Origin of the sequence: Stenotrophomonas maltophilia, from assembly GCF_047782825.1 — a bacterium.
GTDB lineage: Bacteria > Pseudomonadota > Gammaproteobacteria > Xanthomonadales > Xanthomonadaceae > Stenotrophomonas.
Map to the genome: position 1 here is coordinate 3,385,172 of NZ_CP180589.1, position 54,901 is coordinate 3,440,072.

At 67.9% G+C, this 54,901-nt stretch carries 56 protein-coding genes (1 of these 56 only partly in view); 39 read left to right on the forward strand and 17 right to left on the reverse strand.

The window, feature by feature from the left end:
* Positions 1 to 7: 7 nt before the first annotated feature.
* Entirely contained in the window at positions 8 to 1,417 is a 1,410-nt protein-coding gene (locus ACM2ZB_RS15625) for a coniferyl aldehyde dehydrogenase (protein ID WP_416056120.1), read from the forward strand.
* Between the two features lie 125 nt (positions 1,418 to 1,542).
* Positions 1,543 to 2,310: an exodeoxyribonuclease III gene (xth, locus tag ACM2ZB_RS15630; RefSeq protein ID WP_416056121.1), complete on the forward strand. Its 768-nt coding sequence runs from the start codon at positions 1,543 to 1,545 to the stop codon at positions 2,308 to 2,310.
* Positions 2,311 to 2,389: 79 nt separating this feature from the next.
* Here xth and ACM2ZB_RS15635 read toward each other — a convergent pair whose 3' ends face one another.
* Complete coding sequence (locus ACM2ZB_RS15635) at positions 2,390 to 2,641, reverse strand: GlsB/YeaQ/YmgE family stress response membrane protein (protein WP_416056122.1); 252 nt, start codon at positions 2,639 to 2,641, stop codon at positions 2,390 to 2,392.
* 84 nt (positions 2,642 to 2,725) lie between these two features.
* Between ACM2ZB_RS15635 and ACM2ZB_RS15640 the strand changes: the two genes are divergently transcribed.
* The 9 genes from ACM2ZB_RS15640 (at position 2,726) to ACM2ZB_RS15680 (ending at position 10,960) form a co-directional block, all read left to right on the forward strand.
* The gene (locus tag ACM2ZB_RS15640; protein ID WP_416056123.1) at positions 2,726 to 3,325 is read left to right on the forward strand and encodes a 4'-phosphopantetheinyl transferase family protein; all 600 of its coding nucleotides are present in this window, start codon (positions 2,726 to 2,728) and stop codon (positions 3,323 to 3,325) included.
* 99 nt (positions 3,326 to 3,424) lie between these two features.
* Positions 3,425 to 4,003, forward strand: a complete 579-nt coding sequence (gene rsmG / locus ACM2ZB_RS15645; protein ID WP_416058565.1) for a 16S rRNA (guanine(527)-N(7))-methyltransferase RsmG — start codon at positions 3,425 to 3,427, stop codon at positions 4,001 to 4,003.
* 112 nt (positions 4,004 to 4,115) lie between these two features.
* Positions 4,116 to 4,913 carry a ParA family protein gene (locus tag ACM2ZB_RS15650; RefSeq protein WP_313436487.1) on the forward strand — a complete coding sequence of 266 codons (798 nt, stop codon included), beginning with the start codon at positions 4,116 to 4,118 and terminating at the stop codon, positions 4,911 to 4,913.
* Positions 4,913 to 5,833, forward strand: coding sequence for a ParB/RepB/Spo0J family partition protein (locus tag ACM2ZB_RS15655; RefSeq protein ID WP_079224318.1), 921 nt, complete (start codon positions 4,913 to 4,915; stop codon positions 5,831 to 5,833). The genes ACM2ZB_RS15650 and ACM2ZB_RS15655 overlap by 1 nt, the downstream gene beginning before the upstream one ends.
* Positions 5,834 to 5,958: 125 nt before the next feature.
* On the forward strand, positions 5,959 to 6,690 hold the full coding sequence (locus ACM2ZB_RS15660) for a suppressor of fused domain protein (protein ID WP_416056124.1): 732 nt from the start codon (positions 5,959 to 5,961) through the stop codon (positions 6,688 to 6,690).
* Positions 6,691 to 6,735: 45 nt separating this feature from the next.
* Positions 6,736 to 7,701 carry an NAD-dependent epimerase/dehydratase family protein gene (locus ACM2ZB_RS15665; protein WP_416056125.1) on the forward strand — a complete coding sequence of 322 codons (966 nt, stop codon included), beginning with the start codon at positions 6,736 to 6,738 and terminating at the stop codon, positions 7,699 to 7,701.
* Positions 7,702 to 7,791: 90 nt separating this feature from the next.
* Positions 7,792 to 8,514: a glycosyltransferase family 2 protein gene (locus tag ACM2ZB_RS15670; protein WP_416056126.1), complete on the forward strand. Its 723-nt coding sequence runs from the start codon at positions 7,792 to 7,794 to the stop codon at positions 8,512 to 8,514.
* Positions 8,514 to 8,861: a lipid-A-disaccharide synthase N-terminal domain-containing protein gene (locus ACM2ZB_RS15675; RefSeq protein ID WP_416056127.1), complete on the forward strand. Its 348-nt coding sequence runs from the start codon at positions 8,514 to 8,516 to the stop codon at positions 8,859 to 8,861. Before ACM2ZB_RS15670 ends, ACM2ZB_RS15675 begins: the two co-directional genes overlap by 1 nt.
* Positions 8,862 to 9,184: 323 nt before the next feature.
* A complete protein-coding gene (locus tag ACM2ZB_RS15680; protein WP_416056128.1) occupies positions 9,185 to 10,960 on the forward strand; it encodes a DUF885 domain-containing protein in 1,776 nt (591 codons plus the stop codon).
* Positions 10,961 to 11,060: 100 nt separating this feature from the next.
* On the opposite strand, the gene ACM2ZB_RS15685 is transcribed toward ACM2ZB_RS15680, so the two are convergent.
* The 4 genes from ACM2ZB_RS15685 to ACM2ZB_RS15700 are packed head-to-tail and all read right to left on the reverse strand — an operon-like array spanning position 11,061 to position 17,135.
* Positions 11,061 to 14,270, reverse strand: coding sequence for an efflux RND transporter permease subunit (locus ACM2ZB_RS15685; protein ID WP_416056129.1), 3,210 nt, complete (start codon positions 14,268 to 14,270; stop codon positions 11,061 to 11,063).
* 9 nt (positions 14,271 to 14,279) lie between these two features.
* Complete coding sequence (locus tag ACM2ZB_RS15690) at positions 14,280 to 15,479, reverse strand: efflux RND transporter periplasmic adaptor subunit (RefSeq protein ID WP_416056130.1); 1,200 nt, start codon at positions 15,477 to 15,479, stop codon at positions 14,280 to 14,282.
* The gene (locus ACM2ZB_RS15695) at positions 15,476 to 16,729 is read right to left on the reverse strand and encodes a TolC family protein (RefSeq protein ID WP_416056131.1); all 1,254 of its coding nucleotides are present in this window, start codon (positions 16,727 to 16,729) and stop codon (positions 15,476 to 15,478) included. Before ACM2ZB_RS15695 ends, ACM2ZB_RS15690 begins: the two co-directional genes overlap by 4 nt.
* Before the next feature lie 55 nt (positions 16,730 to 16,784).
* A complete protein-coding gene (locus tag ACM2ZB_RS15700; RefSeq protein WP_416056132.1) occupies positions 16,785 to 17,135 on the reverse strand; it encodes a hypothetical protein in 351 nt (116 codons plus the stop codon).
* A gap of 225 nt (positions 17,136 to 17,360) precedes the next feature.
* Here ACM2ZB_RS15700 and ACM2ZB_RS15705 point away from each other — a divergent pair, with 225 nt between their 5' ends.
* Positions 17,361 to 18,260, forward strand: coding sequence for a hypothetical protein (locus ACM2ZB_RS15705; RefSeq protein WP_416058627.1), 900 nt, complete (start codon positions 17,361 to 17,363; stop codon positions 18,258 to 18,260).
* A gap of 73 nt (positions 18,261 to 18,333) precedes the next feature.
* Here the strand turns inward: ACM2ZB_RS15705 and ACM2ZB_RS15710 are convergent, their stop codons facing one another.
* A complete protein-coding gene (locus ACM2ZB_RS15710) occupies positions 18,334 to 18,723 on the reverse strand; it encodes a RidA family protein (protein ID WP_108265652.1) in 390 nt (129 codons plus the stop codon).
* A gap of 111 nt (positions 18,724 to 18,834) precedes the next feature.
* Between ACM2ZB_RS15710 and ACM2ZB_RS15715 the strand changes: the two genes are divergently transcribed.
* Both ACM2ZB_RS15715 and dnaQ read left to right on the forward strand, forming a co-directional pair.
* Entirely contained in the window at positions 18,835 to 19,728 is an 894-nt protein-coding gene (locus tag ACM2ZB_RS15715; protein WP_416056133.1) for a LysR substrate-binding domain-containing protein, read from the forward strand.
* 55 nt (positions 19,729 to 19,783) lie between these two features.
* Complete coding sequence (gene dnaQ, locus ACM2ZB_RS15720; protein ID WP_416056134.1) at positions 19,784 to 20,293, forward strand: DNA polymerase III subunit epsilon; 510 nt, start codon at positions 19,784 to 19,786, stop codon at positions 20,291 to 20,293.
* Between the two features lie 38 nt (positions 20,294 to 20,331).
* Here the strand turns inward: dnaQ and ACM2ZB_RS15725 are convergent, their stop codons facing one another.
* Positions 20,332 to 21,558 (reverse strand): glycosyltransferase, encoded by a 1,227-nt coding sequence (locus ACM2ZB_RS15725; protein ID WP_416056135.1) that lies wholly within the window; start codon positions 21,556 to 21,558, stop codon positions 20,332 to 20,334.
* A gap of 289 nt (positions 21,559 to 21,847) precedes the next feature.
* Between ACM2ZB_RS15725 and rpmB the strand changes: the two genes are divergently transcribed.
* From rpmB to ACM2ZB_RS15755, 6 genes are all read left to right on the forward strand, one after another.
* Positions 21,848 to 22,084 carry a 50S ribosomal protein L28 gene (gene rpmB / locus ACM2ZB_RS15730; protein ID WP_005411638.1) on the forward strand — a complete coding sequence of 79 codons (237 nt, stop codon included), beginning with the start codon at positions 21,848 to 21,850 and terminating at the stop codon, positions 22,082 to 22,084.
* Between the two features lie 10 nt (positions 22,085 to 22,094).
* Positions 22,095 to 22,262, forward strand: coding sequence for a 50S ribosomal protein L33 (rpmG, locus tag ACM2ZB_RS15735; RefSeq protein ID WP_170272460.1), 168 nt, complete (start codon positions 22,095 to 22,097; stop codon positions 22,260 to 22,262).
* 206 nt (positions 22,263 to 22,468) lie between these two features.
* A complete protein-coding gene (gene cls, locus ACM2ZB_RS15740) occupies positions 22,469 to 23,887 on the forward strand; it encodes a cardiolipin synthase (protein ID WP_313437178.1) in 1,419 nt (472 codons plus the stop codon).
* A gap of 45 nt (positions 23,888 to 23,932) precedes the next feature.
* On the forward strand, positions 23,933 to 25,354 hold the full coding sequence (locus tag ACM2ZB_RS15745; protein ID WP_416056136.1) for an FAD/NAD(P)-binding protein: 1,422 nt from the start codon (positions 23,933 to 23,935) through the stop codon (positions 25,352 to 25,354).
* 83 nt (positions 25,355 to 25,437) lie between these two features.
* Positions 25,438 to 27,630, forward strand: a complete 2,193-nt coding sequence (uvrD, locus tag ACM2ZB_RS15750; RefSeq protein ID WP_416056137.1) for a DNA helicase II — start codon at positions 25,438 to 25,440, stop codon at positions 27,628 to 27,630.
* 39 nt (positions 27,631 to 27,669) lie between these two features.
* Entirely contained in the window at positions 27,670 to 27,996 is a 327-nt protein-coding gene (locus ACM2ZB_RS15755; RefSeq protein ID WP_416056138.1) for a low molecular weight protein tyrosine phosphatase family protein, read from the forward strand.
* A gap of 92 nt (positions 27,997 to 28,088) precedes the next feature.
* Here ACM2ZB_RS15755 and ACM2ZB_RS15760 read toward each other — a convergent pair whose 3' ends face one another.
* Entirely contained in the window at positions 28,089 to 28,718 is a 630-nt protein-coding gene (locus ACM2ZB_RS15760) for a hypothetical protein (protein ID WP_313436532.1), read from the reverse strand.
* 148 nt (positions 28,719 to 28,866) lie between these two features.
* On the opposite strand from ACM2ZB_RS15760, the gene ACM2ZB_RS15765 reads away from it, so the two are divergent.
* The gene (locus tag ACM2ZB_RS15765) at positions 28,867 to 29,421 is read left to right on the forward strand and encodes a hypothetical protein (protein WP_416056139.1); all 555 of its coding nucleotides are present in this window, start codon (positions 28,867 to 28,869) and stop codon (positions 29,419 to 29,421) included.
* 94 nt (positions 29,422 to 29,515) lie between these two features.
* Here ACM2ZB_RS15765 and ACM2ZB_RS15770 read toward each other — a convergent pair whose 3' ends face one another.
* Positions 29,516 to 29,662 (reverse strand): hypothetical protein, encoded by a 147-nt coding sequence (locus ACM2ZB_RS15770; protein ID WP_416056140.1) that lies wholly within the window; start codon positions 29,660 to 29,662, stop codon positions 29,516 to 29,518.
* Positions 29,663 to 29,864: 202 nt separating this feature from the next.
* Here ACM2ZB_RS15770 and ACM2ZB_RS15775 point away from each other — a divergent pair, with 202 nt between their 5' ends.
* Entirely contained in the window at positions 29,865 to 30,311 is a 447-nt protein-coding gene (locus tag ACM2ZB_RS15775; protein ID WP_416056141.1) for a universal stress protein, read from the forward strand.
* A 150-nt stretch (positions 30,312 to 30,461) separates the two neighbouring features.
* Here the strand turns inward: ACM2ZB_RS15775 and ACM2ZB_RS15780 are convergent, their stop codons facing one another.
* Positions 30,462 to 30,746, reverse strand: coding sequence for a DUF2782 domain-containing protein (locus ACM2ZB_RS15780; protein WP_313436543.1), 285 nt, complete (start codon positions 30,744 to 30,746; stop codon positions 30,462 to 30,464).
* A gap of 97 nt (positions 30,747 to 30,843) precedes the next feature.
* Between ACM2ZB_RS15780 and polA the strand changes: the two genes are divergently transcribed.
* Both polA and ACM2ZB_RS15790 read left to right on the forward strand, forming a co-directional pair.
* Positions 30,844 to 33,618, forward strand: a complete 2,775-nt coding sequence (gene polA, locus ACM2ZB_RS15785; protein ID WP_416056142.1) for a DNA polymerase I — start codon at positions 30,844 to 30,846, stop codon at positions 33,616 to 33,618.
* Positions 33,619 to 33,999: 381 nt separating this feature from the next.
* Positions 34,000 to 34,473, forward strand: a complete 474-nt coding sequence (locus ACM2ZB_RS15790; RefSeq protein ID WP_313436549.1) for a DUF421 domain-containing protein — start codon at positions 34,000 to 34,002, stop codon at positions 34,471 to 34,473.
* Between the two features lie 50 nt (positions 34,474 to 34,523).
* Here ACM2ZB_RS15790 and ACM2ZB_RS15795 read toward each other — a convergent pair whose 3' ends face one another.
* The 7 genes from ACM2ZB_RS15795 to ACM2ZB_RS15825 all read right to left on the reverse strand — a co-directional run bounded on the left by ACM2ZB_RS15795 (position 34,524) and on the right by ACM2ZB_RS15825 (position 42,800).
* Positions 34,524 to 35,687: a hypothetical protein gene (locus ACM2ZB_RS15795; RefSeq protein WP_416056143.1), complete on the reverse strand. Its 1,164-nt coding sequence runs from the start codon at positions 35,685 to 35,687 to the stop codon at positions 34,524 to 34,526.
* Between the two features lie 96 nt (positions 35,688 to 35,783).
* The gene (gene hemF, locus ACM2ZB_RS15800) at positions 35,784 to 36,680 is read right to left on the reverse strand and encodes an oxygen-dependent coproporphyrinogen oxidase (protein WP_416056144.1); all 897 of its coding nucleotides are present in this window, start codon (positions 36,678 to 36,680) and stop codon (positions 35,784 to 35,786) included.
* Positions 36,681 to 36,734: 54 nt separating this feature from the next.
* Positions 36,735 to 38,345, reverse strand: a complete 1,611-nt coding sequence (locus tag ACM2ZB_RS15805; protein WP_416056145.1) for a hypothetical protein — start codon at positions 38,343 to 38,345, stop codon at positions 36,735 to 36,737.
* Positions 38,346 to 38,382: 37 nt separating this feature from the next.
* Positions 38,383 to 39,276, reverse strand: coding sequence for a hypothetical protein (locus ACM2ZB_RS15810; protein WP_416056146.1), 894 nt, complete (start codon positions 39,274 to 39,276; stop codon positions 38,383 to 38,385).
* A gap of 144 nt (positions 39,277 to 39,420) precedes the next feature.
* Positions 39,421 to 39,987, reverse strand: a complete 567-nt coding sequence (locus tag ACM2ZB_RS15815) for a hypothetical protein (RefSeq protein WP_416056147.1) — start codon at positions 39,985 to 39,987, stop codon at positions 39,421 to 39,423.
* A 30-nt stretch (positions 39,988 to 40,017) separates the two neighbouring features.
* Positions 40,018 to 40,437, reverse strand: coding sequence for an NUDIX hydrolase (locus tag ACM2ZB_RS15820; protein WP_416056148.1), 420 nt, complete (start codon positions 40,435 to 40,437; stop codon positions 40,018 to 40,020).
* A complete protein-coding gene (locus ACM2ZB_RS15825; RefSeq protein ID WP_416056149.1) occupies positions 40,434 to 42,800 on the reverse strand; it encodes a S9 family peptidase in 2,367 nt (788 codons plus the stop codon). Before ACM2ZB_RS15825 ends, ACM2ZB_RS15820 begins: the two co-directional genes overlap by 4 nt.
* A 167-nt stretch (positions 42,801 to 42,967) precedes the next feature.
* Here ACM2ZB_RS15825 and ACM2ZB_RS15830 point away from each other — a divergent pair, with 167 nt between their 5' ends.
* From ACM2ZB_RS15830 to ACM2ZB_RS15900, 15 genes are all read left to right on the forward strand, one after another.
* On the forward strand, positions 42,968 to 43,297 hold the full coding sequence (locus ACM2ZB_RS15830; RefSeq protein ID WP_313436573.1) for a hypothetical protein: 330 nt from the start codon (positions 42,968 to 42,970) through the stop codon (positions 43,295 to 43,297).
* A gap of 36 nt (positions 43,298 to 43,333) precedes the next feature.
* On the forward strand, positions 43,334 to 43,978 hold the full coding sequence (locus ACM2ZB_RS15835; RefSeq protein ID WP_416056150.1) for an RNA polymerase sigma factor: 645 nt from the start codon (positions 43,334 to 43,336) through the stop codon (positions 43,976 to 43,978).
* The gene (locus ACM2ZB_RS15840; RefSeq protein WP_416056151.1) at positions 43,975 to 44,184 is read left to right on the forward strand and encodes a hypothetical protein; all 210 of its coding nucleotides are present in this window, start codon (positions 43,975 to 43,977) and stop codon (positions 44,182 to 44,184) included. Before ACM2ZB_RS15835 ends, ACM2ZB_RS15840 begins: the two co-directional genes overlap by 4 nt.
* Before the next feature lie 316 nt (positions 44,185 to 44,500).
* Positions 44,501 to 45,799 (forward strand): ABC transporter permease, encoded by a 1,299-nt coding sequence (locus ACM2ZB_RS15845; protein ID WP_416056152.1) that lies wholly within the window; start codon positions 44,501 to 44,503, stop codon positions 45,797 to 45,799.
* A 1-nt stretch (position 45,800) separates the two neighbouring features.
* Positions 45,801 to 46,997, forward strand: coding sequence for an ABC transporter permease (locus tag ACM2ZB_RS15850; protein WP_416056153.1), 1,197 nt, complete (start codon positions 45,801 to 45,803; stop codon positions 46,995 to 46,997).
* 129 nt (positions 46,998 to 47,126) lie between these two features.
* Entirely contained in the window at positions 47,127 to 48,524 is a 1,398-nt protein-coding gene (locus tag ACM2ZB_RS15855) for a cytochrome ubiquinol oxidase subunit I (RefSeq protein WP_416056154.1), read from the forward strand.
* A 1-nt stretch (position 48,525) separates the two neighbouring features.
* On the forward strand, positions 48,526 to 49,539 hold the full coding sequence (cydB, locus tag ACM2ZB_RS15860) for a cytochrome d ubiquinol oxidase subunit II (RefSeq protein ID WP_416056155.1): 1,014 nt from the start codon (positions 48,526 to 48,528) through the stop codon (positions 49,537 to 49,539).
* Between the two features lie 229 nt (positions 49,540 to 49,768).
* The gene (locus ACM2ZB_RS15865; protein WP_416056156.1) at positions 49,769 to 50,512 is read left to right on the forward strand and encodes a beta-ketoacyl synthase chain length factor; all 744 of its coding nucleotides are present in this window, start codon (positions 49,769 to 49,771) and stop codon (positions 50,510 to 50,512) included.
* On the forward strand, positions 50,505 to 51,305 hold the full coding sequence (locus ACM2ZB_RS15870; protein ID WP_313436589.1) for a lysophospholipid acyltransferase family protein: 801 nt from the start codon (positions 50,505 to 50,507) through the stop codon (positions 51,303 to 51,305). The genes ACM2ZB_RS15865 and ACM2ZB_RS15870 overlap by 8 nt, the downstream gene beginning before the upstream one ends.
* The gene (locus ACM2ZB_RS15875; protein WP_005411610.1) at positions 51,292 to 51,549 is read left to right on the forward strand and encodes a phosphopantetheine-binding protein; all 258 of its coding nucleotides are present in this window, start codon (positions 51,292 to 51,294) and stop codon (positions 51,547 to 51,549) included. Before ACM2ZB_RS15870 ends, ACM2ZB_RS15875 begins: the two co-directional genes overlap by 14 nt.
* Positions 51,550 to 51,565: 16 nt before the next feature.
* Complete coding sequence (locus ACM2ZB_RS15880) at positions 51,566 to 51,823, forward strand: acyl carrier protein (protein WP_025878014.1); 258 nt, start codon at positions 51,566 to 51,568, stop codon at positions 51,821 to 51,823.
* Between the two features lie 22 nt (positions 51,824 to 51,845).
* On the forward strand, positions 51,846 to 52,397 hold the full coding sequence (locus ACM2ZB_RS15885) for a hypothetical protein (protein ID WP_313436592.1): 552 nt from the start codon (positions 51,846 to 51,848) through the stop codon (positions 52,395 to 52,397).
* Positions 52,390 to 54,090: an AMP-binding protein gene (locus tag ACM2ZB_RS15890; protein ID WP_416056157.1), complete on the forward strand. Its 1,701-nt coding sequence runs from the start codon at positions 52,390 to 52,392 to the stop codon at positions 54,088 to 54,090. Before ACM2ZB_RS15885 ends, ACM2ZB_RS15890 begins: the two co-directional genes overlap by 8 nt.
* Complete coding sequence (locus ACM2ZB_RS15895) at positions 54,080 to 54,850, forward strand: glycosyltransferase family 2 protein (RefSeq protein WP_416056158.1); 771 nt, start codon at positions 54,080 to 54,082, stop codon at positions 54,848 to 54,850. Before ACM2ZB_RS15890 ends, ACM2ZB_RS15895 begins: the two co-directional genes overlap by 11 nt.
* A gap of 1 nt (position 54,851) precedes the next feature.
* Positions 54,852 to 54,901: the beginning of an acyltransferase gene (locus tag ACM2ZB_RS15900; RefSeq protein WP_416056159.1), read on the forward strand. The gene runs 892 nt beyond the window's last position; only the first 50 of its 942 coding nucleotides appear in the window; it begins with the start codon at positions 54,852 to 54,854; its stop codon lies beyond the right edge, outside the window.

Genomic DNA, 54,901 nt, shown 5'->3' on the forward strand with positions numbered 1-54,901 from the left:
TCGGCCTATGACCACCACCGCCCCAGCCGACCTCCCCGCCATCCTGCAGACCCTGCGCAGCACCTGGCAGGCCCAGCGCCCTTCGCTTGACCAGCGCGACGCCGACCTGCGTCGCCTGCGCGAGGCCTTGAAGCCGCGGCTGGATGAAATGGCCCAGGCCATCGCCGAGGACTTCGGCCACCGCGCCCACGTCGAATCGAAGCTGGCCGATGGCATGAGCGTGCTGTCGGCCATCGACCACCAGCGCCGCCACCTGCGGCGCTGGTCGAAGCCGCAGCGGGTCGGTGCAGGCTGGAAACTGTGGCCGGCGCGCGCGCAGCTGCGGCCGACGCCGCTGGGCGTGGTCGGGGTGATCTCGCCCTGGAACTACCCGGTCACCCTGGCACTCGTGCCGTTGGCCACTGCGATTGCCGCCGGTAACCACGTGCTGCTGAAACCTTCCGAACACACGCCGCGCACCAGCGCGTTCCTGGCTGACCTGCTGGCCAGTGTGTTCCCGCCCGATCGGGTGGCGGTGGTACAGGGCGGGGCGGATGTGGCCGCAGCGGTGTCGTCGCTGCCGCTGGACCATCTGCTGTTCACCGGTTCGACGGCCGTAGGCCGCAAGGTGATGGCCGCCGCCGCCGAGCATCTGGTGCCGGTCACCCTTGAACTGGGCGGCAAGTCGCCGGCGATTGTCTGCCGCGATTTCCCGCTGGACACCGCCGCCGCGCGGCTGGCCACCGGCAAATGGTTCAATGCGGGGCAGACCTGCATCGCGCCGGACTACGTGCTGATCGACACCGCGCGCCAGCGCGAGTTCGTGCAGGCGCTGCAGCAGCAGGTGCGCGAGCGCTATGGCGATTTCAGCGAAGCCGGCGATTACACCCGCATCATCAACGAGGGTCAGTACCAGCGCCTGCAGGGCTATCTGGCGCAGGCGCGCGAGCGCGGCGTGCCGGTCATTCCGCTGGCGCAGGTGGATGATGCGCGTGCCGATCGTGAGCGCCTGCTGGTGCCGACCGTGGTGCTGGACCCGCCGGACGACCTGGACCTGATGCGCGAGGAGATCTTCGGGCCGATCCTGCCGGTGCGGGCCTACCCGGACCTGCAGGCGGCGCTGGCCGACGTGCTGTCCCGCGACCGCCCGCTGGCGCTGTATCCCTTCAGCCATGACACGGCGACGGTGGAGCGTATCCTCGGCCAGGTGGTGGCCGGCGGGGTGACGGTGAATGACACGCTGCTGCACTTCGCCGCCGATGGTCTGCCGTTCGGCGGGGTAGGAGCCAGCGGCATGGGTGCATATCACGGGCAGGCGGGGTTTGATGCGATGAGCAAGCTGCTGCCGGTGCTGTGGCAGTCACGCTGGGCGGCCAGTGACCGGCTGCGGCCACCGTATTCGAAGATCGCGGGGTTGTTGAAGCTGCTGGTTCGGTGACGCCATGCGGGCACGCTCACCTGTAGAGCCGAGCCCGCGCTCGGCTGCCTTTTGTCGTTCAACCGCAGCCGAGCGTGGGCTCGGCTCTACAAGGCAACCCAGGCCAACCCGGGTAGAATGCCCCCATGAAAATCGCCTCGTGGAACGTCAATTCGCTCAATGTCCGCCTGCCGCACCTGGAGCAGTGGCTCAAGGATTTCGGCCCGGACGTCGTCGGTATCCAGGAAACCAAGCTGGAGGACCACAAGTTCCCCGATTCGGCGCTGATCGCGGCGGGCTACCGCAGCGTGTTCGCCGGCCAGAAGACCTACAACGGCGTGGCCCTGCTGTCGCGTGAGCCGGCGCAGGACGTGCAGATCGGCATTCCCGGCTTCGAGGACGAGCAGAAGCGCGTCATCGCCGGTACCTTCGGCGATCTGCGGGTGATCAACCTGTACGTGGTCAACGGCCAGGACGTCGGCACCGACAAGTACGACTACAAGCTGCGCTGGCTGGAAGCGGTGCATGCGTGGATCGCGCAGGAGCTGCAGCGCCACCCGAAGCTGATCGTGATGGGCGACTTCAACATCGCGCCGGACGCGCGCGACGTGCACGACCCGGAGGTGTGGAACGAGAACCACATCCTGACCTCCACCGCCGAGCGCGGCGCGCTGGAAAAGCTGCTGCAGCTGGGCCTGCACGATGGCTTCCGCCTGCACAATGACGAGGCGGGCACCTTCAGCTGGTGGGATTACCGTGCCGCAGGCTTCCGCCGCAACCTGGGCCTGCGCATCGACCTGACCCTGGTGTCCGACGCGCTGAAGGCCAGCGCCGTGGCTTCGGGCATCGACCGCGAGCCGCGGACCTGGGAACGCCCCAGCGACCATGCGCCGGCGTGGGTGCAGCTGGGTTGAAACGGTAGCGCCGGGCCATGCCCGGCGAGCGCAGCGGCGGCAGACAGACGCCGGGCATGGCCCGGCGCTACCCCTCAGATCACCGTATGCTCTTGCGGGTGAACAGGTTGACGATGGCCAGCAGGATGACCGCGCCGATCAGCGAGAACAGGAACGTGCGGATCGTAATCGCTTCGTTGATGCCGCCGCCGAACAACCAGCCGGCAATCAACGCGCCGACGATGCCGACCACGATGTTGAGGATGATGCCCTGCTGGGCGTCGCGTCGCATGATGATGCTGGCCAGCCAGCCCACGATGCCACCCACGATCAGCCAGATGATGATGCCCATGAACGTGACCTCTGGAAGGGAACGCGCACAGTTGACCCGCAGCGCCGTGAACCCGTCGTGCAATCCCGTGACGGGCGCGTGCGGATGAGCCTGCCAGCCACCCTGGACGGCCCCTGGCGCTTCGGCCCGGTGACAGTGTGGCGCTGCCCGCACGTGCCCGGCCAGCGCGGCGAACCGCAGGCCCGGCAGGTGCTGGCCCAGGCCCTGGGCGGCGAACCGGAGGCCCTGCCACTGGTGCGCGATGACAAGGGCCGGCCCGAGCTGGCCGGCGCGCTGGCCCACTACGGCACCGGCTGGAGCCACAGCGGCGAGGTGCTGCTGGTGGCGCTGGGCGAGGGCGTGCGGCTGGGCGTGGACCTGGAACTGCTGCGCCCGCGCGCGCGCATCCTGGAAATCGTCCAGCGCTTCTTCCACCCCGCCGAAGTGGCCTGGCTGGAGGGGCTGGACGTGGCCGAGCGCGAACACTGGTTCTTCCGCCTGTGGTGCGCCAAGGAAGCCCTGCTGAAGGCGCATGGCCAGGGCATCTCCTTCGGTCTGCACCGCCTGCAGCTGGCCCCCGGCAGCGACGGCGCCCTCCACCTGCACTGGTGCGACGCCGAACTGGGCCAGGCCGAGCGCTGGCACCTGCACGAGTGGCAGGCCAGCGGCCAGTTCCGTGCCGCTTTGGCCTGGTATCCACACTGAAGCGGGGAACCGGCAGGCAAAACCGGCGATAATGGCCGCATGAGCGAACACGATCTTCCCGCCGGCGCGGTCTCCACGCTGGAACAGGGCCTGGCCAGCATGGGCCTGGCGGCCGCATTGGCGCCGCCGCTGCTGCGCTACCTGGCGCTGCTGCACCGCTGGAACGGCACCTACAACCTCACCGCCATCCGCGACCCGCAGGAAATGGTCACCCGCCACCTGCTCGATTCGCTGGCGATGCAGCCGTTCGTGGCCGATGGCAGCCTGGCCGATCTCGGTACCGGCCCCGGGCTGCCGGGCATCCCGCTGGCCATCGCCTGCCCGGGCCTGCAGGTCACCCTGGTGGAAAGCAACGGCAAGAAGGCGCGCTTCATGCGCGAAGCCGTACGCCAGCTGGGCCTGGCCAATGCGCGGGTGGCCGAATCGCGTGCCGAGGCGCTGGATGAGCCGGGCCGCTACGACCAGCTGACCGCACGTGCGATGGATACCCTGGCCGGCATCGTCCGCGTCGGTGGCCACCTGCTGCGCCCCGGTGGCGTGCTGCTGGCCATGAAGGGGGTCTACCCGCATGACGAGATCGCGGCCCTGCCGGCAGGCTGGCAGGTGCGCGAGGTGGCCCCGCTGAGCGTGCCCGGCCTGGCCGGCGAACGCCATCTGGTCACCGTTACAGGCCCCTGAACCCCGCCGCCAGCCCTTTGCGGAACAACGGGTTGGCGATCCATGATTTCCGCACGGGGCCGGTTGTACGCATAATGACCGGTCCCAGCACACGTCGACGAGGCACACCCGCATGGCCCGCATCATCGCCATCGCCAACCAGAAGGGTGGCGTCGGCAAGACCACGACCGCCGTCAACCTGGCCGCTTCCCTGGCCAACGCACCCAAGCGCGTGCTGTTGGTCGACCTGGATTCGCAGGGCAACGCGACCATGGGCAGTGGCGTGGACAAGCGCGAGCTGGTCGCCTCCACCTACGATCTGCTGCTGGGCGAAGCCAAGGCCGCCGATGTGCGCGTGGCCACGGCCGAAGGCTATGACCTGCTGCCGGGCAACATCGACCTGACCGCCGCCGAGATCCAGCTGATGGCGCAGGAAGAGCGCGAGCAGCGGCTGAAGCGCGCGCTGGCGCCGATCCGGGAAGAGTACGACTACATCCTGATCGACTGCCCGCCGGCGCTGTCGCTGCTGACGCTCAACGCGCTGGCCGCCGCCGATTCGGTGCTGGTGCCCATGCAGTGCGAGTACTACGCGCTGGAAGGCCTGAGCGCGCTGGTGGAAACCATCGAAGCGCTGCGCACCAACCTCAACCCGGCGCTGGAAATCGAAGGCGTGCTGCGCACCATGTTCGACGTGCGCAACAACCTGGCCAACGCGGTGTCGGCTGAACTGACCGAGCACTTCGGTGACCGCGTGTTCCGTACCATCGTGCCGCGCAACGTGCGCTTGGCCGAGGCGCCCAGCCACGGCCAGAGCATCGTCGGCTACGACCGCGCCTCGCGCGGTGGCGTGGCCTACCTGGGCCTGGCCGGCGAGATCATCCGCCGCAACAACGACCGCAACAAGGCCGCCAAGGCCGTGGAGATCGCCTGATGACCAGCAAGCCTGCCGCCAAGAAGCGAGGCCTCGGCCGCGGACTGGACGCCCTGCTGGGCCCCAAGGGCGCAGCCAGCCAGGTGCAGGCCACCACTGCGGTCATCGAACCCCTGCCGGGTGAAGTGCTGCGCAAGCTGGCCGTCGGCCAGCTGCAGCCGGGCAAGTACCAGCCGCGCCGCGAGATGGACGAAGGCAAGCTCTCCGAGCTGGCCGATTCGATCAAGTCGCAGGGCGTGATCCAGCCGATCCTGGTGCGCCAGCTGCCGGCGGGCAACTACGAAATCGTCGCCGGTGAACGCCGCTGGCGCGCTTCGCAGCTGGCCGGGCTGGACGAAGTGCCGGTGGTGGTGCGCGAGCTGGAAGACCGCACCGTCATCGCGATGGCGCTGATCGAGAACATCCAGCGCGAAGACCTCAATCCGCTTGAAGAAGCCGAGGCGCTGCAGCGCCTGATCAGCGAATTCACCCTGACCCATGCCGAGGCCGCCGAGGCCGTCGGCCGCTCGCGCGCGGCGGTGTCCAACCTGCTGCGCCTGCTGGAGCTGCCGGTGGCCATCCGCCTGCTGCTGGAAACCCGCCGCCTGGAAATGGGCCACGCCCGCGCGCTGCTGACCCTGGCCCCGGAACTGGCCGGCAAGCTGGCCCAGGAAGCGGCCGATGAAGGCTGGTCGGTGCGCGAGGTCGAGCGCCGTGCGCAGGCCTTCGCCGCCGGCAAGGTGCCGAGCAACCGCCCGGTGGCCACGCCGAAGGTGCAGCAGGCCGACATCGCCTCGCTGGAAACCGAGCTGTCCGAATCGCTGGGCACCAAGGTGGCGATCAATCATGGCCGCGGCGGCAAGGGCAAGCTGATCATCCATTACACCGATCTGGACACCCTGGACGGCGTGCTGGAAAAGCTGCGCACCCGCCAGGGCTGAGCGCGGCGCAGCAACCGGGGCGGGGCCTGTTCCTGCCGCGTCCCGTAGATGACAGGGAACGCACCGCCGCGCGCGCCGGGGGATGCACTGCTCTCCGGCCCGTGGCTTCATCCAGGGAGAAGGACATGAGCAACGAACACGACGATTTCAGCCCGGGCGGCAGCCCGATCCTGGTGCACAGCCGCCAGAAGGAATTCACCCCGCCGCAGGGCGAAGAACACATCGAGGCGATCGGCGCGCACATCGAGCGCCATCTGGGCCCGGTGTCCGGTGTCTTCCACGAGATCATCTCCGACCTGGTGCACATCGACGTGCACGTGGTCCCGGCCAGTGACCACTGCCCGTACCTGCGCCTGGTCACCTCCGGCATGAGCGACCTGCCGATGACCGTGCCAGCCGAGGTGGACGCGGACGTACCGCGCTACATGGAGCTGATGGTGACCCTGCCGGCCGACTGGCCGATGACCCAGGACGCCTTCGAGGACGAGCGCAATTACTGGCCGGTGCGCCTGCTGAAGAGCATGGCGCGGCTGCCGCACGAGTACGACACCTGGCTGGGCTCCGGCCATACCATTCCCAACGGCCATCCCAGTGAGCCCTACGCGCCGGGCGTGGGCTTCGATGGCGCCATCGTGCTGCCGCCGGTGACCGCCCCGGAAGCATTCGCCACGCTGGAACTGGACGACGGCAAGACCATCAGCTTCATGACCCTGGTCCCGCTGTACCCGGAAGAGATGGACCTGAAGCTGAAGAAGGGCGCCGAGGCGCTGCTCGACCGCTTCGATGCGAAGAAGATCCAGGATGTGATCGAACCGGGCCGCAGCAACGTGGCGAAGAAGCGTTTCGGTTTGTTCTGAGACCGGTAACATCAGGGGCCTGAACTTCGCTTCCAGGCCCCTGCCATGACCATCCTGCTCACCGGCGCTGCCGGCTTCATCGGTGCCTACACCGCCCGCGCGCTGCTGGAGGCCGGCCAGGCCGTGGTCGGCCTGGACAACTTCAACGACTACTACGACCCGCAGATCAAGCGCGACCGCGTGGCCGCACTGTGCCCGGCGCTGGACCTGCGCACCCTGGACCTGACCGACCAGCAGGGCCTGGCCGCACTGTTCGACGAAGTGCAGCCGACGGCGGTGATCCACCTGGCCGCGCAGGCCGGCGTGCGCTATTCGCTGGAAAACCCGCACGCCTACGTCGACAGCAACCTGGTCGGCTTCGTCAACATGCTGGAGCTGTGCCGCCACCGGGGCGTGCAGCACCTGGTCTACGCCTCCAGCAGTTCGGTGTATGGCGATTCGGCCACCCCGCCCTTCTCCGAAGACCAGCGCGTGGACCAGCCGCGTTCGCTGTACGCGGCCACCAAGGCGGCCAACGAGCTGATGGCCTACACCTATGCGCAGCTGTACGGCCTGCATGCCACCGGCCTGCGCTTCTTCACCGTGTATGGCCCGTGGGGCCGGCCGGACATGGCGCCGCTGCTGTTCTCGCGCGCGGTGCTGGCCGGGCGCCCCATCGACGTGTTCAACGAAGGCCGCATGCAGCGCGACTTCACACATGTTTCCGACATCGTGGCCGGTATCCTCGGCGCGCTCGCGCACCCGGCCGATGGTCCGGTGCCGCACCGGGTTTTCAACCTCGGCAACCACACGCCGGTCGAGCTGGAGCGCTTCATCGGCGTGATCGAGCAGGCCGCCGGCCGCCCCGCGCAGAAGGTCTACAAGCCGATGCAGCCGGGCGACATGGTGCGCACGATGGCGGACGCCCGGCGCGCACATGACGCATTTGGCTTCGACGCGGTCACCCCCATCGAACAGGGTCTGCCGCCGGTGGTGCAGTGGTGCCGCGAGTACTTTGGCGATCGCGCCTGAGGACGGATCCTCACACAGCCGGATTCATCTTCGGATAACCTCGGCTTCGGACAATGCGCGGTCTTTGTTTCCCTCTTGGCCGAGTGACCCATGAGCCACCCCGAGCTTTCCGTTGTCGTCCCGGTGTTCAACGAGCGCGACAATGTCGCCCCGCTGGTCGGCGAGATCGTGGCCGCGCTGCGCGGCCGTCTGCCGTTCGAGATCATCTATGTGGACGACAATTCCCGCGATGACAGCCTGGCTGTGCTGCAGGGCCTGAAGGCCAGCACGCCCGAACTGCGCGTGCTGCACCATGTCAGCCAGAGCGGGCAGAGCACTGCGGTGCGTACCGGCGTGCGCAACGCCCGCGCGCCGTGGATCGCCACCCTCGACGGTGACGGCCAGAACGACCCGGCCGATATTCCGAAGCTGCTGGACGCGCGGCAGAGCGCCGATGCCCAGGTGAAGCTGTTCGCCGGCTGGCGCGTCAACCGCCAGGACAGCGGCAGCAAGCGCTGGGCCAGCAAGTGGGCCAACGCCATCCGCGCGCGGATGCTGCGCGACGACACACCCGACACCGGCTGCGGCATCAAGTTGTTCGAGCGCGAGGCCTTCCTGGATCTGCCGTACTTCGACCACATGCACCGCTACCTGCCCGCGCTGATGCAGCGCGCCGGCTGGAAGACCACCAGCGTGCCGGTCAACCACCGCCACCGCACCGCCGGCGTGTCCAAGTACAACAACCTGGGCCGCGCCCTGGTCGGCATCCGCGATCTGCGTGGCGTGGCGTGGCTGATCACCCGCAGCAAGCGCACGGCGGTGGAGGAGCGTTGATGGACCTGGAGCTGCACTGGCTCGACCAGCCGCTGACCTGGCTGTTCTGGACCGGCCTGCATGTCACCGGCTGGAAGCTGATCGGCTACACCGGTGCGCTGATGTTCGGCGGCCGCTGGCTGGTGCAGTTCGTGGCCTCCAAGCGCGCCGGCAAGCCGGTCATCCCGCGCCTGTTCTGGTACATGAGCGTGGTCGGCAGCCTGATGACCCTGAGCTACTTCCTGTTTTCAGCCAAGCAGGACTCGGTGGGCGTGCTGCAGAACCTGTTCCCGGCGTTCACCGCGCTGTACAGCCTGCAGCTGGACATCAAGCACCGCGGCTGGAAGCGGGACAAGGCCAGCCACTGAGGGCTTGAGGGGTCGGATCCCTTTCCGCAGGAAAGGGCTCTGACCCCGTCCGGATGCCCGGCGCATCCACGCATGGCGTGGATCTACTGCATGTTCGTTGGTAGCGCCGGGCCATGCCCGGCGGCTGTGGGATGACCGCCAACGTTGGCCGCGCTGCGCGCTCGCGGGGCATGGCCCCGCGCTACCGCGCGCCTTCGGCGCTGGGGCCCCGGCCTGCGGCCGGTTCCCGGTCCTGCCTGCGCTGCAGGCAGGACCTTCGTCCCATGCCACGGGCTGTCCTGCGGTGCCATCATCGGGGTCTGCCTTCCCGGGAACCTGTGCTCGTGAAAACCCGTCTTGCCGTAGCCCTGCTGCTCGCCCTGTCCGCCCCCACCGTGGCCCTGGCCGCCGCGCCCACCGCCACTGCCGCACCGGCCAGCATGGCCACCGAATCGCCTGCCGACGCCGCCTTCCGCGCGCTGTACGAGAAGGAATGGAAGTGGCGCCAGGATGGCGGCGGCGAGGCCAGCGAGGACGAAGACGCCCCGGCCAACGCCACCCGCATGCCCGACGTCGGCCCGGCCGCGCAGCAGGCGCGCCTGAAGGTGTGGGACGAGACCCTCGCCGCGCTGAAGAAGATCGATCCGAAGACCCTGTCGCCCGACAACCAGGTCAACTACGCGATCTACCGCGACCAGGTGTTCAACCTGGCCGAAGAAGTGCGCCTGCGCGGCTACGAGATGCCGTTCAACGCCGACTCCTCGTTCTGGTCCAACCTGTCCTTCATGGCCCGGCGCGAGATGAAGACCGCGCAGGACTACCAGAACTACATCGCGCGCTTGAACGATGTGCCGCGCTACTTCGGCCAGCAGACCGAGAACATGCGCGCCGGCCTGAAGCGTGGCTTCAGCGTGCCGCGTGCGGTGCTGGATGGCCGCGAGGTGTCCATCGCCACCGTGGCCGAGCTGAAGGACCCGACCGAATCGCCGCTGTACGCGCCGTTCAAGAAGCTGCCCAACAGCATCCCGGCGGCCGAACAGGTCAAGCTGCAGGCGCAGGCGCGCGCGGCGATCAGCGGCAAGGTGGTGCCGGCGTTCCAGCAGCTGCGCACCTTCTTCGTCAACGAATACGTGCCGCAGGCGCGCACCACCCTGGCCGCTGAAGCCATGCCGGACGGCAAGGCGTACTACAGGCAGCAGATCCACGAATACACCACGCTGGACCTGTCGCCGGACGAGATCCACCGCATCGGCCTGGATGAAGTCGCACGCATCCAGAAGGAAATGAACGACATCATCAAGCAGGTGAAGTTCAAGGGCAGCTTCGCCGAATTCCTGACCTTCCTGCGCACCGATCCGCAGTTCTACGCCAAGACCCCGGAAGAGCTGCTGTCGCGCGCCGCGTGGATTTCCAAGCGCGCCGATGGCCAGCTGGGCAAGTACATGACGCTGCCGCGCGCGCGCTTCACCATCGTGCCGGTGCCGCCGGATATCGCGCCGTTCTGGACTGCCGGCCGTGGTGGCATGGGCACCTACTGGCTCAACACCTACAACCTGCCGTCGCGCCCGCTGTACAACCTTCCGGCGCTGACTCTGCACGAATCCGACCCGGGCCATGCGCTGCAGGGTGCCATCGCCGCCGAGCAGAAGGACCTGCCCGAGTTCCGCCGCAACGCCTACATCTCCGCGTATGGCGAAGGCTGGGCGCTGTACTGCGAGAAGCTGGGCGTGGAAATGGGCATCTACGAAACCCCCTACGAGGATTTCGGCCGCCTGACCTACGAAATGTGGCGTGCCGCGCGCCTGGTGATCGACACCGGCGTGCACAGCAAGGGCTGGAGCCGCGAGCAGGCACTGGCCTACCTGCGTGACCACACCGCGCTGAGCGAACATGAAGTGACCACCGAAGTGGACCGCTACATCTCCTGGCCGGGCCAGGCGCTGAGCTACAAGCTGGGCGAGATCGCCATCGTTCGCCTGCGCGCGCAGGCCGAGAAGGAGCTGGGTGACAAGTTCGACATCAAGGGCTTCCACGACACGCTGCTGAAGCAGGGCTCAGTGCCGTTGCCGGTGCTGGAACAGCAGATCCAGGCGTACATCGCCGAGCGCAAGAAGGCCTGACCGGCGTGTGATCGGGTCAGAGCCCCGTCCGTTGGGCGGGGATCCGACCCGGTCATGGGGTCGGATCCCTTTCCTGTGGAAAGGGATCCGACCCCCAACCTCACCCCACCGCCCGCGGCTTGGCCACGCGCGCGGCAAACGTCGGCAGCACCAGCAGGGTCAGCACGGTGGCGGTGATCAAGCCACCGATCACGACCGTCGCCAGCGGCTTCTGCACTTCCGCACCGGAGCCGCTGGCAATCGCCATCGGGATGAAACCGACGATCGCCACCAGCGCCGTGGTCAGCACCGCGCGGATACGGCTGGACGCACCATTGATCGCGGCCATCATCGGCACGTCACCGGCGTCCAGACGCTCGCGGATCGCCTGCATCAGCACCAGGCCATTGAGCGTGGCGACGCCGGATACGGCGATGAAGCCTACCGCGGCCGACACCGAGAACGGCATGCCACGCAGCAGCAGGGCGAGGATGCCGCCGACCAGCGCCAGCGGTACGCAGCTGAACACCAGAACGGCTTCCTTGCCGCTGCGCAGGGCCATGAACAGCAGGCTGCCGATCAGCAGGAACACCACCGGTACCACCGTCGCCAGCCGCTTCTCCGCGCGCTGCAGGTTCTCGAACTGACCGCCCCAGGTCAGGTAGGCACCCGGCGGCAGCGCCACGTCGGCCACCGCAGCCTGCGCCTCGCCGACGAAGCCGCCCAGATCGCGACCGCGCACGTTGGCCTGCACCACCACCCGCCGGCTGCCATTGTTGCGGCTGATCTGGTTCGGCCCTTCGCTGACGCTGATGCGCGCGACCGAGGACAGCGGAATCACCACACCGGCCGGCGTGGCGATTGGCAGCGAGGCCAGCTGATCCGGGTCGTTGCGTGCGCTGTCATCCAGCCGCACCACCACGTCAAAGCGACGGTCGCCCTCGAAGATCTTGCCGGCTGCCGTGCCGCCGATGCCGGTGGACAGCGCATCGCTGACGTCCGCGGCGGTCAATCCGTACTGCGCCGCCGCCACGTGGTCGATCGCCACGTTGAGCGTGGGCAGGCCTGAAATCTGCTCCACGCGCACATCGGCCGCACCCTCCACCGCACGCAGTTTCAACGCCACCTGGTCGGCCACCTTCTGCAGCTGGCTGAAGTCATCGCCAAAGATCATCACCGCCAGGTCGGTACGCACGCCGGAAATCAGCTCGTTGAAGCGCAGTTCGATCGGCTGGCTGAACTCGAAACTGTTGCCCAGCTGCTGCCCGGCCAGCTTTTCAAAGCGCGCCACCAATGCCTCCTTGTCCAGCTTCGGATCGGGCCAGTCCTTGCGCGGCTTCAGCACGATCACGCTGTCGGAGATATTGGTCGGCATCGGGTCGATGGCCGCCTCGGCGGTACCGGTACGCGAGAACACGGTCTCCACTTCCGGCTGCTTGGCGATTGCCTTTTCCAGTGCCAGCTGCATCGCCAGTGACTGCTCCAGCGAGGTCGACGGCACGCGCAGGGCCTGCATCGCCACGTTGCCTTCGTCCAGCGTCGGCATGAACTCGCGGCCCAGCAGCGAGAACGCGCCGATGCCCACCACCACCATCATCACTGCACCGGCCAGCACCGTGCGCGGATGCGCCACGGCCTTGCGCACCACCGGCTCGATGCGCGCGCGCAGCATGCGGATCAGCTTGGTTTCGTGCTCGCCATCGTAGGCATGGGCCTCGCTGTCCTTCAGCTTTGGCTCGCGCACCAGCAGTGCGGCCATCGCCGGCACGAAGGTGAAGGAGAAGATGAAGGCACCGACCAGGGCCAGCATGAAGGTCGCCGCCATCGGGTGGAACGTCTTGCCCTCCACGCCTTCCAGAGTGAGTATCGGCGCGAACACCAGCAGGATGATCAGCTGGCCGAAGGCCGCCGGGCGCGCCATCTTCATTGCCGAATCGGCGGCCACGCGCAGGCGTTCCATCGCGGTCAGCGCACGGCCCAGTTCGGCGCGGCGCTGGCCCAGCATCAGCAGCGTCGATTCGACCACGATCACCGCACCGTCCACCAGGATGCCGAAATCCAGCGCACCCAGGCTCATCAGGTTGCCGCTGATGCCGAAGCGGTTCATGCCGATCACCGCGAACAGGAACGACAGCGGAATCACCAGCGCGGTGATGGTGGCCGCACGCAGGTTGCCCAGCAGCAGGAACAGCACCACCACCACCAGCAGCGCACCTTCGGTGAGGTTCTTGGCCACGGTCTTGATGGTGGAATTGACCAGCACGCTGCGGTCCAGCACCGGTGCGGCCACGATGTCGGCCGGCAGCGATTTGTTCACCTGTTCCAGGCGTGCGGCCGCGGCCTGCGCCACGGTGCGGCTGTTGCCACCGGCAATCATCAGCGCGGTGCCGAGCACGGCCTCGTGGCCGTTGCGGCTGGCCGCACCCAGACGCGGCGCGCGGCTCAGTTCCACGGTGGCCACATCGGCCACGCGCACCACCACGCCATTGCGGGTGGCCACCGGCGCCTGTGCCAGATCGTCGGTGGCCAGCGCCAGGCCATCGGCACGCACCACCAGGCCCTCGCCGGCACGCTGCACGAAACCGGCGCCGGCCTGCACGTTGGAACGCTGCAGGGCAGTGACCAGGTCGGCCAGGCCGAGGCCGTGTGCGGCCAGCCGCGCGCTGTCCGGATGCACGCCGTATTCCTTGACGTAGCCGCCGACAGTATCGACACCGGCCAGCCCTGGGCTGGAGCGCATCTGCGGCGCGATGATCCAGTCCTGCACGGTGCGCAGGTAGGTCGCGCGTTCCTCCGGCGTGCGCAGCAGGTTGCCTTCCGGTGTGCGGTAGACCTCACCGGCCTGCCAGCCGGCTTCACCCGGCTTGGCCAGCTTGGCTGGATCGAACGTGGTGAAGTCCACCGTCCACATCAGCACTTCGCCGAGGCCGGTGGTGACCGGCGAAAGCATCGGTGATGCACCATCGGGCAGGTCTTCCGACGCTTCGCGCATGCGTTCGGCCACCTGCTGGCGTGCGAAGTAGATGTCGGTGGCATCGGTGAAGATCGCGGTGACCTGCGAGAAGCCATTGCGCGACAGCGAACGCGTGGTGGTCAGGCCGGGGATGCCGGCCAGCGCGGTTTCCAGCGGATAGGTCACCTGCCGCTCGATCTGCTCGGGCGTCAGTGCCGGTGCCACGGTGTTGATCTGCACCTGGCGGTTGGTGATGTCCGGTACCGCATCGATCGGCAGCTTGCCGAGCTGGAACAGGCCTACGGCGGCAACGAGTGCAGCCACGGCCACGACCAGCCAGCGGTGGCGTACCGCGGTTTCAATGATGAGCTTGAACATGGAAGGTCCTCAGTGCCCGTGCTCGGCTTCGCCCTTGGCCAGTTCGGCCTTGAGCAGGAACGCGTTGGCGCCGACGATGCGTTCGCTGCCGCTCAGGCCACCGAGGATCTCGATGCGGTCGCCGGCGCGTCGGCCGGCCAGCACCGGTTGCACCTTGAAGCCGCCCTCGACGGCGACGAATACCGCGCTGCTGCCATCCACGTTCTGCACGGCATCGGCCGGCACGCTCAACGCGCCATCCTTGCCGTCGGTGACCACTACTGCAGACACCGGCGAACCAGCTGGCGGCAATGCGGCATTGACCGGCGTGGCACGGATTACCGCTACGCCGCCCTGCTGACGCACATCGGCGGCCGAACCGGTGACGGTGGCACTGAAGCTGCCGCCCGGCACGCTCACTTCCAGCGTCATGCCCGGGCTGACCTGCGCGGCCAGCGCCGGCGGTGCGGTGAACACCAGCTCGTTCATCGACGGATCGGCGACGTCGGCCACCGGGCTGCCGGCCGCCACCACGCCACCCGGCGTGACCTGCACGTTGCCGACGATGCCGGCCACCGGGCTGGTGATGCGCACGCGGCCGCTGCTGTCGGGTGAACCGTTGGCGGCGGCCTGTGCCTGTGCGGCCGCGGCCTGCGCCTGCGCCGCCAGCGAGCGCGCGCGTGAGGTTTCCAGTTCCTGGCGGGCGACCACGCCCTGCTCGACCAGCGCCTTGTCGCGGCCATGGGCCAGGCGCGCCGCCTCGGCTTCGGCAGCGGCGGCAACCGCATTGGCGCGGAACACCGCCGCTTCGCCGCTGACCACGATCGCCAGCGCCTGGTTCTGCTTCACTGCGGTGCCGGGTGCGACCAGCACGCGCTCCACACGCCCGGTCACGGTGGAGGCGACCGATGCACGCGCACCGATCGAAGGTTCGACCCGGCCGGACAGCCGCGTCGAACCGCCGCCGCCGCGGCCGACGGCGACCACGTCGATGCCGGAAGCCTTGATCTGCTCGGGCGTCAGCTGCACCACGCCTTCGTCAGCGTCGGGCACCTTGCGTGTTTCGGCCTTGGCTTCGGTACTGTCAGCGGCGTGGCCATGGCCATCGTCGGCTGCTGCCTTGCGGGCGGCATCCGATGCGTCCGGGTTCTGTGCGTTGCCGGAGCAGCCAGCCAGCACTACGGTCAGCAGCAGGCCACCAACCAGGGGGAAAGAACGGGACAGGTTCATCGGGCCTCCACAAAAGGTGCGCGCCCTTCGAGGCGGGCGAGATCGATTTCCGCGCCGACGCGCGACAAGCGCGCGTCCACGGCGGTGCCGCGGGCGGCGATGAGTGCACTGCGGGTGCTGCGCAGCTCCAGCTGCGAGATGCGTCCGGCGTCGAAGCCGACGCGGGCCAGGCGATAGGCTTCCTCGGCCGCGACCACGCTTTCGTCGGCGGCGCGGGTACGGCTGCCGGCGGCCTTCAGGCCTGCCACCGCCGACAACCGTTCCGCTTCGCTGTCGCGACGCTGCTGGTCCAGCCGCGCCTCGGCCGCGCGCTGTTCGGCACTGGCGGCGCGGATGCCACCACGATTGCGATCGAACAACGGGATCGAGAGGCTGACGCCCAGCGTATAGGCCTGTTCGCGGTCCTCGCGGAAACGTGTCTGCGCGGCCGTGACGCTGAGGTCGGGCAAGGCACGCTTGCGCTCCACATCGACCAGGCGACCGGCCGCATCAACTTCGGCTTCGGCGACACGCACGGCCAGTGCCACATCGGTGGCGCCTCGGGGGGCCGGCGGTGTGCGGTCGAGCAGGCTGTTGTCGATGGTCTGCACCGGTGCATCCAGCAGGGCCGCACCGGCCAGGCGGGCCAGTGCGGCATCGCGGAAGGCCAGCGCCTCGTCCAGCGCGGCGCTGGCATTGGCCACTTCGCTTTGTGCCTGCACGGCGCGCAACTGTGGCTCGCGCCCGTGCTTGACCATGGCGTTGACTGCCGCCGCGTCGTCGCGGGTGAGGGTCAGCGCTTCGTCGGCAAGGCTGTAGCGACGCAGGGCGCTTTCCGCCTGTGCGTAGATCGCCGCCAGCTGGCTGGCGACATCGCTGCGGCTCTGCGAACCGCGCAGGGCAGCGGCCTGTGCCTCGGCGCGGGCCGCGCGGACGCGCGCGCCACGCTGACCCCAGACCTCCAGCGGCTGGGACAGGGTAAGCACGGTGTCGGCCCTGCCCATGCCGCCGTAGGAGCCGGTGCCCCAGGCATTCTCGGCCGAGTAGGACAGGGAGGGGTTGGGCAGCGCCCGGGCCTGGTCGGCACGGGCGTCGGCCGCCTCGGCCAATGCCGCGCCGACACGGGTGCCTGGCAGCTGGTCGAGACGTTCCAGCAGGGTGTCATACGAAGGTGCGGCTTGTGCGGCGACCTGTGCGGCGGGCATCAGGCCCAGCAGCACGGCGACGACCAGCCCGGTCGCGCGCGGCGACCGACGTGTCAGGATCAACATAGGGGATTCCGGTTGTGAGTGAAACGGGAGCCCGCGATTGCGGGACGCGCTCAACTCACGCCCGGGGTGGACGTGCCAGTTCGTCCTGGGCGACCGCATAGGTCGCCGCGTCGCCTGCATTCATCCAGCGCGCCGGTTGCGGCGTGCCAAAGGCGGCGAAGGTGCTCGCCGGCAGGCTCAGGTTGGAGTGGTGGCAGTGGTTATGGCTGCAGGCAGCGGTGTGCTTGCCGTCGTTGTCACTGCCACTTTCACCGTCGGGCTCTTCGGCAGCCGACTCCACATGCACCACCGTGCTGTCATGTGGTTCCACCGCACACGCCAGAACATCGGCCACCGGCACGACCACGAATGCCGCCATCAGCAGCATCAGCAGGTACGAACGAAGGTGGCGGGCGATCCGGCGCATGGAGGGGAGGCTAGCAAGCGGTTTTCGGTGGATACAATATCAATGGCCACCTCGGGAATTCGTCGGAACCTGCCGTTCAGGTGCGCGGCGCACGGCACTGCTGCTCTGGTAGGTGCCGACCTTGGTCGGCACGCCTTTGGGGTCGGACACCGGGATGCGCGTCTGTAGAGCCGAGCCCATGCTCGGCTGCTGTCGCGCGACCAGCCGCCCCGGTAGGTGTCGACCTTGGTCGACCCGTTTTTCGACCCCCGACACATTGCCGGCCAGCGGCCGGCACTACCGATCTGCAGGCAGCTTCGCGATCACTTTGATCTAGAACTGGATCCCATACAGCCAGGTCACTCCGATACCGGTCAGGGTCGGGAGGCGGACGTTGCTTGGCAGATCGCACCGGCTCCAATCCATGCGCACCAGCGCCTGCTTGTCGGGATTGGCTCTTGGTGGGAAAGGCCGGGGCCGGGAAAATTCCGGCAACACGCCGCAGAAGCCCAGAGAATCGCCTCGATGAACTACTACGCGCTATCCCAGGCAAATCCGCCAGGATGCCCCTCGTACTATCTGGACGCTCAGCTTCACGACAAGTTCTATCCTTTCCATCCTGCTGTTTCCCATGGCCGATTCCCTTGGTACGCCAGGGCCAGAACTGACATGGCACGGGTCTTTACAGACACCATGGTGCTGGTTGGCCCTGAGGCGAGTCATTCCAACGACATCGTCCGCATTACCTCGCACATTTACATTGCAAGCCAGAAGTTCCTGGAAGCCTGCCTAAAATTTGATGCCAAGATGATCGACTTCAGGCGCATTCCTCATGTTTCAGAGAAGGGATGGACGACTTCGACGAGTGAGTACAGTGCCATCATCTTCCATGAGACCTGCCTCTCCTCCGTCGCCTCTGAGGAAAACCAGATGGCGTATAGCAAGTATGGAGAGTCTCGCAGGATCAAGAAGCTGCGCGTGAAAAGCTCCTTCAAAGAACACTTGTTCCGGCTTAAAAACATGGAAGGCTCCAGCAACACCTTGATCTGCTCGGAGGACTTTCGTGCTTACGTCGGGGATAGTCTCAGCGGCGTCGAATTTGTTGATACCGCGGATGTGGAGTGGCCGCGAATCAAGCCGATCTGACTCACCCGACGACATGTAAGTAGGCGAGCGCAGGTCAACGCCCGTCGTTGCCGGCCAGCGGCCGGCACCCGTGTCACGGCAGCTTCGCGATCACCTTGATCTCGAACTGGAACCCATACAGCCAGGTCACGCCGATACCAGTCAGGGTCGGGTGCGGTGCTTCGCCCCAGTACTCGGGCACGATGGCCCAGGCTTTTTCGAAGTTGGTTTCCGGGTCGACCAGAAACACGGTTACGTCGATCACGTCGTCGAACGTGCAGCCGGCCGCGGCCAGCACCGCGTTGAGATTGTCGAAGGCGCGGCGCACCTGGGTCTCGAAGTCCGGTTCGGGCGAGCCGTCCTCGCGGCTGCCGACCTGGCCGGAGACGAACAGGAAGCCATTGGACCGGATCGCAGGTGAGTAACGGTTACGCTCGTACAGCGCCTGCCGGCCGGCGGGAAAGACGACATCACGGTGGGACATAAGGACGGATTCCAGAGGGGAGGGCACCATCCTCCCCGCTGCCGCTGTCTGGATAAACCGCGATGATGTGCCTAGATTGATTGGCAATTCCAAACAATCAGGGACGCTGACATGGACCGCTTCGAGGCGATGCGGGCATTTGCCCGCGTGGTGGAGACCGGCAGCTTCACCCGCGCCGCGCAGACCCTGCAGATCAGTCGCACCACGGTGACCCAGCTGGTGCAGCAGCTGGAGGCGCACCTGCGGCTGCGCCTGCTCAACCGCACTACGCGCCGGGTCAGCGTCACCGCCGATGGCGCGGCCTATTACCCGCGCATCGCCCGCCTGCTGGCCGAACTGGAAGAGGTGGAAGGCGGGCTGGGCGATGCCGCCAGCCAGCCGCGCGGGCGCCTGCGCATCGACGTGCCCGGTCCGTACGCGCGTCTGCGGCTGGTGCCGGCGCTGCCGGATTTCCACGCGCGCTATCCGGACATCCAGCTGGACATCGGCGTCAGCGACCGCGAGGTGGATGTCATCGCCGACAACGTGGACTGCGTGATCCGCGGCGGTGCGCCCGCCGATCCGGCGCTGGTGGCGCGGCCGCTGGCCAGCCTGCCGATCGGCTTCCACGCCAGCCCTGCTTACCTGCAGCGCTTCGGTGTGCCCGCGCATCCGCGCGCGCTGGAAGGGCCGGACCATCACATGGTCGGCTTCCTCAGCCCGCGCACCGGCCGCGCACGTGTGTTCATCGCCCAGCGCGGTGATGAGCGCATTGAAGTACAGGGCCGCCATGCGGTCGGCTTCGATGATGGCAATGCCTACCTGGCCGCCGGCGTGGCGGGCCTGGGCGTGGTCGCGCTGCCCAGCTACATGGCCGAACCGCATGTGGCCCGCGGCGAGCTGCTGCCGGTGCTGCAGGACTGGCGACTGCCGTCGATGCCGATGCACGTGATGTTTCCGCCGAACCGGCACATGAGCCAGCGCCTGCGGGTGTTCATCGATTGGGTGGTGGAGGCGTTGGGGTGACACGCGCCGGGCATGCGAAAATCCACACTGCACGCGCCAGGAAACCGCCACACGCATGAGCCGCATCGTCGCACTGGATACCGAAACCACCGGCATTTCCCACCGCCTGGGGCACCGGGTGATCGAAATCGGTGCCGTCGAACTGATCGATGGCCAGCTCACCGGCCGCCAGTTTCACACCTACCTGCAGCCGCAGCGCAGGGTCGATTGGGGCGCACAGCGCGTGCACGGCATCAGCGATGCGATGCTGGTGGGCAAGCCACTGTTCTCCAGCAAGGCGGCCGAACTGCTGGACTTCCTGCGCGGCAGCGAGATGGTCGCGCACAACGCCACCTTCGATGTGGGCTTCCTCGACAACGAACTGCGCCTGGCCGGTATTCCCGGCAGCCTGGCCCAGCATTGCCGCATCACCTGCAGCCTGAAGCTGGCACGTGGGCGCTGGCCCGGCCAGGGCAACAAGCTCGATGATGTGCTGCAGCGCCTGCGCATTCCCGGCAATCGCGGCCTGCATGGCGCACTGAAGGATGCGCATCTGCTGGCGCAGGTGATTCCGCACCTGCGTTGATGCGGTGATGGGCGGGGCAGCCGAGCACGGGCTCGGCTCTACAGAGTGGCCGCAGAGGGCTGAAGCCAGCGTTCGATCGTCGCCACGCCCGTGGCCACGCCATCCTCGCTGGCCATCGCTGCGCCCAAGGCAGCGGCACGTGTGCGCGTAGCGCCGTCCTCTGCGAAGGCGATGGCTGCTGCGAGCGCCGATGCACCCAGCCGCGCCGGCGACAGCGGCGCGGGCGCAACCCCTAGCGCCTGCAAACGCCGCGCCCAGAAAAACTGATCGGCCGCGAACGGCATCACCAGTGAAGGAATGCCGGCACGGCATGCCGAATGCGTGGTGCCGCTGCCGCCATGGTGGATGGCCAGCGCGCAGCGCGGGAACAGCGCTTCATGCGGGGTGGGGCCGAGCACGAACACATTGTCTGGCAGTGCACCGGACGGCAGCCCGGCCCAGCCCGGGAACAACAGCACGCGGCGCGGCGCCAAGGCCCGCAGCAGGGCCGGCAATACACGCTCGCGGTCGAACCCGGTCATGCTGCCGAAGCCCAGGTAGACCGGTGCGGGGCCGGCGTCGAGGAAGGCCTGCAGGCCGGCCGGTGGCGACCACGGTTGCTCGGGCATGCGCCATTGGCCGCAGACCACGTGATCGGCCGGCCAGTCGCGTGGGGGTGGCAGCAGCTGCGGGGAAATGCCGTACAGCATCGGCAGGTCGTTCCACAGTTCGCGGCGCGGCCTCTGGCCCAGCGTTGCGCGTGCAGCATTGATGGGGCCACGGAAGGTGCGCCACACCGTCTGGTTGACCACCCCGTAGCTGGCCCGTCGCAGGAACGCCGGCAGCGGCAACGGCGGCAGGAACGGCGATGCGAAGTCGCCGGTCGGGGTCAGCGGGATCATGCCCGTGCCGATCGCAGGCAGGCCGTGCCGCTCCGCCACGCTCAGACCGACCAGCGCCGCCAGTCCGCCGGTCAGCACCGCATCACAGCCGGCGCTGGCGGCATCGGCCTGTGCCATCCATGCCGGTATATGGCGCCCGGCCATGCGGGCCAACCCGCGCGAGGCGGCGGTCAGGCCGTTGCCGCGCGCGACCAGAGCCACCACCTCGTCATGGATGTCGCCTTCCAACGACGCATGCGGCACGTCCAGATCGCGCGCGCTGCCCAGCGTGCCGGCTTCGGCCAACAGCAGCACGTCGTGGCCAGCCTGGCGCAGTCCGTGGCACAGCATCACCAGCGGCCGGGTGTCGCCTTCGGTTCCATAGGTCAGGGCCAGCAGTCGCATCCGGGCCTCGCATCCGGGCGGCAAGGGGCGGCCAGTATGCGCAGCACCGGCATGAACGGGGTGTGCCACGTTCAGCCCCGGCCTGTGGGTAAGTTGCGCAAGTGCTTGAACCCGTGCATAATGCGCGGCTCGCTGTGTCCGGTTTCGTGCCGGGCGGCGCCCCCGGGAGCACGTCCCCGGCCGCCCAACGCCAGCGTAACCCTTTGATTCTCTTGACGTGTGGTGGGCAACCATCGAGGCCGCCGTCTCCCGGGCTACGGGCTGACACAACTTACTATCGAGGTGCGCAATGTCCCGCGTATGCCAGGTTTCCGGCAAGCGAGTGCAGACGGGTAACAACGTCTCGCACGCCAACAACAAGACCCGTCGTCGTTTCCTGCCGAATCTGCACGAGCGCCGCTTCTGGGTTGCCAGCGAAAACCGCTGGGTGAAGCTTCGTGTTTCCGCGCATGCACTGCGCACCATCGACAAGAACGGTATCGATTCCGTTCTGGCTGAGCTGCGTGCGCGCGGCGAAAAGGTCTGAGGAGTAGACGATCATGGCAGGCAAGCGCGATAAGGTCCGTATGATTTCGACCGCGGGTACCGGTCACTTCTACACGACCGACAAGAACAAGAAGAACACCCCGGGGAAGATGGAATTCTCCAAGTACGATCCGGTCGTGCGCAAGCACGTCCCGTACAAGGAAGGCAAGATCAAGTAATCCGCGAGGATTGCTGGTCGCTTCCGAAAAAACCCGCCCATGTGGCGGGTTTTTTTGTGGCTGTCGCTCCCACCGGGGCGGGGCGCGTCCATGTAGAGTCGAGCCATGCTCGACTGCGCTCCAGGCGGGCCTATGGCACTCGAGCAAGCTCGACTCTACACACCCCGCTGGGCAGAATGGCCCTACACCTCCCGACGGGCGACGCGATGCTGTTCGAGTGGCTGCTGGGTTCGTACCTGCTGTTGATCGATTGGCTGATCCGGCTGGTCGCGCTGTGCTGGATCCCCACCCGCACCACGCCGGGGGCGGCGCGCAGCTGGCTGCTGCTGGTCGGCTTCGTCCCGCTGCTGGGCCTGCCGCTGTACCTGCTGTTCGGCCACCCGTGGCTGTCGCGCGAACGCATCCGCCGGCAGGCCGAGGCGTCCCAGGTCATCCGCGAGGAGCAGGCGCTGCAGCGCCGCCTGTGCTGGAAGCCCGCCGCCGATACTGCCAGCGCCGAGATCGTGCCGCTGGTGCAGCGCCAGGGTGACTTCATGCCGGTGCACGGCAATGCGGTCGACCTGCTGACCGACTACGACGATTCGCTGCACACCCTCATTGCCGATATCGACCAGGCCGAGGACCGCGTCCACCTGCTGTACTACCTGATGTTCGACGACGCGGTGGGCGAGGCCATTGTCGAAGCGCTGCAGCGTGCCGCCGCGCGTGGCGTGCAGTGCCGCGTGCTGCTGGATGCGGTGGGCGCCAAGCGCGGCCTGCGCGCCTACCGCAAGCGCCTGCAGGCCCGCGACGTTGAAGTGCGGGCGATGCTGCCCGGCGGCCTGCGCTGGCGCCGCAGCGGGCGCATGGACCTGCGCAACCACCGCAAGATCGCGGTCATCGACAACGCCGTGGCCTACGTCGGCTCGCAGAATCTGGCCGGGCCCCGGTTCGTACCCGGCCACCCGAACCGGGAGCTGGTCGCGCGCGTGCGTGGCCCGGCGGTGGCGCACCTGGAAGCGGTGTTCGCCAGCGACTGGTACATGGAAACCGGCCAGCGCCTGGACGTGATCGCCGATGTGCCGGTGTGCAGCGAGGACATCGCCACCCAGCTGCTGCCCAGTGGCCCGGCCTATCCCTACAGCAACGCGCGCGACGCGGTGGCGGCGCTGATCCACCTGGCGCGGCGGCGGCTGGTGATGGTCACGCCGTACTTCGTGCCCGACGAAGCGACCCTGAGCGCGCTGCGCATCGCCGCCTTGTCCGGCGTGCAGGTGCAGCTGATCCTGTCGGCCAGCAACAACCAGCGGCTGACCTCGTGGGCGCAGGAGGCGTACTACGACGAACTGCTGCGCTGCGGCGTGCAGATCGCCTTGTACGAACCGCAGTTCCTGCATGCCAAGCACATGAGCGTGGACGAGGACATCGCCGTGCTGGGCTCGATCAACATGGATATCCGCTCGTTTGCGCTGAATGCCGAGATCGGCCTGATCTGCTACGACCGTGCCCTGGTGCAGCAGCTGTGCGCCATCGAGGATGATTACCTGCGCCAGTCGCGTCTGCTGGACCTGGAGCAGTGGCGCAGACGGCCTGCCTGGCGCCGCAGCCGGGAAGGCATCGCGCGGCTGGCCGATGCGCTGATGTGACCGGGTGCCGGTCGCCTGTTCCGGCACTCCGGCCTGTCACCTGCCATGGCCTACAATCGGCGCATGACTGATTCACCGCGTAATGGCGAACTGGACCTTGCAATCATCGGCGGTGGTGCGGCCGGGGTGCTGGTGGCGATCCAGGTGTTGCGCCAGGCCAGGGCGCCGCTGGCGTTGGCGATCTTTGAACCCGCCTCGCAGTTGGCCCAGGGCATTGCCTATGCCACGCCGTGGCCGGAGCACCTGCTGAACGTGCCGGCGGTGAAGATGAGCGCCTTCCCCGACCAGCCCGGCGATTTCCTCGATTATCTGCTGGCCATCGATGCCTACCCGGGCGAGCCGCGCGAGGTGCTGGGCGAGCGTTACGCAAGCCGCCACCATTTCGCCGCCTACCTGCAGCAGCGCCTGCAGGATGCCGTGGCTGCAAGCCCGGCGCGGCTGCAGGTGCTCGCGCAGCCGGTGCTGGGCCTGCAGCCGGATGACCATGGCTACCAGCTGCAACTGGGCGGCGGGCACACACGGCATGCGGCGCAGGTGGTGCTTGCCACCGGCAACAGCATGCGCCCGCTGCCGGTGTCCGGCGCAGATGCGCTGCCCACCGATGATGTGATCGAAGCCTGGGACTACGACGGCGTCCGCACCCTGGCCGGTGCGCATGCCCTGGCCATCGTTGGTTCCGGCCTGAGCATGGCCGACACCGTGCTGGCACTGGTGGCCGCCGGCCATACCGGCCCGCTGCACGTGATCTCGCGCCACGGCCTGCTGCCATTGCCGCATGCGCATGGCGGCCTGCCGGATTTCGATCCGGCCACGCTGCTGCCGATGACCCTGCGCCAGCGCATGCATGCCCTGCGTGGCTACGCCCGGCAGGCGCAGGCCGATGGCCTGCCGTGGCAGGGCGTGATGGACCGCATCCGCCCGCACGGGCAGGCGCTGTGGTGCAGCCTGGACGGCGCCGACCAGCGTCGCTTCCTGCGCCATGTGGTGCGCTATTGGGACGTGCACCGCCACCGCATCGCCGAACAGGTGCATGCGCAGCTGCAGGCCCTGCAGGACAGCGGGCAGCTGCACCTCCACCGCGCCCGCCTGCAACGCGTCGGCCGCGAAGGCGAGCGCCTGTGGCTGTCCGGCCGCGAAGCGGCGGGCGGTGAACGGCAGTGGACGATCGGCGGCGTGATCAATGCCACTGGCGTGGAAACCCGCGCCAGCGCGCTGCGCAACCCCCTGCTGCAGCAGTTGCAGGCCGATGGCCTGGCACGGCCTGGTCCGCATGGGCTGGGGCTGGACAGCACGGTGCCGGGTGATCGCCTGCTTGGTGCCAATGGCCAACCGCAGGCGCGGCTGGGCGTGCTGGGCAGCCTGCGCATCGGCAGCCTGTGGGAAAGCCTGGCCGTGCCTGAACTGCGTCAGCAGGCGCAGGCGCTGGCAACGCAGATGGTCGCAGGAGCCGCGACGGCGATGCCGTAAAATGGGGGCATGGATGTCTCCCACCTGCTTGATGGACGCAGATGGTCGCAGGAGCCGCGACGGCGATGCCGTAAAATGGGGGCATGGATGTCTCCCACCTGCTTGATGGCCTGAACCCGGCCCAGCGCGAAGCCGTCTCCGCTCCCCCCGGCCACCACCTGGTGCTGGCCGGTGCCGGTTCCGGCAAGACCCGCGTACTCACCCACCGTATCGCCTGGCTGCATGAAGTCGAAGGCGTGCCGACCCACGGCATTTTCGCGGTGACCTTCACCAACAAGGCCGCCGGCGAGATGCGCCACCGCATCGACGCGCAGCTGCCGCATGGCAGCCGCGGCATGTGGATCGGTACCTTCCACGGCCTGGCCAACCGCCTGCTGCGCCTGCACTGGCAGGACGCAAAGCTGCCCGAAGGCTTCCAGGTGATGGATTCGGACGACCAGCTGCGCCTGGTCAAGCGCGTGGTGCAGGCGCTGGAGATCGACGACAGCAAGCACCCGCCCAAGCAGATCGCCTGGTGGATCAACGAACAGAAGGATGAGGGCCGCCGCCCGCAGCACATCCAGCCCGAACCGCATGATGCGTGGCTGGAAACCATGCGCCAGGCCTACATCGAGTACCAGGCGCGCTGTGACCGTGCCGGCCTGGTCGACTTCGCCGAACTGCTGCTGCGCGCGCATGAACTGCTGCGCGACAACCCGGCGCTGCTGGCGCACTACCGCGCGCGCTTCCGCGAAATCCTGGTGGACGAGTTCCAGGATACCAATGCCATCCAGTACGCCTTCGTGCGCGTTCTGGCGGGCGATTCGGGCCACGTTTTCGTGGTCGGTGACGATGACCAGGCCATCTACGGCTGGCGCGGCGCCAAGGTCGAGAACGTGCAGGGCTTCCTGCGCGATTTCCCCGGCGCGCAGACCATCCGCCTGGAGCAGAACTACCGCTCCACTGCCAACATCCTGGGTGCCGCCAACGCGGTGATCGCGCACAACCCCGACCGCATCGGCAAGCAGCTGTGGACCGACAGCGGCGACGGCGAGCCGATCGACCTGTACGCGGCGTACAACGAGATGGACGAGGCGCGCTACATTGTCGAGCGTGCCCGCCAGTGGGTGCGTGATGGTGGCAGCTACACCGAAGTGGCCGTGCTCTACCGCAGCAACGCGCAGTCGCGCGCGCTGGAAGAAGCCCTGCTGAGCGAACAGGTGCCGTACCGCGTGTACGGCGGCATGCGCTTCTTCGAACGTGCCGAGATCAAGGATGCGCTGGCCTATCTGCGCCTGCTGTCCAACCGCAACGACGATGCCGCCTTCGAGCGTGCGGTGAATACCCCGACGCGTGGCATCGGCGAGCGCACCCTGGATGAGGTGCGCCGCGAGGCACGCGCGCAGGGCATTTCGCTGTGGGAAGCCACCATGCTGGTCACCCAGGGCAGTGCGCTGGCCGCGCGCGCCCGCAACGCGCTGGCCGGCTTCCTGGTGCTGGTGAATGAACTGCAGGCGCAGACCCTGCACATGACCCTGGCCGAGCGCGTGGACCACGTGCTGGCGCGCTCGCTGCTGCGCGAGCACTGGAGCAAGGAAAGCCGCAATTCGCTGGATTCGGAATCGCGCACCGACAACCTCGACGAACTGGTCTCGGTCGCCTCGCGCTTCCTGCGCCGCGCCGATGACATCGAAGAAGTGGGCGAGGACATGGACGAGCTGGTCGCGTTCCTGGCCTACGCCGCGCTGGAGGCCGGTGAAGGCCAGGCGCAGGCGGGCGAGGAGGGCGTGCAGCTGATGACCCTGCACTCGGCCAAGGGCCTGGAATTCCCGCTGGTGTTCCTGGCCGGCATGGAAGACGGCCTGTTCCCGAGCGCGCGTTCGCTGGAAGAAAGTGGACGCCTGGAAGAAGAGCGCCGGCTGGCCTACGTGGGCATTACCCGCGCACGGCAGAAGCTGGTGCTGTGCTACGCCGAATCGCGCCGCATCCACGGCCAGGACAACTACAGCCTGCCGTCGCGCTTCCTGCGCGAGATCCCGCGCGAGCTGCTGCACGAAGTGCGCCCCAAGGTGCAGGTCTCGCGGCCGGCATCGCTGGGCAGCAGCCGGGTGATGGGCCATGCCTCCATCGAGGCACCGCCGCTGAAGCTGGGCGCGCTGGTCACCCATCCCAAGTTCGGCGAAGGCATGGTGACCGACTACGAAGGCAGCGGCGCCCACGCCCGCGTGCAGGTCGAGTTCGCCGACGCCGGCAGCAAGTGGCTGGTGATGGCGTATGCCAACCTGACGGTCATCTGATCACAGTCGGGGGGCGGGAACTCCTGTAGAGCCGAGCCCATGCCCCGCAACGTGCTCTTCCTATGCAGCCAGAACCGCCTGCGCAGCCCGACAGCCGAGCAGGTCTTCGCCGATTGGCCGGGAATTGAAACCGCCTCGGCCGGGCTGCTGGCCGACGCCGAGGAAGTGCTCAGCCCGGAGCTGCTGCAGTGGGCGGACCTGGTGTTCGTGATGGAGCGCGCCCACCGCAACCGCCTGTCCAGCCGCTACAAGGCATGGCTGAACGGCAAGCGGGTGATCTGCCTGGATATTCCCGATGACTACGACTACATGGATCCGGTGCTGGTCGAGCTGCTAAAGCGCAAGGTGCCACCGTTCCTGCGCTGAGCATGGGTGTTGTAGAGCCGAGCCCATGCTCGGCTGCTTCTGGCGGGAAAAGCAGCCGAGCATGGGCTCGGCTCTACCAGAAGGGCAGAGCCTCAGTCCTGGGCCTTTGAGCCGGCCGCCGCGTCCTGCGCGGACATGTTCTGTTTGAAGTTCGCCGTGAAATCAGTGACGGCACGTTCCAGCGCCTTTTCCCAGTTTTCCGGCGAAACCACCTGGAACACATTGGTGCCATGGCCCTTGGCGGTGAACGAACGGGCCCGGTCGCCGTCGTGGGTGGTCACTTCGACAGACAGATCCGCGACCATCTGCTGCGCCCAGCCGGCAGCACGCCAGAAGTTGAAGGGTGCCCTGACCACGAACTCGTTCATTGACGCCTCCAGGCGAAGGCATTGCGCATCGCACTGGTCGGCAGTGCGATAACCCATGTTGCGCAGTGCCTGGATGATGATCTCGCGGGTCTTGTCGGACGTCGTGCCCGATTCCAGGACGAGGTTGAAACCATTGCCGTTGCGGACCTCTCCGCCAACATTCCTGACTCGATCCGATGCGGGAACAAGGGAAAGGAAGTCTGACGGACGATTGTCCCGTACAGGGCCGACCACGACCGTTGTGCCCTGTTCCGGATTCACCCGGATGTCCGGCACGTTCACGCGCACCACTTCGGTGCGGATGCCGCAGCCGGTGAGGAGCAGCAGCAACGAAAGACCAATGATCGACTTCATGTATTCCCCCTGTTGGAATGGTGTCCTTGCCCTGCGCATTATCGCGTGGGCCGCAGGAAACGGGAGTGGCTTTGGTCAGGGCTGGGAACGTCTGCCGAGCATGGGCTCGGCTCTACAATAGGCCCCACACCTTCCAGGAATGCCCCCCATGACCGAACCCACCCTGCACGTCACCGTGAAGTTGAATGCGAAGCTGCAGCCCGAGCATCGCCACGAGCTGTTCGAGGATCCGCTCGATGCGCTGCTGCAGGCGGCCCAGGTGGGCGAGCTGACCGGCGGCGGCACTGCGATGTCCGACCTGGGCGAAGTGGAATACGGCGATATCGAAGTGGCGCTGGTCGATGCGGACGGCGTGCCGAAGCTGATCGACCTGCTGGAACAGCTGGGCGCGCCGAAGGGTTCGCAGGTGCAGGGCGCGGGCGAGGCTGATCGTGGCTTCGGCGTCACCGAGGGGCTGGGCATCTACCTGGATGGCCTGAACCTGCCGGACGAGGTCTACGAACAGTGCGATTCCAACCACGTGTTCGAGCAGCTGTCCGAGAGCATCGACGGCATCGGTGAGATCTGCAGCTGGTGGCAGGGCCCGACCGAAACCGCGCTGTACATGTACGGCGAATCGTTCGAGAAGATGCGTGATGCAATCGCCGGATTCGTGGCCAGCTACCCGCTGTGCCAGAACGCACGCGTGGTGCAGATCGCCTGAGCGCAGGCGTCTGGCGGCAGGTGCCAACCTTGGTTGGCACGATGTAGTCGGTCGCGGAGAGCAGCCGAGCATGGCTCGGCTCTACAGAAGGGTGTTATCGACGTGCCGTCTGCTGCGCGTTATCGCGCAGGGCCAGATCCTTGCCGACCTGGTAGCCGCCGTAGAACAGCGCGAATACAGCGGCGACGGCCAGCAGAACGGTGCGCGGGGTCATCAACGGTGGCTGCTTGCGGTCGGGCATGTCAGTCATCCTCGGGGCGGCGGTTGGCCGCCGGGCAAGAATGCGCCGTGCCTTGGGGACATGCAAGGCACGGTGAGCGGGGCCCTCTGCGCCGCTCAGGTACGACTGCCTGCTGCCGGATTGATCCAGCTCAAGGCGCGGTGTGCACATCCGGTGTGCAATGGTGTCGTTCCCATCCGGCAGATCGCCACGGAGCCCCACCATGTACACGCGCATCCTGATCGCCACCGACGGCTCGGAGCTGGCCGACAAGGGTCTGGCCAAGGGCCTGGAGCTGGCCAAGGACCTCAACGCCGAGGTCGATATCGTGACGGTTTCCGAGCCGTGGGCCGTGGGCATGTACGACGCCATGGGCTGGAGCGTGGGCTACATGAACAGCCCCGAGTACAAGGCTGACCGCGAGGAAGGCGCGCAGAAGGTGCTGCAGCCGGCGCTGGCCAAGGCCGCCGAGCAGGGCATTACCGCCAATCCGGTGCATGTGCTGGACCGCTATGCGGCCGACGGCATCATCGAGACGGCGGGCGAGCGCAACAGCGACCTGATCGTGATGACCTCGCACGGCCGCCGCGGCGTGACCCGCGTGCTGCTGGGCAGCCAGACCGCCGAAGTGCTGGCACGCAGCACCCTGCCGGTGCTGGTCATCCGCTGATCCACACCCACTGATTCAAGCGTTCCCGGGGAGGGGACCCGACGCCGGCCGCAGGATGCGCGCCGGCGTTGTTTTTTGTGGGCGCCGTGCCGATTGCCATGATGGGGGTCAGAGCCCTTTCCTGCGGAAAGGGATCCGGCCCCGGTCACATCACCAGCTGTACAGCTTCCAATACACCGGCGACACCGCTTCCCTGTCGTTGTCCATGCGGCCATCGCCGTTCTTGTCGTACATGTAGAACGGGGCGCCGCGCGACGGGGTTACCTTCACCATGCGCAGCTGGCCGGACACGCGGTACTCCTCGATGACATCGCCGTTGTCCATGGTGCGGCTGGACACATCGGCGCCCTTGACGTCCACCGGGGGAGCGCCCGCACCGCCCATGCTGGCGCAGCCAGCAAGCAGGAGCAGGGGAGCCAGCATCAGGGTTTTCATCGGCGGGGCCTTGGCCTGGATCGGGCCTTGATTATGCCCCATCGCCACGTCGCTGCCGTGTCGCCGCGGTGCAGGCGGGGGCGCGTAGAATCGTCGCATGAGCAGATTAGTCCTGATCGACGGGTCCAGTTACCTGTACCGCGCGTTCCACGCGCTGCCGCCCCTATCCAATGCACAGGGCGAGCCCACCGGCGCGCTGTTCGGCGTGGTCAACATGCTGCGCTCCACCCTGAAGGAGCGCCCGGCCTACGTGGCCTTCGTGGTCGATGCGCCAGGCAAGACCTTCCGTGACGACCTGTACGACCAGTACAAGGCCAACCGCCCGCCGATGCCCGACGAACTGCGCAGCCAGGTCGAGCCGATGTGCCGCATCGTCGAAGCGCTGGGCATCAGCATCCTGCGCATTCCCGGCGTGGAAGCCGACGATGTGATCGGCACGCTGGCCCTGCAGGGCCTGGCGCAGGACCTGAAGGTGACCATTTCCACCGGCGACAAGGACTTCGCGCAGCTGGTGCGCCCGGGCATCGAACTGGTCAATACCATGACCGGCAGCCGCATGGATTCGGACGCAGCGGTGATGGAGAAGTTCGGCGTGCGCGCCGACCAGATCATCGACCTGCTGGCGCTGATGGGCGACACCGTGGACAACGTGCCCGGCGTGGAGAAGTGCGGCCCCAAGACCGCCGCCAAGTGGCTGGCCGAATACCAGCACCTGGACGGTGTCATCGCCGCCGCGCCGGCCATGAAGGGCAAGATCGGCGAGAACCTGCGCGCGGCGCTGGAGCGCCTGCCGCTGAACCGCGAGCTGGTCACCATCCGCACCGACGTCGAGCTGGAGGCTTCGCCGACCACCCTGGCCCTGCGCGAGCAGGATGTGCCGGTGCTGACCGAGCTGTACGCCCGCTACGGCTTCACCCAGGCGCTGAAGGAGCTGGGCGGCCCGCTGCCGGCGCCCGCCGCTGCCAGCGAAGCCACCCCCAGCGTGCGTGGCACTGCCGCCGGGTTCGCCCGTGGCAGCGCGGAGGCACCGGCCGCTGGCGAGATCGACCCGGCCCTGGCGGCGCCGGGTGAGTACGAAACCGTGCTGACCGCCGAGCAGCTGCAGGCCTGGGTCGAGCGCGTGCAGCAGGCCGAGCTGATCAGCTTCGATACCGAAACCGATGCGCTGGATGCCATGCGCGCGCGCCTGGTCGGCGTCAGCCTGGCGGTGGAGCCGGGCAAGGCCGCCTACATCCCGGTCGGCCACGATTACCCGGGGGCACCGGCACAGCTGCCGCTGCAGCAGGTGCTGGATGCGCTGCGCCCGGTGCTGCAGGACCCGGCGAAGAAGAAGCTGGGCCAGCACGGCAAGTACGACCTGCACGTGCTGCGCCGCCATGGCGTGGACGTGCAGGGCTACCACGACGACACCATGCTCGAGAGCTTCGTGCTCAATTCCACCGCCACCCGCCACGACATGGATTCGCTGGCCCTGCGTTACCTGGGCTACAGCACCATCAAGTTCGAAGATGTGGCCGGCAAGGGCGCCAAGCAGATTCCGTTCTCGCAGGTGGGCATCGACGAGGCCAGCCGCTATGCGGCCGAGGATGCCGACATCACCCTGCGCCTGCACCGCGCGCTGCAGCCGCAGCTGCTGGCCGAGCCGAGCCTGGACAGCGTGTACCGCGACATCGAGATGCCGCTGGTGCCGGTGCTGGCCAGCATCGAAGCCAACGGCGTGCGCATCGACACCGATGAACTGCGCCGGCAGAGCCACGACCTGTCCTCGCGCATGCTGGCCGCGCAGCAGAAGGCCACCGAACTGGCCGGCCGCAGCTTCAACCTGGATTCGCCCAAGCAGCTGCAGGCGGTGCTGTTCGATGAGCTGAAGCTGCCGGCGGTGGTGAAGACCCCCAAGGGCCAGCCCAGCACCAATGAAGAGGCACTGGAGGCGATTGCCGACCAGCACGAACTGCCGCGGGTGATCCTGGAGTACCGCGGCCTGGCCAAGCTGCGCAGCACCTACACCGACAAGCTGCCGGAAATGGTCAACCCGGACACCGGCCGCGTACACACCAGCTACCACCAGTCCGGTGCTGCGACCGGCCGCCTGTCCTCGTCCGACCCGAACCTGCAGAACATCCCGATCCGCACCGAGGATGGCCGCCGCATCCGCCGCGCGTTCATCGCCCCGGAAGGCATGCAGTTGCTGGCGGCCGACTATTCGCAGATCGAGCTGCGGATCATGGCCCACCTGTCCGAGGACCCAGGCCTGGTGCGTGCCTTCGAACAGGGCGCCGACGTGCACCGCGCCACCGCCGCCGAGGTGTTCGGGCGCGCGCTGGACGAGGTGACCGCCAACGAGCGCCGTGCCGCCAAGGCCATCAACTTCGGCCTGATGTACGGCATGAGCGCCTTCGGCCTGGCCCGCAACCTGGGCATCGACCGCGGCCAGGCGCAGGACTACGTGGCGCTGTACTTCAGCCGCTACCCGGGCGTGCGCGACTTCATGGAGCGCATGCGCCAGCAGGCGCGTGACCAGGGCTATGTGGAAACCCTGTTCGGCCGCCGCCTGTACCTGAACGACATTCATGCACGTAACCAGGGCCTGCGCGCCGGTGCCGAGCGTGCGGCGATCAACGCGCCAATGCAGGGCACGGCGGCGGACATCATCAAGCGGGCGATGGTGTCGGTGGACCAGTGGCTGCACGAAAGCGGCGCCCCGGCGCGCATGATCCTGCAGGTGCACGATGAACTGGTCTTCGAAGCCGAGGCCGGGTTCATCGACGAGCTGCGGGAGAATGTCGTCCAACGCATGTCGCAAGCGGCACAGTTGCGGGTGCCGCTGGTGGTCGACACCGGCATCGGCAGCAACTGGGACGAGGCGCACTGATTCGCATTCAGGCTAAAAGCGGCATGAATCGTTCATTTGCGCGGTTTTTCTGACTCGAAGATGAATGTTTCCGACAGGGGCCCACAATAAATTGGGCCCCTTCACGAACCGTTAGTGTTCGGGGTGTTTCTATAACTCTCGACAGGCGCAACGCCTGTTGTGGATCTCTCCCATCCCCTGGAGCAGATCTCGGAACGGGGACTCCTCCCCAAGTGCCCGTTCCCCGGCCCCGTTGACCTCCCCCTGGTCAGCGGGGCTTTTTATTTGTGCCGCCTGAATCCCGGATGGGGTCCCGGATGGGGTCAGATCCCTTTGCCCGTCGGGCAAAGGGATCTGACCCCGGATGCTAGGCTTGGCCATCGCTCAGCAGGGGAACCCGCAATGCCCGATCTGTTCGCCCTGGCGATGCCGTGGTGGGAATTCGTCCTGCGCGCGGTGGTGGTCTATGTCGTCGTGCTGGGCATGGTCCGGCTCAGCGGCAAGCGCGCGCTGGGGCAGATCACCCCGTTCGACGTGCTGCTGATCGTGCTGCTGGGCAATGCCGTGCAGAACGCGCTGCTGGGCACCGATACATCGCTGGGCGGTGGCCTGCTGCTGGCCGCCACGCTGATCCTGCTGAACTACGGCGTGGGCTGGCTGACCACCCGCAACCGGCGCATGGAACGCCTGATCGAAGGCGAGCCGGTGGTGATCGCCCGCGACGGGCGGCTGCTGGAGGCGGTGCTGCGCCGCGAGCTGGTCAGCACGGCCGACTTCGAAGCCGCGTTGCGCCAGCAGGGTTGCCTGCGGGTGGAGGACGTCGAACTGGCGCTGCTGGAAACCACCGGCCACATCACCATCATTCCGAAGAAGTAGCCTGGCGCCCGGTCAGCGCCGGGCATGTGCCCGGCGCTGATCCGCTTCGATCATGGCGTGCAGCGTTCGCCGCCTGCAGCCGGTTTGCGCTCGTAATAGGCGAAACGGTTGCCGCCATCGATACCGACCAGGTTGCCGTTCTGCAGCAGCTGCAGCACGAAGTCGCTGCCGAGTTCGCGATGGATGTGGATGCGGCCGTCGCGCAGGCTCGCGCGCAGTGGCTGTTCACGGCCACCGGCCTGGACCACGCCACCCGCGAGGAAACGAATCTGCGACAGCACGCTGCGTTCGGCCTCGAAGCTGCCACAGGGCAGCGTGGAAGCCGGCACCGGTGCAAGCGCCGGCGCGGCGGCGCTGGCGAGCACGGCAAGGTCTTCGGCCGGCGCACAGGCCGGGGCGTCCGCGCGCTGGGCACAGGACCGCTGCAGTGCATCGCGGGCCTGCTGCAGGCGGCCATTGCTCCACAGCGTTTCGGCGGCGTCGGCACAGAACGTTTCGCCGTGCTGCACGCGGCACAGCGCGTCCAGTTCATCCAGCTGTGCCGGTGGCAGCGGCGCCTCCACCGAGTGCTGCAGGCCGAGCACTGCCTTGCCCATCATTTCCGAGGCGACTTTCTCGGCCACCGCCATGCAACCCTCGGCATCGAACGACGGCGACGCCTCCCTGCAGATCTCGGGCATCGGCGGCTCGTCCACGTTCGGCGCCGCGTCCTTGGCCTGCTGCTGGTAGGTCTCCAGCAGCTGCATGCAGGCGGCGCCCACGCCCTCGGCGCACCAGGCATGCAGCTGCAGCGGTTCGGCCTCCGGCAAGGCCTCCAGGCACTCGGAGGTGTTCATCACGCAACCGCCCTCGATGGGCTCCGGCATCGTTTTGCAGGCGGCGGCGCTTTCACGGGTGAACTCGCGATAGGGCGCGCTGACCGTGCGGTCATCGTTCGAGAAGTACCAGTTTTCCAGGCGGCCGGTGGACAGGTTGCCGGTGCCGAGCACGTCTTCCTGGCGGACCATGCGCAGGTCCTCGGTGGCCTGGTAGGGGCCCGACAGGAAGCCGTGGCCTTCGCTTTCAATCGTCAGCGTGGTGTTGCCGCTGCTGTCCTTGTAGGTACCACAGGCCATCGACTGCGCGGCCGCCGGCACGCTGGCCGTGGCCAGCGCGAACACCAGCAGGAAGCGCCAGCCCGTAGTGCGGGGGCGGGGGAGAACAGCAGCAGGCATGGGCTCGTCCTTGAACGAAAAGTGCGGGGCCTGTCCGGTGCAGGGCGCACCACAGGCGGGGGAACGACGCCACGGCTCAGGCGTGGCGCCGGAAGATCAGATCCAGTCGCGCGGCACCAGGTAATCGGCCAGCCGCGCCTCGGCGCTGCCTGCCTCCGGGGTGAAGCCGTATTCCCAGCGCACCCGCGGCGGCAGGCTCATCAGGATGCTCTCGCTGCGGCCACCACTCTGCAGGCCGAACAGGGTGCCGCGGTCGTAGACCAGGTTGAATTCCACGTAGCGGCCGCGGCGGTACAGCTGGAACTCGCGTTCGCGTTCGCCGTAGGCGCTGTCCTTGCGTTGCTGCACGATCGGCAGATAGGCATCGAGGAAGCCATCGCCGACCGCGCGCAGGTAGTCGAAATCGCGTTCGAAGTCGCCGTGCAGGTCGTCGAAGAACAGGCCGCCGACGCCGCGTGTTTCGTTGCGGTGGCGCAGGAAGAAGTACTCGTCACACCAGCGCTTGTGCGCGGCATAGCGTTCTTCGCCGAACGGCGTGCACAGATCACGGGCCACCTGGTGCCAGTGCTGCACGTCTTCGTCGAAAGGATAGAACGGGGTCAGGTCGAAACCGCCGCCGAACCAGCTGGCCACCACTTCGCCATCGCGCTGGGCCTGGAAGAAGCGCACGTTGGCGTGGGTGGTGGGCACGTAGGGGTTGAGCGGGTGGAACACCAGCGACACGCCGGTGGCGCGCCAGGACGCACCGGCCAGTTCCGGGCGGTTGGCCGAGGCCGACGGCGGCAGGCGGCTGCCGGACACATCGGAAAAGCCGATGCCGGCCTGCTCGAACACCGCACCATCGCGCAGCACGCGGGTGCGCCCGCCACCGCCCTCGGCCCGCTGCCACAGGTCTTCCTGGAAGCGGGCCTGGCCGTCGGCGGCCTCGATGGCCACACAGATGCGGTCCTGCAGGTCGGTGAGGTAGGCGCGCACGCGCTCGAATTCGTTCATGGCGCGTACTTTACCGCAGGGCCTGCCCAAAGCTGCGGGCAGGCCCTGGCGGGCTCAGCGCTTGCGGTTGGAGTTGCGTGGCGGGGTGCCCCCGGCCGCCGCGTCTTCCATGGCCTTCTGCAGGGCGCGGCCCAGTTCCAGCGCGCTCCAGTTGCCGGTTTCCAGCACGTCGCAGGCGACGTGGCGGCCACTGCCATCGGCGTTGCACAGCTGCTCCAGCGTGGCATGGGCATCCACCTCGGGGCTTTCCCCGTGGGCGGTGACCAGGTTCTCGCAGCCCTCGCGCACGCCCGCGCGGCACACGGTGGTGAAGTGGCCGGCCGCCTGCGGCCACTGCCCGGACATCGCCAGGCGATTGCCCAGCACGTTGCAGCCCTGCAGCCTGCCTTGCGCGCAGCAGTCCTCGGCAGACCCGTCGGCCAGCGCCTGCGGGCAGTCCTGCGGCAGCGGCAGCACGGTGTACTGCTTCGGTGCGCTGCAGCTGGCCGGGCCATCGCCGGTGGCGGTGAACACCTGGTAGCGGGTCCACATATCCAGGCCCAGCAGCTGACCGCCCGGCAACGGACGCAGCACGAAGTCGCCGCCCTTGTCATGACGGATGCGGATGTCGCCGTCCTCGATACGCGCACGCAGCTGGCTGTTCCAGCCGGTGCCGACCAGGCCGGCATCGCCGAATGCCAGCGTATCCATCAAGCCGCCATCGGAATGGAAGTTGCCGCAGGGCAGGGCAGTCGCCGGTTGCGGCTTCAACGCGGTACCCACGGCCTGCAGGCCGGGCAGGTGGGCGCAGGCGGTGGCTTCGGCGCCCGTGCCGCAGGACAGGGCCAGTGCCTGCACCGCCTGCAGGTGGTCGCCCGATTCCCAGGCCAGCTCGGCCACCCGCGCGCAGAAGCGCTCATGGGGCCGCTGCTGGCACAACTGCAGCAGCTGCTGGCGCTGTCCGCTGGGAACCACCACCGGGGTGGACGGGGACATCATCGACTTCATCGTTTCGGCCATCGCCACGCCCATCACCGCCCTGGCGATCTTTTCCTGCAGCGCTTGATCGTCTTTCAGTGCGGCAGCACAGGCAGGCGTCTCCTTGTTGAAGCCCCCCTCGCGACAGGCGGCGGGCAGCTCGATGCTGGCCAACGCCGCATCGACGATAGCTTTCTGTCCGGATGCATCGGGCTTGGCCGGGGTACCGGCATCGTCATGCCAGCGATCGGCCAACTGCAGGCACATGCCGGGCACCCCTTCGCGGCAGGCGGCTTCCAGCACGGCCGGCGTCGCTTCGCGACGGTTGTCCAGGCAGGCCGCTGCATCGGCCAGGCAGCTTCCCTCAGCCGCAGCTGCCGCGTCGGCGCAGGTTGCCGGCTCCTGCAGCTTGAAGACCGTGCCATCCACCTCGACCGTGCGGCCGCGATCGCGTACCTGCAGTTCGCGGGGCAGCCCGTATTCCAGGCTCACCAGCTGCAGTTTCCCCTCGATCTGCTGGAACGCGACCGGAGACGGAGCGCTGCCGAAGTGCTTCTGCTCGCCACGGTTGGCTGATTGGATGCGCAGCGTGCCGCTGCCTTCTCCGGCCTTGAACAGGCCACACTGCGGTGATTGTGCGGCGGCCATCGGCGCAGCCAGCAGCAACGCCCAGGCCAGGCAGCGGCGGCGCGGTGCGGGTGAACGCATGTCGTCTCCTTGACGATCGAACGGAAAACTCCAGACGCTACGGCGAACCACGGCCCTCGCGCGGGGGCGTGCATTGTGCCGTGCCGGGCACGCGCTGGTAACGCTGGTAGCCGGTGCGGGTGTCCATGCCGAGCAGGTCGCCATTGCCAAGCTGGCGCAGCACGAGGGTTTCACCGTCCTGCTGCAGGTGGAGGGCGCCGTCATGGAGGCGGGCCTGCGAGCCGCCGCCGTCGAGCAGGTCGATCACGCCACCATCAGTCTGGTAGCGGCCGCACGGCACCTCCTGCAGCGGAACCAGGCGCAGATCGGCGCCGAGGCCACGCAGTGGCGCGATGCGCTCACAGGCGCTGCCACGGCCTGCATCGCAGACCACCTGCAGGGCCTGCACCGCCAGCGCCGGGTCCAGTGCAATCAGCTGCTGCTCGGCCACCTGGGTGCAGAAGCGGCCACCGCGCTGCTGCAGGCAGCGCTGTTGGAGCCACCCGCGTGCTGTGGCGGGCAGAGCCGCGGTGTCATCCGTTGCAGCACGCTGCAGGCCGTCGTCCACCTGCCCGCCCGCGTCGCGCGTGCCATCGCGCATCCGCTGCAGCAGCGCCGAGCAGGCCGCACCCACGCCCTCATCGCAGGCGCGTTGCAGCTGGGCCGTGGACGCATCCGGAAAGCGCTCGAGGCAGTCGCTGCCCGCCGCCTGGCAACTGCCCGGCGCAGGTGTTGGCGCAGCCGCGCAGGCCTGCGCAGTGTGCAATGCGTAGCTCACCACCCCGTCGTCCACGGTGCGTCCGTCGGCGCTGATGTGCACGGGTTGCGCCACGCCATCATCCAGCAGCAGCAGGCGTGGCTGCGCCGCGCTGCGGTCGATCCACAGTGGTTCGCGCTCCTGCCCGTCCAGCTGGCGGTAGCCCGTGCCGAGCGTGGTCAGGACCAGGGCCATGCCGCCGTCCGCGCTGCGGTAGGCACCGCATTGCAGGGCTGCGGGGGCAGCACCGGCGGGCGGTGCGACAGAAGCCAGGCACGCAGACAGAAACAGGCAGGTAAGCAAGCGCATGCGGCCTCCTTGGCCAGCGATGGCGGCAGATCAGCGGTAGCGCGCGCGGATGTCCGGCCGCAGCAGGCGCCAGGCCAGCCAGCCCTGCATGCCGGCAAACAGCACCGAGGTGCCGACCAGGGTGACGGTGAACAGCAGCCGCTGCATGTTCAGTTCCTGCGCCATCGCGGCGTTGTCGGCGATCAGCGCGATCAGCTGCCGCAGCACGCGGTCCAGCCACCAGGCAATCACGAAGTTGGCCGCCGCGCTCAGCAGCAGGGCCCAGACGTAGCCCCACAGGCCCCACAGGCGTTCACGCCACAGCCCCCAGCTGGCGGCAGCCGAGGCCAGGCAGAGCAGGGCGGCGCCCAGCGACGCACCCACCGGGTTGGCCAGCATCCACCACAGGCTGCGATCCACCCGGTGTTCCCAGGCCAGGTTGACCAGGTGCTGCCAGAAGGGCGTGGCACGCAGGGGCAATGCGACCAGCCCCTGCAGCACGAAGTACACGGCCAGCAGCAGGCACAGCCAGAACGAGCCCATCGCGACCGGGCCCACCCAGTTGTTGCTGCGGGGCGTGGCTGGCGGCGTGGGGATCGGGGGAATGGGCGCTGACATCCGGTGTCCTTGCAGGCGGTGCCCGCGGATTCAGCGGGCCGTCGCCAGGGCGGCGACCGCCGGCAGGATATGGTGTTCGCTCAAGGGTGCCAAGGGCAGGCCATGCGGCGGCCGCAGCGGCACCCAGGCCAGTTCGGCGATTTCAGCGCGTGCCGCAGGGATGCCGGTCACCCGCACCCACCAGGCCTGGGCCTGCACGCGGTGGCCGGGTTCGTTCACCGCCCAGTCCTCGAACCGGCCCAGCGCAAGGGCGGTGGCGGCATCGAGCTGCACGCCCAGTTCTTCGTCCAGTTCGCGGGCCAGCGCCTGCAGCGGCGCTTCACCCGCCTCGGGCTTGCCACCGGGCTGGATGAAGCGGTGGGCGCCGTGCTTGCGCACCACCAGCGCCCGACCGCGGTCATCGACGATGACCGCGGCCACGATCTGGATCGTGGCCGCGGCGTCGCTCACTTCAGGTTCTGCTCGAACAGCTTGAGGATGCGCTTGTACTGGTCCAGCCAGGAATCGGCACGGACATAGCCATGGCGTTCCAGCGGGTACGGGGCGATCGACCAGTTGTCCTTGTGCAGCTCGATCAGGCGCTGGGTCAGGTGCACCGAATCCTGGAAGAACACGTTGTCATCCATCATGCCGTGGGCGATCAGCAGGTTGTCCTGCAGGTTCTGCGCGTACTCGATGGGCGAGGACGTGCGATACGCCTCCGGGTCGATGTCCGGGGTGTTGAGGATGTTGCTGGTGTAGGCGTGGTTGTAGTTCTGCCAATCTAGCACCGGGCGCAGCGCGGCGCCGGCCTTGAAGGTGCCCGGCGAGCGGAACAGCGCCATGAAGGTCATGAAGCCGCCGTAGGAACCGCCGTAGATGCCGGCGTGGTCGCGGTCACCCTGCTGGGTGTCGACCAGCCAGTCCAGGCCGTCCTTGTAGTCTTCCAGTTCCGGGTGGCCCATGTTGCGGTAGATCGCCGTGCGCCAGTCGCGGCCGTAGCCCTCGCTGCCGCGGTAATCCATGTCCAGCACGATGTAGCCCTTCTGCACCAGCAGGTTGTGGAACATCTGCTCGCGGAAGTAGGCCGGGTAGCGCTGGTGCACGTTCTGCAGGTAGCCGGCACCGTGCACGAACATCACGACCGGGTACTTCCTGCCCGGTTCCTTGTGCTCGGGTTCGTAGTACTTGGCCCAGACCACGCCGGCACCGTGCTTGGACGGCACCGCCACCAGCTTCGGCTGGATCCACTCGCGCGCCTTGTACTCGGCGGTGCGGGTGTCGGTGAGCACGCGTGCCTGGCCGCCGCTGCTCGGCACCACGGCCAGCTGGGTCGGCAGGTAGGCGGCCGAGTAGCGCACCAGCAGCTGCTGGCCATCGGGCGACAGCGAGAAGTCTTCCACGCCGTTGAGGCTGGTCAGCTCGCGCACCTGGCGGTTGCCGGTGTCGACCGCGCAGATTTCATAGTCGTGCGGCGCCTGCTGGTTGCACAGGAAGTAGAAGCCCTTGCCGTCGGCCGACAGCACCGGCGCGGAGGTTTCCCACTTGCCGCTGGTCAGTGCCTGAGGCTTGGCCGTGCCAGCTTGGGTGTACAGGTGCGAATAGCCCGATTCCTCGGACAGCAGCCACAGCGTGCGGCCATCGGCCATCCAGCCGAAATCGTTGAAGCCCCAGTTGATCCAGGCGTTGTCGGTCAGGCGGTGGCGGTTCTGCACGCGGCCGTCGCTGCCGATGCTGACGATCCAGCGGTCCTTGTTGTCGTTGGCGCGCAGCATCACCGCGGCCTGCTGGCCATCGGCGCTCCAGCGCATGCCGCCGCCCATGAAGTCGCTCATCACCTGCACGCTGCGGTCGCCCTTCAGCGCGTCCTTGCCGGCCTTGCGGCGCAGTTCGGCCAGCGGGTCGGTGCCGATGCCCGGCAGGCCCGACAGCGACAGCTTCTCGGCCTTGCCGGTGCGCACGTCCACGTACCACAGGGTGTGCGGCTCGAAACCGTTGCGGCCCACGCGGGTGCGGGTGTCCTCGGTTTCCTCGTAACCCGATTCGGTCACGTACAGCGGCATCTTGCTGGTGCGGCCGTCGTCGAAGTCCTTCGGCTTGGTGACCACGATCAGGTGGCCCAGGTCCGGCGACAGCAGGCTGTCGGCGATCTCCACGTCGGCGCCCAGGTAGATCGGGGCCGCGGCACGGGTCGGGTCGGCCTGGCGCCAGCGCTGGTCCTGGTCCTTCAGCGCTTCACGCTGGTCGCGGTCGCGGCGCAGGGTTTCCAGGGTGCGCAGTTGCTGGTCGCGCAGCAGGTCGTCCTTGGGCTTGCTGGCCGGGTCCTTGTCGGCCTTCAGGCTGGCCACCTGCTGCACGCCGGCGGCGGCGGTCCAGTGGAACCAGTTCTGGCCCACGCGCCAGATCACGCCGTTGTCGGCGGCGAAGTTCACCCCGGTGGCGCGTTCGTTGCTGCGGGTCAGCTGGGTCAGCGCGCCGCTGCGCAGGTCGCGCACGAACACATCGCCATTGCGGACGAAGGCGCTGCGGGTGCGGCTGCGGTCGTAGACCGGGTCAGCCACGTCCAGGCTGCCGCGCTGGTCATCGGCCACCTGTGCGGCCGTGCCACCGGCCAATGGCTGGCGGAAGGTATCGCGCACCGGGCTGCCGTTGCGCTTGAGCTGGTATTCCACCTGCTGGCTGTTCCAGGACCACCAGGCCTTTTCGACCGGCGGGCCGATCCAGTCCGGGTCGGCCATGGCCTGTTCGATGGTGATCGGCGTGGGCGCGGCGTGCGCGGCCGGTGCGGCCAGCACGGCCGACAGCAGTAGGGACAGGGGCAGCACTCGGGACATGGGCGGACGGCACCAGATGAGGAAACCGGGCAAGGGTAGCAGCCGCCCGCGCCGGGGGAGGGGGCCACAGGTCATGGCAGCGGGATTGGCAAAGTGGTGCAACCGGTTGCCGGGCCTGCGCATCCAATCTCCTGAACCCGCATCATTCACCGGACAGGAGCACGACCATGCAGGAACTCATCCCGATCACCCTCTTCATCTGCATCGCCTATGCGATCCATGCCATTGCCGATGCGCGGGCGCGCAGCAAGCTGGTCGCCCCGCACGTGCCGGAGGAAGTGATCCGCTCGCTGGCGGTGCTGGAAGAGGAACGCCGCCGCCAGGGCGCGCTGCGCTGGGGCATCAGCCTGGTCAGCCTGGCCGTGGCCCTGGCCCTGCTGGAAGCCATCGGCGCCCGCGAGCTGACCTTCGGTGCCGCCGCCGCACTGGCCGGCAGTGCCGGCCTGGGCCAGCTGCTGGCGTGGTTCCTGACCCGTCCCGCCCTGCGCAAGGGCTGAGCGGCACATGCCACGGGCCCCAGGAGGGCATTGCGCATGAGCCTGCTGGGCGGTGCCCTGGCCGCGCTGCGCGGGCGTCGTCGTGACGCCCCCATGGAGGCACCGGCTGCATGGGAGGACGACCGCGCGCTGGTGGCTGCCATCATCGATGGCTCGCAGGCGGCGTTCGCGCAGCTGGTGCAGGCCCATCAACGCACCTGTGCGCACGTGATCGGGCGCATGGTCGGTGATCGCGACCAGGTCGCCGACCTGCTGCAGGAGACCTTCCTGGCGGTGTTCCGCCAGCTGCACCGGTTCCGCTTCGAATCCTCGCTGCGCACCTGGGTTTCGCGGGTGGCCTACACCACCGCGCTGCAGCACCTGCGCCGGCGCCGCCTGGAAATGCAGTGGATGGTGGCGGTGGAGGTGCCCGAGGAACTGGGCATCGGCGACGAGGGGCCCGGCCCGGCCGAGCTGAGCGAGGCGCTGCAGGCTGGACGCCAGCTGGCGGCGGCGCTGGAGCGGCTGAGCGCGCCGCAGCGCCTGATCGTCGGCCTGCACTACCTGGAGGATTTCGATCTGGTCGAGATCGAACAGGTGACCGGGCTGCCGCGCGGTACCATCAAGAGCCACCTGTACCGCGCGCGGCAGATCCTCAAGCAGGAACTGACGCGGCATGCCGCCGCTGGAGAACTGCTGTGAGCCGATCGACCGACCCTCGCGATGCGGAAGAACGCGCACTGGCGCAGGCACTGCGTGAGCAGCAGGAAGAGACGCCGGATGTACGTGAAGCGCTGCAGAAGCGGCTGAAGGCAGAGACGCGCGACAGCGGTGTGCTGTACGTGCTGGTGCAGGTGCTGCTGATGGGCGTGCTGGTGGCGGGCGTGGTCTGGTACTTCTGGCGCTGACAGCACGCGGCGATGTGCGTTGGACGCATTCTGCATGGTCTGCACGCTGACCCGTTCGGGCCGAAAGACGCAATCGGCACTACGTGGATGAAGCAAAGGTGGGTTGTGCGGGCTGCGGGGCTCCCGCTCTGCCTGGCCGGGCGGGATTTCGTTGTCGCTTCGGGTCCGCGGGTCTCGGGATAAGGAAAGTTGCAGTACGTGGTGCGGCGCTTGCTGTCTGCGCCCACGCTGGCGAAGTCTTGGCCGTGCGTTGTCACCGCCCGCTGGGCGACGTGTGGCACGCATCGATCAGGAATCTGCCTACCCGGGATGGGCCATGACGCTCTACTACCTTTCTCTATCGCTTAAGCGCTTCCGGCAGCGCATCGGAACGCACATTGCCATCGCTCTCATGCTCGGTGCAGGCGTGGGAACCGCCATGGTGATGCTGTCTATTGTGCTGCAGGCATCCTCCGATCCCGTGCCGGGACGCAGCGCGTCGCTCTTCCGTCCACAGCTGGATGTGCGGCCGGGTTCGCAGCAGGTGGCAGCGCCTGATCGCGGCCAGGGGTTGACCTGGCCTGATGCTAAAGCCCTGCTGGACCAGGGGCGCGCCTGGAACCAGGCGGCCATGGCCGGCGGCGCCGTGACGCTGCTGAAGCCCGGGCGATCAAGTGCCCGGCTGCGCGCACGATATGCAACGTCTGGGGTATTCAGCGTGCTCGGGATCGGTCTGGTCCAAGGGCGCTCGTGGACCGCGGAAGAAGGGCAGGCAGGAAGCCGCGTCGTTGTGCTGTCACGGTCACTGGCGGCGGTCGAGTGCCCCGCCGGGTGTAGTGGCCAATCGCTGGAGTTGAGCGGGCGCACGTACACGGTTGTCGGCGTGGCGGAGGATTGGCATCCGGTGCCGATGTTCCAGGGCGACGTGACCCGCCGACCCTTCGTGGAACCCGATCAGATCTACCTTCCGGTTGAAACCGCCATTGCAGACGGGCTGACCGTGGTCGACGGCGTGACGGTGTGGGGTGGTGGGGAAGGCGTGGACCTTGCCGGCCTCCAAGCGTCCTGGCTGCAACTGTGGGCATGGTTGCCGACAGTGGATGACGTATCCGGATACCGCGCGATGCTGAACGCGTATGCGCAGGCCCGGGATCTGCAGGTCGACCCGGGTAACGATCGGGTCGGGCTCTGGCCGCTGATGGCGTGGCTGGATCGGCAGGGGCTGGTGCCCGAAGGCACCCGAACCCAGCTTCGGCTGGCCTTGCTCCTGCTGGTGGTCTGCATCGTCAATGCGGCTGCTCTACTGGGCTTCAGCCTGGGGGCGCGCCGCCGCGAGCTGGCGATACGTCGCGCGCTGGGTGCCCGACGTGGGGATGTTTTTGCCCAGCTCATGTGGGAATCCGCATCGTCGGGATTGGCCAGTGCCGCACTGGCGGCCATCGTGTATGCGGTGGGCATGCGACTCGTAGCGGCAGGTGAGGTACTTCCGTCAGCAATCACCGCGCTGGACCCGAGATCGGTACTGATGGCGGCCGCGGTCGGCTTCGCGACGGCGCTGGTCTGTGCGCTCATTCCTGCGCTGGAAATATGCCGGGCCGGATCGCTGTCACGCTTGTTCGCAAAGGGAGCAGCCTGAGATGCTGGATTCACTGCGGGAAGTCCGTAATCACCTGGGCCGGGCGTCGCTGCTGTTTGTACAGGCAGCGCTTGCCAGCTTGGCATGCGCTTTTGCCCTGCAGTCTGCCGTAGGCGGTTTTTCACGACTGAACACGCGGGGTATCGAGGGCGCGGAGGCGATCACTGTCATCCGCGTCTCCGACATCGAGGAGGCCGCGCCGTCGACGGTGCGCTCAGACCTTTCCGCCATCCAGTTTCCCGGCGTCCGCCAGGCCGTTGCCAGCGACTCGGTTCCGTTCGGGGGCAGGGCCCATCACTACGGTGCATGCACCAGCGATGCGGCCATGGCACGGGCCATGGAGGCTGGCAGCAGTGAGGTCGCAGGCTGTGATCGCATTCCCGTGGTAACCGCCAGCCCGGGTCTGCTGACGATGCTGGGGGCGCGGGTCGTGATGGGGCGTTTGCCGGCAGACCCTGAGGCGACCGACGGCGCGCCTGTCGTGCTGATCAGCGAGGCGCTGGCCGATCACCTGTTTGGTGCGGAGAGCGCGGTGGGGCGCCGGCTGTACTTCGGGCGGGGAAGCAGCAGGGTGGTCGTGGGCGTGTTCTCGTCCCTGGTCGGGCCTGCGCCGGGTGGAAACGATCAGGACTCGCAGTGGGCGCTGTTTCCAGGGTTTCCCACTGGCGCAAGCCGCTATTACCTGACCCGATCCCAATCGGCGGTGGATCGCGTGCTGCTTGATCGCACCGTCGAGGCACTGCAGCGCCCCTATCGCGTCGTGAATCCGACAGGCGTTGACACGCTGGCGGGATACCGCGACGCCTACCTGCGGACGGATCGCTTCACGACGGCCATGCTCGCTTTCATGGCTGCGGTGGTACTGGGTGTGTTGATGGCAGGCGTGTCCGGCGTGGTAGGCGCATGGCTGGTGCGCAGGCGGCGCTCCATCGGCATCCGCCGGACGTTGGGGGCGCGCGGATCGGTGATCTTCGCCGAGATCATCTTCGAAGTCGGCATCTTCACGGTTCCCGGCGCGGCGCTGGGCGCGTGTTTGCTGCACCTGCTCTGGTTGCCCCAGGACGCCATTGCGATGTCGCCGTGGCTGGCGGGGCTGGTGGCGTTCATGCTGGTGATGGCGGCCAGCGTTGCTGCCCTTCTGCCCAGCGCCTGGCGAACGGTACGGGAAGAGCCCTTGGCGCTGTTGAAGCCATTCTGATCCGTTCATCCATGGAGCCTTCTCCCCCTGCGACAAAGTGAAGCAGCGCGTCACCTGGTCGCATCCCTGCTCAACCATATCTCCCTAAAGTGGTCCGGTATCCCACCCGTACCCGGCAGGAGGCGTCCCTTGGACGCGTTGTTGTTGTCGCGGATCCAGTTCGGATTCGTCATCAGTTTCCACGTGCTGTTCCCCGCCTTCACCATCGGCACCGCCAGCTGGCTGGCCTTCATCGAATGGCGCTGGCTGCGCACGAAGTTGCCCGTGTGGCGCGACCTGTATTTCTTCTGGCAGAAGATCTTCGCCGTGTCCTTCGGCATGGGCGTGGTCAGTGGCATAGTCATGGCGTTCCAGTTCGGCACCAACTGGCCGCGGCTGAGCGAGGTGGCCGGCACGGTCATCGGGCCGCTGCTGACCTATGAAGTGCTGACCGCGTTCTTCCTGGAGGCCAGCTTCCTGGGCGTGATGATGTTCGGCTGGGGCCGGGTGTCGCCGCGCCTGCACTTCCTGTCCACCTGCATGGTGGCGCTGGGCACGCTGTTCTCCACCTTCTGGATCCTGTCGTCCAACAGCTGGCTGCACACGCCGGCCGGCTACGAAATGATCAACGGCATCGTCCACCCGGTGGACTGGTGGCAGGTGGTGTTCAACCCGTCCTTCCCCTACCGTCTGGCGCACATGGCGCTGGGCTCGTTCATCACCACCTGTTTCGTTATCGGTGGCGTGGGCGCGTGGTACCTGCGCAAGGGCACGCACGTTGAAGCGGGCCGGCGCATGCTGGTTGCGGCGGTGGCGTTTGCCGCGCTGACCGTGCCGGTGCAGATCTTCGTCGGCGACATGCACGGCCTGAACACGCTCAAGCACCAGCCGATGAAGATCGCGGCGATGGAAGCGCACTGGCATGAAAGCAAGGACGGCGAGGGCGTGCCGCTGGTCGTGTTTGCCCTGCCCAATGAAAAAGAGCAGCGCAACGATTTTGAAGTCGCCATTCCGAAGCTGGGCAGCGTGATCCTCACCCATTCGCTGGACGGCACCTTCGATCCGCTCACCTCGGTGCCGGCCAGCGAGCGGCCGCCGGTGACGCCGGTGTTCTTCGCCTTCCGCATCATGGTCGGGCTGGGCACGCTGATGCTGCTGCTGGCCTGGCTGTCGGCGGTGCAGTTGTGGCGGAAGAAGCTGCTGCAGTCACCGTGGCTGCTGCGGGGCTGGAACTGGATGCTGCCCAGCGGCTTCATCGCGCTGGTGTCGGGCTGGTTCGTCACCGAGATGGGGCGCCAGCCGTGGGTGGTCTACGGCGTGCTGCGCACCGCCGATGCGGTGGGCCCGCAGAGTGCGTGGATGACCGCACTGTCGCTGGCGGTGTACGTGGTCGGCTACGCCTTCGTGTTCGGCTGGGGCATCTGGTACCTGGTGAAGATCCTGCGCCATGGCCCGCAGCCCTATGTGGAAGGGCCATCGTTGGATCACGGCAGCCATACCCCGGCGCGCCCGCTGTCGGCTGCCGATGAACCGCTGGAGGAGCGCTGACATGGACCTGATGACCTGGCTGCCGGTGGCATGGTTCGCGGTGATCGGCTTCGGCGTGCTGATGTACGTGGTGCTGGATGGCTTCGTGCTCGGCATCGGCATCCTCGCCCCGTTCGCCGAGGACGAGGAACAGCTGGACCTGATGATGAACACCGCCGCGCCCATCTGGGATGGAAACGAAACCTGGCTGGTGCTGGGCGGTGCCGGCCTGCTGGCCGCGTTCCCCAAGGCCTATGCGGTGCTGCTGTCGGCGCTGTACCTGCCGGTGCTGCTGCTGGTGGTGGCGCTGGTGTTCCGCGGCGTGGCCTTCGAGTTCCGCTTCAAGGCGCACCGTTCGCGGCGGCTGTGGAGCGTGGCCTTCGGCCTGGGCTCGCTGCTGGCCACGTTCGCCCAAGGCGTCATCCTCGGTACCCTGGTGCAGGGCATCCCGCTGGTCGATGGCCGCTTCAGCGGCGGCGCGTTCACCTGGTTCAGCCCGTTCGCGATGCTGACCGGTGCCGCGCTGGTGGCCGGCTACGCACTGCTGGGCAGCACCTGGCTGATCCTGAAGACCGAAGGCCGCGTGCAGGCGCTGGCGCGGCAGATGACCCGGCCGCTGGTGGCGACGGTGATCGCGGCCATGGGGCTGGTCAGCAGCTGGCTGCCGTTCCTGGATTCGCGGCTGATGGCGCGCTGGTTCAGCGATGGCAACTTCTGGTGGCTGTCGCCGGTACCGCTGCTGACCCTGGCAGTGGCGGCCGCACTGTGGCGCAGCGCCACCCACCCACGCCGCGACCTGCCGCCGTTCCTGCTCAGCCTGGCGCTGTTCGTGCTCGGCTTCGCCGGTCTGGTGCTGGGCATGTGGCCGTACCTGCTGCCGCCGTCGATGACCCTGTGGCAGGCCGCCGCGCCGGCCTCCTCACTGGGCTTCACCCTGGTCGGCCTGGTCGTGCTGCTGCCGGTGATCCTGGGCTACACCGCCTGGTCCTACCGGGTGTTCCGCGGCAAGGTGCGCGCCGACGCGGGCTATCACTGATGCGCCGCTACTAATGCATGTGAACGGGGAGCGGCCGGTGACCGTTCCCCGTTTCGGTTTGTGAAACATGTATTCCCTGCGCCGGACGTGCTAGCGTGCGCTCCTTTCCGGCCGCCAGGGGGGCTGCCGGCGACGTCCTGGACGGACGCACGGCTGCAGGAATGGGGGGCCGCCGCGCGTCGCCGTAATGGCTCGTGCCTATCGTTCGCCCATCGAAACATCACCGGTAATGATCGAATTTTCCGTTGTCGACTGGGCAGCCTGGGCGCCTGGACTGACAGAACGTAGCCAATGGATGGGCTGGGCCGACGCGCCGTTCCTGCCGCAGGGTGACGGTACGCCGTCGTTGGCCGAAGTGCCGGCGATGCAGCGCCGCCGCATCGAGCGTCTGGGCCGCATGGCCATCCAGGCGGCCTGCTGGTGCGAAGACGCGCAGGGTGCCGACAGCGAGGTGCCGCTGGTGTTCGCCAGCCGCCATGGCGATGTCGCCCGCTCGATGGACCTGCTGGGCTCGCTGGCCGCGTCCGAACCGCTGTCGCCCACCGGCTTCGGCCTGTCGGTGCACAACGCGATCGCCGCGCTGTATTCCATCGCCCGCGGCCATCGCGGCAACTACCTGGCGCTGGCCGCTGGACAGTCCACCGTGGAAACCGCCTGCCTGGAAGCGGCCGGCCTGTTGGCCGACGGCGCGCGGGAAGTGCGGGTGGTGGTGTATGAATCGCCGTTGCCCGACGTTTACGCCGGTTTCGCCGACGAACCCGACCCGTTCTTTGCCTGGTGCTGGCGCTTGGCGCCGCCCGGCACGCCCGGCACTGGCCTGCGCCTGGCCTGGGAGGCCGCGCCGGGCAGCGTCGATACCGCGCCGGGCCTGCTGCCGCATGGCCTGGACCTGCATCGCTTCCTGTTGTCCGGTGCCGCCGCGCTGGACCACGTGACCCAGGGCCAGCGCTGGCGCTGGAGCCGCCATGGCTGAAGCCCTGCGCCGTCTCGACCACGCCTGGCGGGTGTTCGGCACCGGCCTGAGCTTTGCCGCATTTGGCGTGGGCGGCCTGCTGCTGGGCGTGTTCGTCATGCCCTTGCTGCTGTTGATGCGCGACCCGGTCGCGCGGCAGCGGCGGGCGCGGCGGGTGGTGCAGGGTGCCTTTGCCAGCCACGTGTGGCTGATGCGCCGACTGGGCGTGATGACCCTGCAGGTGGAGGGCCGCGAGCGTCTGCAGCGTGATGGCCTGCTGGTGCTGGCCAACCACCCGACCCTGATCGACGTGGTCTGCCTGATCGCGCTGCTGCCCAACGCCGACTGCGTGGTCAAGCGCGCAGTGGCCTGCAACCCGTTCATGCGCGGCCCGGTGCGCGCGGCCGGCTACATCGCCAATGACGATGGCGCCGGTCTGGTCGACGACTGCGTGGCGGCCGTGCATGCCGGCGGTACCCTGGTCATCTTTCCCGAGGGCACCCGCACGGTGCCCGGGCAGCCGCCGCGGCTGCAGCGGGGCGCGGCCAACATCGCCGTGCGTGGCCGGCTGGACATCACGCCGGTGCGCATAACCTGTACGCCGGCCACGTTGACCAAGGGCCAGAAGTGGTATCGTGTGCCCTCACGTCGTTTTCACGTTCAGCTGCAGATCGGCGAAGATATCGCGATCGCGCCGTTCCTGGCCGCAGAAGATGACTCGCCAAGGGGGGATGCCTTGGCGGCCCGTCGCGTCACCGACCACCTTACTCGTTACTTCGACATGTCTGGAGATCCGACCCGTGCAAGCACTTGAGCACGAGATCAAGGAATTGATCATTTCCTCCCTTTCACTGGAGGACATCACGCCGGAGGACATCGATCCGACCGCGCCGCTGTTTGTGGAAGGCCTCGGCCTCGACTCGATCGACGCGCTGGAACTGGGCCTGGCACTGCAGAAGAAGTACGGTGTCAGCCTCTCGGCCGACTCGGAAGAAACCCGTCGCCATTTCTCCAGCGTGCGTGCGCTCGGCGAGTTCGTCGCCGCCCGCCAGTCGTAAGGCGCCAGGAATTGCCATGACCAAGAATGAACTGTTCGAGCGCATCGTCCGCATCCTGACCGACAGCTTCGAAATCGAACCTGCCCGGATCAGCCCGGAGTCGCGCCTGTACGACGACCTGGACATCGACAGCATCGACGCCGTCGACCTGATCGTGCAGCTCAAGCCGCTGCTGGGCCGCAACCTGCAGCCGGAAGCCTTCAAGGCCGTGCGCACCGTGCAGGACATCGTCGATGTCGTGCATGGTCTGCTGCCCGGCCAGGCAGCCGCCTGACCGCAGGCAGGGCGCCTCGACCATGGCACGGGCACGCATGGTCGTGGTGGCGGCGATTTCGCTCGCCTACCCGGTCCTGGTCTATGTGGCCATGGGCCGGTTCGAGCCGCGCTGGCTGTCCCTGCTGCTGTTCGGCCTGGCCCTGCTGCGTGCGCTGAGCACCCGGCAACCGCTGTGGTGGGCCGCTGCCGCCGGTGCCGGCCTGCTGGCCGGGCTGGCCACCGTGCTCAACCAGGCCCTGCCGCTGAAGCTGTACCCGGCCCTGGTGAACGTGGTGATGCTGGCGGTGTTCGCCACCAGCCTGCGCTTCGGCCCGCCGCTGGTGGAACGCCTGGCGCGCCTGCAGGAACCTGACCTGCCGGACTTCGCGGTAGCCTATACCCGTCGCGTCACCCAGGTGTGGTGCGGCTTTTTTGTTCTCAACGGTGGCCTGGCCCTGTTCACTGCGCTGTATGCATCGAACCGGGTCTGGATGCTCTACAACGGATTGTTGGCGTACGTGATGATGGGAGTGTTGTTCGCAGGCGAATGGCTGGTGCGGCGGCGGGTGAAGGCGGCCCATGCCCATGGCTGACTGGATCGCCCTGGACCGGCTGCTGGTCACGGCGCAGCCCGGCCGCGACATCGGTATCTGCGAAGGCGTGGCCCTGGACCACACCGCCTTCCGCCAACGCGCACGGGCCTGGCGTGATGCCTTCGCGGCGTCCGAAGGCAACGACTGGGCGCTCTACTTCGACGATGCCATCGCCTTTGCCGCCGCCCTGTTCGGTGCCTGGCACGCGGGCAAGCGCGTGTTCCTGGCCGCCGACAACCTGCCGGCCACGCTGCAGGCGCTGCAGCCGCAGGTGAGTGGCTTCGCCGGCGATGTATCGAGCGATTACCGCCCGTTGGCGCCTGCGCTGGTGCCCACCGACGGCGGGCTGCCTGACGATGTACTGCAGGTGCTGGATGAACGCGCCTGCGAATTGTGCGTGTTCACCTCCGGCAGCACCGGCCAGCCCAGCGCGATCAGCAAGCGCATGGACCAGCTGGCGCGTGAAGTCGATGCACTGCAGGCCGCCTTCGGCGCCCAGCTCGACGGCGCCCAGGTGCATGGCACCGTATCCCACCAGCACATCTACGGCCTGCTGTTCCGCGTGCTGTGGCCGTTGGCCGCGGGCCGCCAGATCCAGCCGCGGCGCTTCTTCCATGAAGACCTGGTCGGCACCCTGGCCGCTGCCGACAGCGTGCTGGTGGCCACCCCGGCACACCTGAAGCGGCTGCCCGAACAGCTGGACTGGGCCAGCCTGCATGGCCGCCTGCGCGCGGTGTTCTCCTCCGGCGGCCCGCTGCCGGAAGAGGCGGCACGGCAGGTGCGGCAGTGGCTGGGCGTGGCGCCCACCGAGGTGTACGGCAGCAGCGAGACCGGCGGCATCGCCTGGCGCCGCTGGGACACCGACATGCCGCCGTGGCAGCCGCTGCCCGGCGTGCAGTGGCGCATCGAGGACGGCTGCCTGGCGGTGGCGTCGGCGCACCTGGACAACGCCGACTGGTGGCGCACCCAGGACCGCGTGGAAGCCTTGGCCGATGGCCGCTTCCGCCTGCTGGGGCGCGCCGACCGCATCGTCAAGATCGAAGAACGCCGGGTGTCGCTGGATGCGCTGGAACGCGCGCTGCGCGACGACCCGGAAGTGGAGGACGTGCGCGTGCTGGTGCTGTCTGGCCAGCGCGAACAGCTGGCTGCTGTGGTGGTGCCGGCCGACCCTGCACTGGCCACCGCCGGCGACGCCGCGCGCCGCAGCTTCGGCCAGCGCCTGGGCACACGCCTGGCGCAGGGCCATGATGCGGTCACCCGGCCGCGCCGCTGGCGCCTGGTCCAGGCCCTGCCGATCAATGCCCAGGGCAAGGTCACCCAGTCCGCGCTGGCCGCCTTGTTCCAGCCGTTGATACCGGTACCCCAGTGGGGCCATCGCGGCGACGCGTCGGCGACCCTGCGGATGACCCTGGACCCGTCGCTGCGCGCCTTCCAGGGCCACTTCCCGCAGGCGGCGATCCTGCCCGGCGTGGCCCAGCTGGACTGGGCCGTACGCTTCGGCCGCCAGGCCTTCGCGCTGCCCAGCGGGTTCGTGCGCATGGATGTGGTGAAGTTCCAGCGCGTGGCGTGCCCCGGTGACGAGCTGACCCTGCAGCTGGACTGGGATGCCGAGCGTGGCGTGCTGACGTTCCGCTACACCTCCCTGCATGGCACCCATGCCAGCGGCAAGGTGGTCCTGACCGATGCGCACTGAACCGACGGCCGCCGGCGGCGCCTTCGCGCCGCTGGTGGTCATTCCCGTGTACGACCACGAACACGCCATCGCTGCGGTGGTGGATGGCGTACAGGCGGCGGGCCTGCCCTGCCTGCTGGTGGACGATGGTTCGCGCGCCTCGTGCGCCGCAGTGCTGCAGACCCTGTCGCAGCGCGCCGGGGTCGACCTGCTGCGGCTGGACACCAACCAGGGCAAGGGCGGGGCGATGCTGGCCGGCTTTGCCGAAGCCGCGCGCCGTGGCTACAGCCACGTGCTGCAGATCGATGCCGACGGCCAGCACGATACCGGCGACCTGCCGCGCTTCATCGCCGCGGCGCAGGCGCGCCCGGAGGCGGTGATCTGCGGCATTCCCGCCTACGATGCCAGCGTGCCCAAGGCCCGCCTGTACGGCCGCTACGCCACCCACATCTGGGTCTGGATCAACACCCTGTCGCTGCACCTGCGCGACACCATGTGCGGGTTCCGGGTGTATCCGCTGCCGCCGGTGCAGCGTCTGGTCGGTGAAGAAACCATCGGCCGGCGCATGGATTTCGATACCGAAGTGATGGTGCGCCTGTACTGGCGGCAGGTGCCGGTCGAGCACCTGGCCACCCGCGTGACCTATCCGGCCGACGGTGTGTCCCACTTCGATGTGTGGCGCGACAACGTGCGCATCAGCCGCATGCACACCCGCCTGTTCTTCGGCATGCTGCCGCGCGCGCCGCGCCTGCTGTGGCGTCGCCTGCGGGGCCAGGGCTGAGATGAGCCGCGCGCACGACGCTCCGCATTGGGCCGACATCGGCGAGTCCAC

Coding starts and splice junctions, on each gene's coding strand:
- ACM2ZB_RS15625 (WP_416056120.1), top strand. CDS start 8: ATGACCACCACCGCCCCAGCCGACCTCCCCGCCATCCTGCAGACCCTG.
- xth (WP_416056121.1), top strand. CDS start 1,543: ATGAAAATCGCCTCGTGGAACGTCAATTCGCTCAATGTCCGCCTGCCG.
- ACM2ZB_RS15635 (WP_416056122.1), bottom strand. CDS start 2,641: ATGGGCATCATCATCTGGCTGATCGTGGGTGGCATCGTGGGCTGGCTG.
- ACM2ZB_RS15640 (WP_416056123.1), top strand. CDS start 2,726: ATGAGCCTGCCAGCCACCCTGGACGGCCCCTGGCGCTTCGGCCCGGTG.
- rsmG (WP_416058565.1), top strand. CDS start 3,425: ATGGGCCTGGCGGCCGCATTGGCGCCGCCGCTGCTGCGCTACCTGGCG.
- ACM2ZB_RS15650 (WP_313436487.1), top strand. CDS start 4,116: ATGGCCCGCATCATCGCCATCGCCAACCAGAAGGGTGGCGTCGGCAAG.
- ACM2ZB_RS15655 (WP_079224318.1), top strand. CDS start 4,913: ATGACCAGCAAGCCTGCCGCCAAGAAGCGAGGCCTCGGCCGCGGACTG.
- ACM2ZB_RS15660 (WP_416056124.1), top strand. CDS start 5,959: ATGAGCAACGAACACGACGATTTCAGCCCGGGCGGCAGCCCGATCCTG.
- ACM2ZB_RS15665 (WP_416056125.1), top strand. CDS start 6,736: ATGACCATCCTGCTCACCGGCGCTGCCGGCTTCATCGGTGCCTACACC.
- ACM2ZB_RS15670 (WP_416056126.1), top strand. CDS start 7,792: ATGAGCCACCCCGAGCTTTCCGTTGTCGTCCCGGTGTTCAACGAGCGC.
- ACM2ZB_RS15675 (WP_416056127.1), top strand. CDS start 8,514: ATGGACCTGGAGCTGCACTGGCTCGACCAGCCGCTGACCTGGCTGTTC.
- ACM2ZB_RS15685 (WP_416056129.1), bottom strand. CDS start 14,270: ATGTTCAAGCTCATCATTGAAACCGCGGTACGCCACCGCTGGCTGGTC.
- ACM2ZB_RS15690 (WP_416056130.1), bottom strand. CDS start 15,479: ATGAACCTGTCCCGTTCTTTCCCCCTGGTTGGTGGCCTGCTGCTGACC.
- ACM2ZB_RS15695 (WP_416056131.1), bottom strand. CDS start 16,729: ATGTTGATCCTGACACGTCGGTCGCCGCGCGCGACCGGGCTGGTCGTC.
- ACM2ZB_RS15700 (WP_416056132.1), bottom strand. CDS start 17,135: ATGCGCCGGATCGCCCGCCACCTTCGTTCGTACCTGCTGATGCTGCTG.
- ACM2ZB_RS15710 (WP_108265652.1), bottom strand. CDS start 18,723: ATGTCCCACCGTGATGTCGTCTTTCCCGCCGGCCGGCAGGCGCTGTAC.
- ACM2ZB_RS15715 (WP_416056133.1), top strand. CDS start 18,835: ATGGACCGCTTCGAGGCGATGCGGGCATTTGCCCGCGTGGTGGAGACC.
- dnaQ (WP_416056134.1), top strand. CDS start 19,784: ATGAGCCGCATCGTCGCACTGGATACCGAAACCACCGGCATTTCCCAC.
- ACM2ZB_RS15725 (WP_416056135.1), bottom strand. CDS start 21,558: ATGCGACTGCTGGCCCTGACCTATGGAACCGAAGGCGACACCCGGCCG.
- rpmB (WP_005411638.1), top strand. CDS start 21,848: ATGTCCCGCGTATGCCAGGTTTCCGGCAAGCGAGTGCAGACGGGTAAC.
- cls (WP_313437178.1), top strand. CDS start 22,469: ATGCTGTTCGAGTGGCTGCTGGGTTCGTACCTGCTGTTGATCGATTGG.
- ACM2ZB_RS15745 (WP_416056136.1), top strand. CDS start 23,933: ATGGCCTACAATCGGCGCATGACTGATTCACCGCGTAATGGCGAACTG.
- uvrD (WP_416056137.1), top strand. CDS start 25,438: ATGGATGTCTCCCACCTGCTTGATGGCCTGAACCCGGCCCAGCGCGAA.
- ACM2ZB_RS15755 (WP_416056138.1), top strand. CDS start 27,670: ATGCCCCGCAACGTGCTCTTCCTATGCAGCCAGAACCGCCTGCGCAGC.
- ACM2ZB_RS15760 (WP_313436532.1), bottom strand. CDS start 28,718: ATGAAGTCGATCATTGGTCTTTCGTTGCTGCTGCTCCTCACCGGCTGC.
- ACM2ZB_RS15765 (WP_416056139.1), top strand. CDS start 28,867: ATGACCGAACCCACCCTGCACGTCACCGTGAAGTTGAATGCGAAGCTG.
- ACM2ZB_RS15770 (WP_416056140.1), bottom strand. CDS start 29,662: ATGCCCGACCGCAAGCAGCCACCGTTGATGACCCCGCGCACCGTTCTG.
- ACM2ZB_RS15775 (WP_416056141.1), top strand. CDS start 29,865: ATGTACACGCGCATCCTGATCGCCACCGACGGCTCGGAGCTGGCCGAC.
- ACM2ZB_RS15780 (WP_313436543.1), bottom strand. CDS start 30,746: ATGAAAACCCTGATGCTGGCTCCCCTGCTCCTGCTTGCTGGCTGCGCC.
- polA (WP_416056142.1), top strand. CDS start 30,844: ATGAGCAGATTAGTCCTGATCGACGGGTCCAGTTACCTGTACCGCGCG.
- ACM2ZB_RS15790 (WP_313436549.1), top strand. CDS start 34,000: ATGCCCGATCTGTTCGCCCTGGCGATGCCGTGGTGGGAATTCGTCCTG.
- ACM2ZB_RS15795 (WP_416056143.1), bottom strand. CDS start 35,687: ATGCCTGCTGCTGTTCTCCCCCGCCCCCGCACTACGGGCTGGCGCTTC.
- hemF (WP_416056144.1), bottom strand. CDS start 36,680: ATGAACGAATTCGAGCGCGTGCGCGCCTACCTCACCGACCTGCAGGAC.
- ACM2ZB_RS15805 (WP_416056145.1), bottom strand. CDS start 38,345: ATGCGTTCACCCGCACCGCGCCGCCGCTGCCTGGCCTGGGCGTTGCTG.
- ACM2ZB_RS15810 (WP_416056146.1), bottom strand. CDS start 39,276: ATGGCCCTGGTCCTGACCACGCTCGGCACGGGCTACCGCCAGCTGGAC.
- ACM2ZB_RS15815 (WP_416056147.1), bottom strand. CDS start 39,987: ATGTCAGCGCCCATTCCCCCGATCCCCACGCCGCCAGCCACGCCCCGC.
- ACM2ZB_RS15825 (WP_416056149.1), bottom strand. CDS start 42,800: ATGTCCCGAGTGCTGCCCCTGTCCCTACTGCTGTCGGCCGTGCTGGCC.
- ACM2ZB_RS15830 (WP_313436573.1), top strand. CDS start 42,968: ATGCAGGAACTCATCCCGATCACCCTCTTCATCTGCATCGCCTATGCG.
- ACM2ZB_RS15835 (WP_416056150.1), top strand. CDS start 43,334: ATGAGCCTGCTGGGCGGTGCCCTGGCCGCGCTGCGCGGGCGTCGTCGT.
- ACM2ZB_RS15845 (WP_416056152.1), top strand. CDS start 44,501: ATGACGCTCTACTACCTTTCTCTATCGCTTAAGCGCTTCCGGCAGCGC.
- ACM2ZB_RS15850 (WP_416056153.1), top strand. CDS start 45,801: ATGCTGGATTCACTGCGGGAAGTCCGTAATCACCTGGGCCGGGCGTCG.
- cydB (WP_416056155.1), top strand. CDS start 48,526: ATGGACCTGATGACCTGGCTGCCGGTGGCATGGTTCGCGGTGATCGGC.
- ACM2ZB_RS15865 (WP_416056156.1), top strand. CDS start 49,769: ATGATCGAATTTTCCGTTGTCGACTGGGCAGCCTGGGCGCCTGGACTG.
- ACM2ZB_RS15870 (WP_313436589.1), top strand. CDS start 50,505: ATGGCTGAAGCCCTGCGCCGTCTCGACCACGCCTGGCGGGTGTTCGGC.
- ACM2ZB_RS15880 (WP_025878014.1), top strand. CDS start 51,566: ATGACCAAGAATGAACTGTTCGAGCGCATCGTCCGCATCCTGACCGAC.
- ACM2ZB_RS15885 (WP_313436592.1), top strand. CDS start 51,846: ATGGCACGGGCACGCATGGTCGTGGTGGCGGCGATTTCGCTCGCCTAC.
- ACM2ZB_RS15890 (WP_416056157.1), top strand. CDS start 52,390: ATGGCTGACTGGATCGCCCTGGACCGGCTGCTGGTCACGGCGCAGCCC.
- ACM2ZB_RS15895 (WP_416056158.1), top strand. CDS start 54,080: ATGCGCACTGAACCGACGGCCGCCGGCGGCGCCTTCGCGCCGCTGGTG.